This is a genomic window from Plantactinospora sp. B24E8 (genome assembly GCF_039871735.1).
Taxonomy (GTDB): Bacteria; Actinomycetota; Actinomycetes; order Mycobacteriales; family Micromonosporaceae; genus Plantactinospora.
In genome coordinates, this window is sequence record NZ_JBDPMH010000035.1 from 1 (window position 1) to 57,082 (window position 57,082).

General features: G+C 68.9%; 55 protein-coding genes, 1 tRNA gene and 1 pseudogene (1 of these 57 cut by a window edge). 40 read left to right on the forward strand and 17 right to left on the reverse strand.

The features are described 5' to 3' along the window. Nucleotides 1-209: 209 nt before the first annotated feature. A complete protein-coding gene (locus ABGB21_RS30720) occupies nt 210-1,325 on the forward strand; it encodes a serine hydrolase domain-containing protein (RefSeq protein ID WP_347654866.1) in 1,116 nt (371 codons plus the stop codon). Nucleotides 1,326-1,596: 271 nt separating this feature from the next. Here the strand turns inward: ABGB21_RS30720 and ABGB21_RS30725 are convergent, their stop codons facing one another. After that, nucleotides 1,597-2,757: a radical SAM protein gene (locus ABGB21_RS30725; RefSeq protein WP_347654867.1), complete on the reverse strand. Its 1,161-nt coding sequence runs from the start codon at nt 2,755-2,757 to the stop codon at nt 1,597-1,599. Nucleotides 2,758-3,511: 754 nt separating this feature from the next. Between ABGB21_RS30725 and ABGB21_RS30730 the strand changes: the two genes are divergently transcribed. The 4 genes from ABGB21_RS30730 (at nt 3,512) to ABGB21_RS30745 (ending at nt 8,522) form a co-directional block, all read left to right on the forward strand. Then, nucleotides 3,512-5,032 (forward strand): SagB family peptide dehydrogenase, encoded by a 1,521-nt coding sequence (locus tag ABGB21_RS30730; protein ID WP_347680701.1) that lies wholly within the window; start codon nt 3,512-3,514, stop codon nt 5,030-5,032. Next, nucleotides 5,029-6,489, forward strand: a complete 1,461-nt coding sequence (locus ABGB21_RS30735; RefSeq protein WP_347680703.1) for an AMP-binding protein — start codon at nt 5,029-5,031, stop codon at nt 6,487-6,489. Before ABGB21_RS30730 ends, ABGB21_RS30735 begins: the two co-directional genes overlap by 4 nt. Nucleotides 6,490-6,552: 63 nt before the next feature. After that, nucleotides 6,553-7,047, forward strand: a complete 495-nt coding sequence (locus ABGB21_RS30740; RefSeq protein WP_347654870.1) for a phosphopantetheine-binding protein — start codon at nt 6,553-6,555, stop codon at nt 7,045-7,047. Between the two features lie 83 nt (nt 7,048-7,130). Next, the gene (locus ABGB21_RS30745) at nt 7,131-8,522 is read left to right on the forward strand and encodes an AMP-binding protein (RefSeq protein WP_347654871.1); all 1,392 of its coding nucleotides are present in this window, start codon (nt 7,131-7,133) and stop codon (nt 8,520-8,522) included. A gap of 103 nt (nt 8,523-8,625) precedes the next feature. On the opposite strand, the gene ABGB21_RS30750 is transcribed toward ABGB21_RS30745, so the two are convergent. Beyond that, a complete protein-coding gene (locus ABGB21_RS30750) occupies nt 8,626-10,209 on the reverse strand; it encodes a hypothetical protein (protein ID WP_347654872.1) in 1,584 nt (527 codons plus the stop codon). A 37-nt stretch (nt 10,210-10,246) separates the two neighbouring features. Between ABGB21_RS30750 and ABGB21_RS30755 the strand changes: the two genes are divergently transcribed. From ABGB21_RS30755 to ABGB21_RS30765, 3 genes are all read left to right on the forward strand, one after another. Further along, a complete protein-coding gene (locus ABGB21_RS30755) occupies nt 10,247-10,399 on the forward strand; it encodes a hypothetical protein (RefSeq protein WP_347654873.1) in 153 nt (50 codons plus the stop codon). Between the two features lie 242 nt (nt 10,400-10,641). Beyond that, nucleotides 10,642-11,901, forward strand: coding sequence for a YcaO-like family protein (locus tag ABGB21_RS30760; RefSeq protein ID WP_347680705.1), 1,260 nt, complete (start codon nt 10,642-10,644; stop codon nt 11,899-11,901). After that, entirely contained in the window at nt 11,898-13,292 is a 1,395-nt protein-coding gene (locus ABGB21_RS30765) for a TfuA-like protein (protein WP_347680707.1), read from the forward strand. Before ABGB21_RS30760 ends, ABGB21_RS30765 begins: the two co-directional genes overlap by 4 nt. Nucleotides 13,293-13,362: 70 nt before the next feature. On the opposite strand, the gene ABGB21_RS30770 is transcribed toward ABGB21_RS30765, so the two are convergent. The 3 genes from ABGB21_RS30770 to ABGB21_RS30780 form a co-directional block, all read right to left on the reverse strand. Next, nucleotides 13,363-13,848, reverse strand: a complete 486-nt coding sequence (locus tag ABGB21_RS30770; protein ID WP_347680709.1) for a GNAT family N-acetyltransferase — start codon at nt 13,846-13,848, stop codon at nt 13,363-13,365. A gap of 75 nt (nt 13,849-13,923) precedes the next feature. Further along, a complete protein-coding gene (locus ABGB21_RS30775; RefSeq protein WP_347680711.1) occupies nt 13,924-17,067 on the reverse strand; it encodes a tetratricopeptide repeat protein in 3,144 nt (1,047 codons plus the stop codon). A 107-nt stretch (nt 17,068-17,174) separates the two neighbouring features. Further along, nucleotides 17,175-18,272 carry a PHB depolymerase family esterase gene (locus ABGB21_RS30780; RefSeq protein ID WP_347680713.1) on the reverse strand — a complete coding sequence of 366 codons (1,098 nt, stop codon included), beginning with the start codon at nt 18,270-18,272 and terminating at the stop codon, nt 17,175-17,177. Nucleotides 18,273-18,602: 330 nt separating this feature from the next. On the opposite strand from ABGB21_RS30780, the gene ABGB21_RS30785 reads away from it, so the two are divergent. Together ABGB21_RS30785 and ABGB21_RS30790 are read left to right on the forward strand one after the other, a co-directional pair. After that, nucleotides 18,603-20,555 carry a Xaa-Pro dipeptidyl-peptidase gene (locus ABGB21_RS30785; protein ID WP_347680715.1) on the forward strand — a complete coding sequence of 651 codons (1,953 nt, stop codon included), beginning with the start codon at nt 18,603-18,605 and terminating at the stop codon, nt 20,553-20,555. A gap of 130 nt (nt 20,556-20,685) precedes the next feature. Beyond that, nucleotides 20,686-21,252, forward strand: a complete 567-nt coding sequence (locus ABGB21_RS30790; RefSeq protein ID WP_347680717.1) for a hypothetical protein — start codon at nt 20,686-20,688, stop codon at nt 21,250-21,252. Nucleotides 21,253-21,319: 67 nt separating this feature from the next. Here the strand turns inward: ABGB21_RS30790 and ABGB21_RS30795 are convergent, their stop codons facing one another. Beyond that, nucleotides 21,320-21,925, reverse strand: a complete 606-nt coding sequence (locus tag ABGB21_RS30795) for a class I SAM-dependent methyltransferase (RefSeq protein ID WP_347680719.1) — start codon at nt 21,923-21,925, stop codon at nt 21,320-21,322. Nucleotides 21,926-22,106: 181 nt separating this feature from the next. Between ABGB21_RS30795 and ABGB21_RS30800 the strand changes: the two genes are divergently transcribed. Further along, nucleotides 22,107-22,679, forward strand: a complete 573-nt coding sequence (locus ABGB21_RS30800; RefSeq protein WP_347654882.1) for a GNAT family N-acetyltransferase — start codon at nt 22,107-22,109, stop codon at nt 22,677-22,679. Nucleotides 22,680-23,397: 718 nt separating this feature from the next. On the opposite strand, the gene ABGB21_RS30805 is transcribed toward ABGB21_RS30800, so the two are convergent. Then, entirely contained in the window at nt 23,398-23,703 is a 306-nt protein-coding gene (locus ABGB21_RS30805) for a hypothetical protein (RefSeq protein ID WP_347680721.1), read from the reverse strand. A gap of 272 nt (nt 23,704-23,975) precedes the next feature. On the opposite strand from ABGB21_RS30805, the gene ABGB21_RS30810 reads away from it, so the two are divergent. Next, nucleotides 23,976-26,288: a site-specific DNA-methyltransferase gene (locus ABGB21_RS30810; protein WP_347680723.1), complete on the forward strand. Its 2,313-nt coding sequence runs from the start codon at nt 23,976-23,978 to the stop codon at nt 26,286-26,288. Here the strand turns inward: ABGB21_RS30810 and ABGB21_RS30815 are convergent. Further along, complete coding sequence (locus tag ABGB21_RS30815; RefSeq protein WP_347680725.1) at nt 26,285-26,974, reverse strand: HNH endonuclease; 690 nt, start codon at nt 26,972-26,974, stop codon at nt 26,285-26,287. The two genes, ABGB21_RS30810 and ABGB21_RS30815, sit on opposite strands and share 4 nt — an antisense overlap. Nucleotides 26,975-27,682: 708 nt before the next feature. On the opposite strand from ABGB21_RS30815, the gene ABGB21_RS30820 reads away from it, so the two are divergent. Continuing rightward, nucleotides 27,683-28,198, forward strand: a complete 516-nt coding sequence (locus ABGB21_RS30820) for an HD domain-containing protein (protein WP_347680727.1) — start codon at nt 27,683-27,685, stop codon at nt 28,196-28,198. On the opposite strand, the gene ABGB21_RS30825 is transcribed toward ABGB21_RS30820, so the two are convergent. Both ABGB21_RS30825 and ABGB21_RS30830 read right to left on the reverse strand, forming a co-directional pair. Next, complete coding sequence (locus tag ABGB21_RS30825) at nt 28,186-28,656, reverse strand: NUDIX domain-containing protein (RefSeq protein ID WP_347680729.1); 471 nt, start codon at nt 28,654-28,656, stop codon at nt 28,186-28,188. The genes ABGB21_RS30820 and ABGB21_RS30825 overlap by 13 nt on opposite strands. Before the next feature lie 4 nt (nt 28,657-28,660). After that, the gene (locus ABGB21_RS30830; protein WP_347680731.1) at nt 28,661-29,419 is read right to left on the reverse strand and encodes an XRE family transcriptional regulator; all 759 of its coding nucleotides are present in this window, start codon (nt 29,417-29,419) and stop codon (nt 28,661-28,663) included. A 161-nt stretch (nt 29,420-29,580) separates the two neighbouring features. Here ABGB21_RS30830 and ABGB21_RS30835 point away from each other — a divergent pair, with 161 nt between their 5' ends. The 15 genes from ABGB21_RS30835 to ABGB21_RS30905 all read left to right on the forward strand — a co-directional run bounded on the left by ABGB21_RS30835 (nt 29,581) and on the right by ABGB21_RS30905 (nt 39,005). Further along, nucleotides 29,581-29,901, forward strand: coding sequence for a hypothetical protein (locus ABGB21_RS30835; RefSeq protein ID WP_347680733.1), 321 nt, complete (start codon nt 29,581-29,583; stop codon nt 29,899-29,901). Between the two features lie 251 nt (nt 29,902-30,152). Then, on the forward strand, nt 30,153-30,581 hold the full coding sequence (locus ABGB21_RS30840; RefSeq protein ID WP_347680735.1) for a DUF3307 domain-containing protein: 429 nt from the start codon (nt 30,153-30,155) through the stop codon (nt 30,579-30,581). Between the two features lie 117 nt (nt 30,582-30,698). Continuing rightward, nucleotides 30,699-31,643 carry a hypothetical protein gene (locus tag ABGB21_RS30845; protein ID WP_347680791.1) on the forward strand — a complete coding sequence of 315 codons (945 nt, stop codon included), beginning with the start codon at nt 30,699-30,701 and terminating at the stop codon, nt 31,641-31,643. Between the two features lie 70 nt (nt 31,644-31,713). Further along, nucleotides 31,714-32,091, forward strand: coding sequence for a hypothetical protein (locus tag ABGB21_RS30850; protein WP_347680737.1), 378 nt, complete (start codon nt 31,714-31,716; stop codon nt 32,089-32,091). Nucleotides 32,092-32,186: 95 nt separating this feature from the next. After that, nucleotides 32,187-33,053: an FtsK/SpoIIIE domain-containing protein gene (locus tag ABGB21_RS30855; protein WP_347680739.1), complete on the forward strand. Its 867-nt coding sequence runs from the start codon at nt 32,187-32,189 to the stop codon at nt 33,051-33,053. Continuing rightward, nucleotides 33,050-33,262 carry a hypothetical protein gene (locus tag ABGB21_RS30860; protein ID WP_347680741.1) on the forward strand — a complete coding sequence of 71 codons (213 nt, stop codon included), beginning with the start codon at nt 33,050-33,052 and terminating at the stop codon, nt 33,260-33,262. The genes ABGB21_RS30855 and ABGB21_RS30860 overlap by 4 nt, the downstream gene beginning before the upstream one ends. An 89-nt stretch (nt 33,263-33,351) precedes the next feature. Further along, nucleotides 33,352-33,783, forward strand: coding sequence for a hypothetical protein (locus ABGB21_RS30865; protein ID WP_347680743.1), 432 nt, complete (start codon nt 33,352-33,354; stop codon nt 33,781-33,783). Beyond that, nucleotides 33,780-34,082: a hypothetical protein gene (locus tag ABGB21_RS30870; RefSeq protein ID WP_347680745.1), complete on the forward strand. Its 303-nt coding sequence runs from the start codon at nt 33,780-33,782 to the stop codon at nt 34,080-34,082. Before ABGB21_RS30865 ends, ABGB21_RS30870 begins: the two co-directional genes overlap by 4 nt. 5 nt (nt 34,083-34,087) lie before the next feature. Next, complete coding sequence (locus tag ABGB21_RS30875; protein ID WP_347680793.1) at nt 34,088-34,483, forward strand: RRQRL motif-containing zinc-binding protein; 396 nt, start codon at nt 34,088-34,090, stop codon at nt 34,481-34,483. A 2-nt stretch (nt 34,484-34,485) separates the two neighbouring features. Beyond that, a complete protein-coding gene (locus tag ABGB21_RS30880; protein WP_347680747.1) occupies nt 34,486-34,773 on the forward strand; it encodes a hypothetical protein in 288 nt (95 codons plus the stop codon). Next, the gene (locus ABGB21_RS30885) at nt 34,757-35,545 is read left to right on the forward strand and encodes a hypothetical protein (RefSeq protein WP_347680749.1); all 789 of its coding nucleotides are present in this window, start codon (nt 34,757-34,759) and stop codon (nt 35,543-35,545) included. The genes ABGB21_RS30880 and ABGB21_RS30885 overlap by 17 nt, the downstream gene beginning before the upstream one ends. Then, the gene (locus tag ABGB21_RS30890) at nt 35,542-35,808 is read left to right on the forward strand and encodes a hypothetical protein (RefSeq protein WP_347680751.1); all 267 of its coding nucleotides are present in this window, start codon (nt 35,542-35,544) and stop codon (nt 35,806-35,808) included. Before ABGB21_RS30885 ends, ABGB21_RS30890 begins: the two co-directional genes overlap by 4 nt. Then, a complete protein-coding gene (locus tag ABGB21_RS30895; RefSeq protein ID WP_347680753.1) occupies nt 35,808-37,601 on the forward strand; it encodes a replication initiator in 1,794 nt (597 codons plus the stop codon). The genes ABGB21_RS30890 and ABGB21_RS30895 overlap by 1 nt, the downstream gene beginning before the upstream one ends. A 56-nt stretch (nt 37,602-37,657) precedes the next feature. Next, nucleotides 37,658-37,867: a helix-turn-helix domain-containing protein gene (locus tag ABGB21_RS30900; RefSeq protein WP_347680795.1), complete on the forward strand. Its 210-nt coding sequence runs from the start codon at nt 37,658-37,660 to the stop codon at nt 37,865-37,867. Beyond that, nucleotides 37,860-39,005 carry a tyrosine-type recombinase/integrase gene (locus ABGB21_RS30905; protein ID WP_347680755.1) on the forward strand — a complete coding sequence of 382 codons (1,146 nt, stop codon included), beginning with the start codon at nt 37,860-37,862 and terminating at the stop codon, nt 39,003-39,005. Before ABGB21_RS30900 ends, ABGB21_RS30905 begins: the two co-directional genes overlap by 8 nt. Before the next feature lie 45 nt (nt 39,006-39,050). On the opposite strand, the gene ABGB21_RS30910 is transcribed toward ABGB21_RS30905, so the two are convergent. The 3 genes and pseudogenes from ABGB21_RS30910 to ABGB21_RS30920 form a co-directional block, all read right to left on the reverse strand. After that, nucleotides 39,051-39,126: transfer RNA gene (locus ABGB21_RS30910), tRNA-Arg, on the reverse strand. A gap of 208 nt (nt 39,127-39,334) precedes the next feature. Next, nucleotides 39,335-39,613 carry a hypothetical protein gene (locus tag ABGB21_RS30915; RefSeq protein WP_347654883.1) on the reverse strand — a complete coding sequence of 93 codons (279 nt, stop codon included), beginning with the start codon at nt 39,611-39,613 and terminating at the stop codon, nt 39,335-39,337. A gap of 350 nt (nt 39,614-39,963) precedes the next feature. Then, nucleotides 39,964-40,887: pseudogene (locus ABGB21_RS30920) on the reverse strand (alpha/beta hydrolase); the annotation flags it as partial. Nucleotides 40,888-41,057: 170 nt separating this feature from the next. On the opposite strand from ABGB21_RS30920, the gene ABGB21_RS30925 reads away from it, so the two are divergent. After that, nucleotides 41,058-42,008 carry a single-stranded DNA-binding protein gene (locus tag ABGB21_RS30925; RefSeq protein WP_347654884.1) on the forward strand — a complete coding sequence of 317 codons (951 nt, stop codon included), beginning with the start codon at nt 41,058-41,060 and terminating at the stop codon, nt 42,006-42,008. Nucleotides 42,009-42,107: 99 nt separating this feature from the next. On the opposite strand, the gene ABGB21_RS30930 is transcribed toward ABGB21_RS30925, so the two are convergent. Beyond that, nucleotides 42,108-43,349 carry an acyltransferase gene (locus ABGB21_RS30930; RefSeq protein ID WP_347680757.1) on the reverse strand — a complete coding sequence of 414 codons (1,242 nt, stop codon included), beginning with the start codon at nt 43,347-43,349 and terminating at the stop codon, nt 42,108-42,110. A 434-nt stretch (nt 43,350-43,783) separates the two neighbouring features. Here ABGB21_RS30930 and ABGB21_RS30935 point away from each other — a divergent pair, with 434 nt between their 5' ends. The 5 genes from ABGB21_RS30935 (at nt 43,784) to ABGB21_RS30955 (ending at nt 49,864) form a co-directional block, all read left to right on the forward strand. After that, a complete protein-coding gene (locus ABGB21_RS30935; RefSeq protein WP_347654909.1) occupies nt 43,784-44,812 on the forward strand; it encodes a cobalamin biosynthesis protein in 1,029 nt (342 codons plus the stop codon). Then, entirely contained in the window at nt 44,809-46,509 is a 1,701-nt protein-coding gene (locus ABGB21_RS30940) for a cobyric acid synthase (RefSeq protein WP_347680759.1), read from the forward strand. Before ABGB21_RS30935 ends, ABGB21_RS30940 begins: the two co-directional genes overlap by 4 nt. After that, nucleotides 46,506-47,147, forward strand: coding sequence for a hypothetical protein (locus tag ABGB21_RS30945; protein WP_347654887.1), 642 nt, complete (start codon nt 46,506-46,508; stop codon nt 47,145-47,147). The genes ABGB21_RS30940 and ABGB21_RS30945 overlap by 4 nt, the downstream gene beginning before the upstream one ends. Before the next feature lie 109 nt (nt 47,148-47,256). Further along, nucleotides 47,257-48,411, forward strand: a complete 1,155-nt coding sequence (locus tag ABGB21_RS30950; protein ID WP_347654888.1) for a M48 family metallopeptidase — start codon at nt 47,257-47,259, stop codon at nt 48,409-48,411. A gap of 85 nt (nt 48,412-48,496) precedes the next feature. Further along, nucleotides 48,497-49,864: a dipeptidase gene (locus tag ABGB21_RS30955; protein WP_347680761.1), complete on the forward strand. Its 1,368-nt coding sequence runs from the start codon at nt 48,497-48,499 to the stop codon at nt 49,862-49,864. 134 nt (nt 49,865-49,998) lie between these two features. On the opposite strand, the gene ABGB21_RS30960 is transcribed toward ABGB21_RS30955, so the two are convergent. Next, complete coding sequence (locus tag ABGB21_RS30960) at nt 49,999-51,690, reverse strand: peptidase (RefSeq protein WP_347680763.1); 1,692 nt, start codon at nt 51,688-51,690, stop codon at nt 49,999-50,001. A gap of 269 nt (nt 51,691-51,959) precedes the next feature. Here ABGB21_RS30960 and ABGB21_RS30965 point away from each other — a divergent pair, with 269 nt between their 5' ends. Together ABGB21_RS30965 and ABGB21_RS30970 are read left to right on the forward strand one after the other, a co-directional pair. Further along, the gene (locus ABGB21_RS30965; protein ID WP_347654891.1) at nt 51,960-52,166 is read left to right on the forward strand and encodes a hypothetical protein; all 207 of its coding nucleotides are present in this window, start codon (nt 51,960-51,962) and stop codon (nt 52,164-52,166) included. Between the two features lie 85 nt (nt 52,167-52,251). Next, nucleotides 52,252-54,072 (forward strand): ATP-dependent DNA ligase, encoded by a 1,821-nt coding sequence (locus tag ABGB21_RS30970; RefSeq protein WP_347680765.1) that lies wholly within the window; start codon nt 52,252-52,254, stop codon nt 54,070-54,072. A 14-nt stretch (nt 54,073-54,086) separates the two neighbouring features. On the opposite strand, the gene ABGB21_RS30975 is transcribed toward ABGB21_RS30970, so the two are convergent. Both ABGB21_RS30975 and ABGB21_RS30980 read right to left on the reverse strand, forming a co-directional pair. Beyond that, on the reverse strand, nt 54,087-54,584 hold the full coding sequence (locus tag ABGB21_RS30975) for a hypothetical protein (RefSeq protein WP_347680767.1): 498 nt from the start codon (nt 54,582-54,584) through the stop codon (nt 54,087-54,089). 44 nt (nt 54,585-54,628) lie between these two features. Further along, entirely contained in the window at nt 54,629-55,156 is a 528-nt protein-coding gene (locus tag ABGB21_RS30980) for an NUDIX domain-containing protein (RefSeq protein WP_347680769.1), read from the reverse strand. 120 nt (nt 55,157-55,276) lie between these two features. Between ABGB21_RS30980 and ABGB21_RS30985 the strand changes: the two genes are divergently transcribed. The 4 genes from ABGB21_RS30985 to ABGB21_RS31000 all read left to right on the forward strand — a co-directional run. Then, a complete protein-coding gene (locus tag ABGB21_RS30985; RefSeq protein WP_347680771.1) occupies nt 55,277-55,912 on the forward strand; it encodes a 2'-5' RNA ligase family protein in 636 nt (211 codons plus the stop codon). A 113-nt stretch (nt 55,913-56,025) separates the two neighbouring features. Then, on the forward strand, nt 56,026-56,184 hold the full coding sequence (locus tag ABGB21_RS30990; RefSeq protein WP_347680773.1) for a hypothetical protein: 159 nt from the start codon (nt 56,026-56,028) through the stop codon (nt 56,182-56,184). A gap of 171 nt (nt 56,185-56,355) precedes the next feature. Continuing rightward, nucleotides 56,356-56,757, forward strand: coding sequence for a hemerythrin domain-containing protein (locus ABGB21_RS30995; RefSeq protein ID WP_347680775.1), 402 nt, complete (start codon nt 56,356-56,358; stop codon nt 56,755-56,757). 196 nt (nt 56,758-56,953) lie between these two features. Then, nucleotides 56,954-57,082 carry the 5' end (the start) of an FUSC family protein gene (locus tag ABGB21_RS31000; protein ID WP_347680777.1) on the forward strand. It continues 1,023 nt past the right edge of the window, so the window shows 129 of its 1,152 coding nt (coding positions 1-129); its start codon is at nt 56,954-56,956; its stop codon lies off the right edge, out of view.

A 57,082-nucleotide genomic window follows, 5' to 3' on the forward strand; every position in this document is an offset into this window, starting at 1 on the left:
GCGCTGATCCGCTCCTACCTCGCCACCGCCACCGCACACGGCCGCAACATCATCAACGCCCTCACCGAACTCGCCGCCGGCCGTCCCTGGCTACCCACCGCCGTAACCACCACCTGATCAGTCACGCGGAGACGGGAGTCATCGCCTAGTCTCTGAGCATGGACGTTCGGTTATAGGGCACCTTCCCGTGGATAGAGGTCTTCGACGTCATGGCGAGTGTGGACCACGATAGGAGTGACATTTCCCTCGACCCCATTCCGGCGACGCGGGGGCTGCTGAACTCCTGGACAGATTCGGGCGAAGTCCTGGGTGCGTACGTCTTCGTCTCCCATCACGGACGGTTGGTCGCCGATGTCGCGATTGGCAGATGCTCGCCTGAGCGATCCTCCAGGACTTCCGACGTCGGTCGCCTGTACTGTGGAGTCAAACCGTTCGTTGCCGTATGCCTGGCGAAGGCGGTGCAGGACGGCATGATGGAATTCGGTGCACCCGTACGTGAGTTCGTCGACGTACCGGATACCGGGCAGTGGAAGTCTGTCGACATCCTGAGCTTGCTCGCGCACTCCAGTGGGCTCAGGCCGTCCCATGACAATCCATACCTGCGGTCGTTCGACTCCTACGTCGCGACGATCGGGCGCGACGACGAACGGCCCGCCCGGTGGGTCGGACAGCCTGTATACAACACGACTGATGCCTGGCACCTCCTTGCCGCAAGTGTCGAGCGGGTGTTCCGGAGACCGATCGACGCGGTGGTTGAGGAGGTTGTCGCGCAGCCCGTCGGCGCGGACAGCCTGTGTCTGCTGCATCCCGTTGTGGAGGACTACGCACCCCTCCACGCACGTGGGCCCTCCGCGACATTCCGGGAAGTCTCCGACGCACCCCGCAGGGAGCTTTTCTCCCGGGTCAATCCCGCCCACGGGGGGTTCTCGCGCAATGGTGACGTGGGCCGCTTCTACAGTGAGCTTCTCGACTGTCATGCCGGCCGTGGGGTTCTGCTGGAGGCTCGGGTGGTCAGGGAGATGACGCGGCCACACGCCATCCTGAACGAGGGCTCGCGACAGCAACATGTGTGGGGCCTCGGCTTTGAGATGGCCGTTGCCCCGCGGTACTTCGGTGTCGGCTGGGGCAGGCGGAGCTTTGGACACAGTGGCGCGGTCGGGTACGTCACCCAAGGCCCGCCCCGGGTATTCCTGGTTTCGCTCGCCGACCCGGAGAGCGGTCTGGTTCTCTCCCTCCGGCTCGCCAGCATCGACGCTCGAAGCGGGTTCCGCTTGGCCAGCATCGGCCGGTCGTTGACCACGGATCTCGCCGACTATCTGGCGTGACGTGCGCTTGACGTCACACCGGCAGGCCAGGTACGGCGGTCCGGGTTCGAGCTCGGGAAGACGGCCAGGGGGCCATGAGGTGGAGCAGGCGGCCACGGTCGTCGAGCGGGTGGTTGATCGTCGTGCCCCGCCCAGGTCCGTTGGCCCCGCCGGAGGTGAGCTGCGGCTCACAGCACGTCGGCCGCCCCGACGCCACCGCCGACGGCTGTCGGGCGGGCAGAGCGTTGCCCGGTCTGCGGCCGCTGTGGCGTACGAGCCCCGGGCCCCTGTCTCACCGAGCGGGCCCGTCAGGGTCTCGTGGTCGCGGTGTGAACCCCGCGCAGTGCACCGGCCTCAGTTCCATGAGGTGGTCCGCGTACGGCGGGTAGGTTTGCTGGTCGAAGTCGACGTATCGATTGCCGTAGCACCAGCGACACTCGTCGAACATCGCGGATATCGCCTTGGCGCCGTGCGCGTGCTCCGACCGCAACCGCTGGTAGGCCTGTCCGTTCCAGATTTCCGCGAACGAGGTCGTCGTCAGGTCGCCGAGCAGATACCGCGCCTTCGCCTCGCCGACGAGATGGTCGCAGAAACCGACCTGGCCGCGGAAGTTGACGTAGCAGTACATCCACGGGTGGGTGCACGTCTTGTCTGTGTGGGAGAGGTCGCTCCATTCGGGGTCCAGGGCGGCATTGAGTTGGGCGTCGACACCTAGTTCCTGTGCGCGTTGCGCCGCCCGATCGAGTTCCTCTGCCAGCCTGCTCCGGTGGAGGCGCAAGTTGTCCGGATGACCCTCGGGTAGGACGACCGGGTTTATCGCGACGCGCAGTCCGAGCTCGCCGGCAAGTGAAATGATCTCGCTCAGTTCCTCCAGCGCGTTCCGCTGTACGACCACATTGAGGTGGATGTTGTCGGTACCCATGCCGGAGGCGCGGCCCTCGTCTACGAGTATCCGCAGGTTGTCGAGGACGACGTCGAGTCTCGCGCCACCGCGGAGGAGGGCGAAGGTCTCCGGGCGGGCCGCGTCGAAGGAGACCACGATCGAGGCTCCCGACCGTACGAGCTTGCGCCACAGCGCTTCGTTCGGCACAGTCAGGTTGGTCACCAGCCGGATCCGGCACCCGTATTCGAGCGTCTCGTCGACGTAGCGGGGGAAGTCGCGAAGGATCGTGCTCTCCCCCCATCCTCGAAGGTCGACGATTTCGGCGGTGGGGAAGAGTTGCTCCGCGACGTTGCTGAACAGTTCGGGCGACATCACCCGCGACCGGTCGAACTTGCCGGCCGACCGACACATCGGGCAGGAGAGGTTGCAATTGTCGGTCAGCTCGACAAAAATAACTCGGGGCATGCTCTCCAGTGCTGCGGCCCGAGCCTCGAACTCCTCAATATTTCGTTGGCGGTTGACTGCCCGTAGCCTAGACGCTGCAGCGTTACGCGTGCTTGTGTCGGTCATCGGGCAACACCTCCGAATTGGTGATGTAGCTTATTTTCCCGCGCCAATGTCTCACACGCGCTGGTCGCTCACAACCGCAGCTCTGGTTCGTGCTGGAGCGTTTGCGCCATGTGTTTATAGCGACTTTTCGTCGTGACATGCGCGAATCTGCCTTGTCAACCATCTAGTCCTTGTCCATCTATGCGGCGTCGCTCTCCGGCGTGTTGTCGGACTACGGAGCCGACCCCCGGTTGCGGGTCACAGCGCAGCATGACCAGCGGTTTCCGGTGGTGAGTCTGGCAACCGGCGTGGCGTCGCTGTCGTGGATGCCGGCGCGCGTGAGGTCGGCACACTCCTGATTGCGTGACAGCTGTGGGCGTTGGTGATCGCGCCGGGACCGGGACGCCTACGGTGCGGTGCGACACGGCCGGTGGATGGGAACGGGGAACAGGCGCGCCGTGGCGGCGGGGCAGGTGTCGGGGCTGGCCCCTGGCGACTCCGGTGGACCGTCCGTGGATGACCCGTCAACGGCGTACTGGGCCGCACCTGTTGGGTGGCGGCCAGGACGCCCCCCGGGTCGACGGCCGGGACGCCGCTCTGATGGGTCCTGCCGGGCCGCGGCCGCACTCCGGGACGAAGACGATGCCGGACGTACGGCCCTCGACCGTCGCAGCCCGACCCCTACCCGTGAATGTGCACACCGCGTACTGTCGGCGCTAGTGACCGGGATGGCGCATTGGCATCACTACCCGGGCATCCACCGTGGAGGAAGTCTATGGCCGAGCTCGACGTCATGCTGTTCCCCGCAACGGACTGGGAAACGACCTCGACTCGGGCAAACGTCGCTTGGATTCTGGAAGACTGGGCGTCCGTCGTCCCATCGGGCGACGATTCTCTCATCGTGCGGCACCAGCAGGACGCCCTGATGCTGAGGTGGGTCCTGAGAGGATTGGATGCCGAGGCGTACCAGGTCCTCAAGACGCTCGGTGAACGACGAAGTGTCGGAAGCGTGGTCCGTGCCGCCGAGACGGCTGGGACAGGACCAGGCGAACGACTCGTCCGGGAACTGAACAGGCTGTTGTCGGGGCGAATCCTCAGGCTGAGTGTCGGTAGTCCCGGGAGCGATGCCCGGTTGACAGTGCGACCCGCGAGCCGGACGGCCCGGATGTCCCTGCCGCTCAGGATGCCTCGACGGCTGGTGCGACTCTCCAGGTACGTCACGGTGGGGCGTGCGTCCGACGCTCTGGAGGTTCGCAGCCCGATCCGCGGATTTGTGCTGCAGTCCCACGGACTCCCGATCGGGAACCTTCTCGATAAGACCGCGCATCGGGCGTGTGACCCGGAGGAACTGGTCGACGGTCTGCGGAGCGTGTCGCGGGAAGACGCCGTGAGCCTGCTTGCGGTGATGACCGCGACCGGGGTCCTGGGCGAAGTTGACGACCGTGGACTGCTCGCGGAGGACCAGGACGAGATATTGATCCAGCGGCAGCCGGCCGACGTCGCTTTTCACCACGCCAGTCGTCTGGGGCTCCATGTCGGGCCGTCGGGAGCGACCTTTCGGTTCGCCGGCTCGCTTCCGCCCACCCCGGCGTTGAGGGACGGTACCGCCCAGGCCCAGGAGTTGGTGAAACTCGACGGCCCGGGATCGTGGCTCGAGGCGGGCGAGGTCAGCTTCACCGAGGTGGTGGCCCGAAGGAAATCGGTTCGGGACCACGGGAGCGAACCCCTCACCGCACGGCAGTTGGGAGAGTTTCTCTTCCGCGTCGCACGCGTGGGCCGCGTCATACCGGTCGAGGACGGCAACCCCAGAAGCTACGAGTGCAGTGAGCGTCCGTATCCGAGCGGCGGAGGGGCGTACGAAATTGAGTTGTATCTGGTGACAAGCCGGTGTGGAGGGCTCCGGAGGGGACTGTATCGCTACCGTCCGCTGGAACACGCGCTGGAACCTGTCGCGGCGTCGGCAGCACAGTGCAACATGCTCCTGGAAAACGCGCGAATGGCAACCGGTGCCAAAGAGTCGCCGCAGGTGCTGATCCTCATGGGAGCACGGTTCGCCCGGCTGAGCTGGAAATACGAGAACATGGCCTATGCGACCACATTGAAGAACGTCGGAGTCCTCTACGAGAGCATGTATCTGACAGCTGCGGCGATGGGCCTGGCGTGCTGCGCGGTCGGTAACAGTGACTCCGGCCTGTTTGCGCAGGCGACCGGTCTGCGGGTGGAAGAGGAGTCGTCGGTGGGGGAGTTGACTCTCGGAAGCCTGCCCGATCGAGACCGGGAAGGTGGAGAGGGGTGACCCTTGCCGCCGTCGATTTCGATCTTCGCCTGAAGGACCTGGGCGTCACCGGACGGGATCGGCAGGCCCTCGTCTTCGTGGAAGAGGGCCGCGCGATGTCGTATGACGAGCTGAACAGCGTGACCGAAGGGCTCAAGCACGAGCTGATGTCGGGGCTGTCCGAGCTCGGGCCCGCGTGCCTCCTGGTGGACAGCCCCGATGGGATCGGATCCTATCTGTTGCTGGTGGCGGCCCTCCGGTGCCCCGTGCCGGTCGCTCTCCGGTCACGGCTCGACGGGGACAGGACTGCCGAAAGCCTGCTGAGGGCTGGCATCGCCGTCCTGGACGCCTCGCAGATGGGCACGCTCCACGCGTTGTCGCCCGGACCTGGATGCGCCAGGGAGCAGGTGCCACCGCACGCCCTGGTACTTCCGACCGGAGGGACCAGCGGGGAGGGCAGACGGGTCATCGACGTAAGAACGCGGATGGTGCCGTCTCAGCCCCGCCCGTTGCGATTGACGTCCGTTCTTGGTTGGCGCCCTCACCAGGTGCAGATGATGGCCAGCATTCCACCCCACGCGTCGTCGATGTCCTTCCTGGTGGAAGGTCTGGCGGATGGGAACACGATAGTTGTTCCAGCCGGTTTCCGGGCATCGGCGTTCCTGGAGCTGATAGACGAGCACCAGGTACGGTGGATACAGAGCACTCCGTTCCACCTGCGTATGATGCAGAAAGCCGACAACGGCAACGTAAGCCTGGGTTCCGTTCGCGCGCTGGTACACATGAGCGCGCGGTGTGCCGATGATCTCAAGCGATACTGGATTCAGCGACTCGGGCCCGAGAAGGTGTATGAGACCTACGGCAGCACCGAGGGCGTCGGCGTGACGGTGGTCGACGGGAACGAGTGGCTGGAGCGGCCGGGAACAGTCGGTAAGGGCTTTTTCACCAAAGTGAGGATCGTCGGTCCGAACGGGGAGACCGTTCCACCGGGCGTCCAGGGAACCGTGTATACGAGTGCTGGCAGGAGAGGTGCCCAGGTCTATCTCAACTCTCGTGGAGATGTGCGCCGGAGCGCGGACGGTTCGGTCAGTGTCGGGGATGAGGGATGGCTGGATCCGGAGGGCTACCTCTACCTGGCTCCACGCTCTCTGAGTCGGATCACGGTGGCGGGTGAGACCTTCGATGCCGAAGATCTCGAGAGTGTTCTCTGCGATCACCCGGATGTTGCCGACGCAGGCGTGTGCTCGGTGGAGAGAGGTGAGGACTGGGCCAGGGTGATCGCTCTTGTCGTGCCCGAGGGGGAAAGCCTGTCCGAGGCTGAGCTGCGGCTGTGGCTACGTTCGAGGGTAACCACGGCAATTGTGCCGCGACGGATTTTCCGCGTGGCCGCCCTCCCTCGGGACGGAGCGGGGAAGATGTCGCGGCGGAGGTTGCAGGATCTGGGAGAACGGCTGGCGAGCACCGGGAGGAGCGAATAAATGTCGGTGGAGGGTGGCCACACGGTCCGGTGGATAGCGGACCTCCGTCAACATCCTCGGATAGTGGAAGCGGAAATGCTGCCATCCTCGGAGCCCCAGGTGGTAGTGATCGTCGTGCCGGAGGGATTTCGCGTGGGACCAGAGATTCGGCAGGACGTCCTCGACGTGGCCGAAGACCTTGAAACACCACTCGTGGTCGTCCCCACCTCCAACATCCCAAGGCGGTCCGATGGTTCCCTCGACCACGAGGCCGCCAGAAACCTGTACGTGAACTCCGGGTACAAGTTCACGTACCGGCGTCCGGGATCCCCCGAGGAGGAGGAGGTGCTGCGCATCGTGTCTGAACTGCTGGAAGAGTCACTCCCCGGGGTCGCCGTCAGTGTCACCGACGATCTGGCCTCGCTGGGCGGAGATTCGCTCACGGCGTTGGAGCTCTCCGACCGCATCCACAACACCTTCGGCGTGGTGTTGTCGGCCGCCGACCTGTACGGTGCGCAGTCACTGGCCGAGATCGCGGCAACGGTCCGGGACGCGAAAGGCCTGATGGGGGCCGGATAGTAGGCACTACGTCGGATGCCCGCGGGCGGGTTGGGTTGCCAGAGCTGATAGGCGGTGAGCCCGGGCAGCACGAAGAGGTGAACGTGGAAGAAGATCTCGATCTGCTGTCGACGCGGGACGACGGCGAGACCGCGGTTGTTGATGGCCGGGTGGGGAACCTGAGCGTCGCCGAGCTTCGCGCCCTCCGGGAGGAGTGGCGTCAGCGATTGCGGGCGGACAGGAAGGTCCTGGTGGAGATCGCCCGTCCCCGATCGCTCGACGGTCTCGGGGCCTATCTGGCGGCGCTGTCTCTGGGGCATGCCGTCCTGCTCGTCGACGGTGCGCCGCCAGGACTGGCATCCTCGTCCAGAGAGGCGTTCCGTCCCGACGTGTCCGTGAACAACGGGGCCGTCACCTGGTTGCCCTGGGCGAAAGCACGGACAAGTGATCTCCTCCTGCACCCGGCGCTGGCGATGGTGGTCTCTACTTCTGGTTCGGTGGGTGCCGCCAAGGCCGTTCGGCTCTCCTATGACAATCTCTCCGCCAACGCTCGGTCAATCGCCGAGGCAACCGGCATACGACCCGAAGAGCGAGCGGCAACGTCGCTTCCTGCGGATTATGCCTTCGGGCTCTCGATCATCAACTCGTATCTGATCTCGAACGGCGTTCTGGCGCTGACCGAATCGCCCCCCACGTCCAGGGGTTTCTGGTGGCAACTGGATCAGCTTGGCGCGTCCGCGGTCGGGCTACTTCCCACCACCTGCCGTCTGCTCCTGGCTCGGGGATGGAGTCCTCGAAGTCATCCCTCGTTGGAAAGGGTGCTCATAGCGGGCGGTCGGCTCGATCCGCCGGAGGCGAGGGTGATTGCCGACCTGATGAGGTCGGTCAACGGGCTGGTGAACATCATGTACGGGCAGGCGGAGGCAACGGCCCGGATTTCGGTGCTCGACACGACTTCGGCGTTGACGCATCCGGGGTCGGTGGGGCGCGTGGTGCCAGGCGGCAGAGTGGAGATCCTGGCTGAAGAGGAGACACCCGTACGGGACGGAGAGCGGGGAGAGATTGTCTACCGCGGACCTAACGTAATGCTCGGCTACGCGACCGCCCGAACGGATCTGGGTTTGGGTGACGTCCATCGGGGACGACTCCGGACCGGCGACCTCGGGTACCTGTCGAACGGGTTTCTGTACCTGACAGGCCGAGTCGACAGGCAGGTGAAGATCTTGGGCCGTCGGATCCAGCTCGACCAGATGGAAGGGCAGTTGAGAAGTGCACTGGACACCGAGGTGATGGTGATACCTCTCTCGGAGGAGATGATTGCCGTGTGTCATGAGGGCGGGGTTTCGGTCAGCGTCACGCCTGTGGTGGAACGGGTCGCGGGCCGTTGGGGGCTGCCTCGCGCATGCTTGCGCGTGCGAGAGATGCCGTTGCCGCGTCTGCACTCAGGGAAACTCGACTACCGTGGCATCAGTCTGCAACTGGCAGGGATCGGGTGATGGAGGCGTGCCGCAGCGAGGCGGTGGCTTGCGGCGCCGTCCGGAACCTGGCTCGTCACGCGTGAGTCTTCTCGGCACCCGGTCGACGGTTTGCGCGGGGTGACTATGTCCTGAGCGCCAGGCTGACGAGCCAGCCCTCGATGCGGCGAAAGATCTGCTCGACCTCGGTCGGTGAACACAACTGGGTGTCAACCAGAAAGTTCAACCGGACCGAACGGGGATCCAGGGTTACGTGCATGATGAACAGCCCACTGCTGTCCCGGGAATGGCTGGCTGCGCTCTCGAAGACGGCGGCCGCCTGCAGCTCACGCAGACGATCGGGGTCGAAACTCGGCGCAGCGGCAGGGGCTGGCAGATCGACGACGTTGAGGAAGAACTGGGGGAGTGTTTCTCCCATGCCCTTTCGTCTCAGGCGGTCAGCGACATCCAGCAGGTCGTAGATGTCGTATCGCGCCGTGGAGTAGGCCCTGAACGCTTCGGTGGCAGCTTCCTTGGCGAGGGCGGCCTGACTGCCACCCACGCCGGTCAGGAAGCACAGCCCCCACCCCATCAAGGTTTCGACAGCCACCTTGTCCTCGGCGGTGATCCTGTTGTTGAACGCGATCCGGACCGGGACGGAGGTCAGGTCGAACTCTTCGGCCACGACCTTCGCCATGCCTGCCAGGAGCAGCGCAGAGGGGGAAACCCTCAGCCGCGCGGCAAGCGTCGGTAGGGCCTCGCGCAGCACGAGGGAATCCAGGGCTCCCTTCCAGAAACGTGGCGACAACCCCGCCCGACGCGCGGCCGGCACGAGGGTCGCGCCTGTTTCCATCAATGCTCGCCACCGATCCACGTTGTGTGCCGACATTGCCTGACCGGCAGGCGAACCCTCCCATGCGGCCCTGTCCACCGGCTGTCTCCGCGGCGCCGGTGACGGCGCATCGCCCGCCAGCGACCTGGCCAGCTCCGTCGCCAGCAGGTCTGCGCCGGCGGCGTCGGTAGCCAGGTGAGACACGGCGAGTTCCACGGAGCGCACCCGGCCGCGGTGACATATGGCGCCGAATCGTACCGGCAGTCGTGTTTCGTGGTCGAAGGTGTGCCCTGCCACGTGGGTTTTGGCGGCGACCACCTCCTTTCCGTCCGATACGTCGAACATCAGTAGCGGAATCTTCACGGATCCAGCGACCCGCTGCCAGAGGTGGGCTGCGGGAGAACCGCCGAAGTAGGTGCGCAGCGCCTCGTGGCGACCGAGTAGCCCCTTGAGTGCTTCGGAGATTCGTCCTGAGTCGACACCCGGAGGTACCGGCACCGACCGCACCAGATTCTGTCGGTACGCCTCTTCGCCGGCGGCCTCGATGGCGACATACTGATTCCGCTGTCCCCACGTCATCCGTCCGTATCGCGGCGACAGGCCATCCAGCCGTACAACCGGCGCCGGTGCCATCTTCCGTCCCTTCCGCCCGATCCGACCATGATCGACCCGGGCCAGGCGCCGGGCAAGCGACACCGACTCCCGGACGCGCTGGTGAGGGCGCGGCGCTCTCGGGCAAACATGATCAGAACGGAGATTTCCCACATCGCCGGGGTCGTGCGCGAACACCGGTTCCGACCAGCCTTTCTCAAACGTTCGCCAACCGGTGCCAGTCTTCCGGTTGATCGATTCAGGACGTTCCGTTAGTCTACTTCCGGGCCATCCCACGAAGATCATGGATCATAGATCAACTTCAAGATTGGGGGCACCACGGATGAGCACCGAACTGCTCGAAATCGACAAGATCTCTGCCGACGATCGTCTCGACTCCCTCTTCGAGGAGAGCGTGGAGGGCGTCATCCCGGAGATCGAGATGGGCGCCTGCGCCTCCTCGGCCTGTCATTACTTCGACTCGCCGGAGGAGTAGTCCCAGGAGTTCCGGGTTCGACTGTCTGCGCCTTCCCGAGCCGTAGCTCGTTCGTCTGAGACGACGGAACCCAAGGGGACGCGGCTGTGAAGGTGAGTTGGGCGCGAAGCTGAGATCGTGGTCGGCGCGGGCTTCCTGCGCCGACCACGATTTAACTTTTTTCAACCCCCTCCGGTCCGTCGGGGCTGCAGGTGGAAGTCGGGGCGCATGCGCCGCGCGGTTCAGGTTGAAAAGGGTTCGTTGTGAACGTTTCCAAGAACAGGCTCGGGATGTCAAGGAACCTGGTTTCGGCGCGTGAGCATTCGGGGATTCCCGGGCAGAGACGAAGCATACTGTCCGAAACAAATCCGGTGATTAGGCTGCCTGGTACGCACCGGGCGAGGCTCCCCGAGGAGAGCTGGGCGATCATTCGGCCACTTCTCGACAGGTACGGCGTCACGAGAGTCGCCGATGTCACGCGGTTCGATGTCCTGGGTATCCCCGTGGTGTTGGCGATCCGCCCTCTCGCCAGGACATTCACGATCTCCCACGGTAAGGGGCATACTCCCCTGCTCGCGCGGCTCTCGGCGGTCATGGAGTCGGTGGAACTGTGGCATGCCGAGAACGCGTGCCCTCCGCCTGTCATCCGCAATACCAGCGCGGAGGATCTGCGGCTGCCCTATGAGCTGGGCGAGCTGCAACAGTACCGCGGCAGTCTGTTGAGCGACAGAACTCCCTTGGACTGGGTTGAGGCGTCCACCGTCGCCGGAGACATCAGGTGCCCGGTGCCACGACACTACGTGCAACTCGGCGCCGAGGTTGTCGACACCTGGTCGCCTCCGATGTTGCGACCTTCGAGCAACGGCTTGGCGAGTGGCAACAACCTCGCCGAGGCCGCGCTACACGGACTGTACGAGATGATCGAGCGCGACAGTGTCGCGAGTCTGCGGTCGGTACCGGCCGAAGGTCGCGACTATCTGGATCTCGGCACCGTCGATAACAACGGCGTCGGCGATCTTCTCGGCATGATCCGGAAAGCGGACATGCACGTGGAGGTGCTCGTGGTCCGGGGCAGGTGGCCATTCAGTACGTTCGTCGCATACCTCTGGGATGGAAGTCGCAGAGTGTCGGCGGGGTCTGGCGTCCACAGTGATCCCGCGATCGGCCTGTCCCGTGCCCTCACGGAGGCCGCGCAGAGCCGTCTGGTGGCAATCACCGGCGCTCATGATGACTTGAGCCTCGCCTGGCGGGGCGCGGTTGAGGTCCGACCGTCAGATGTCCGGGTCTTCCGGCCCACGATGGACTGGACGACGGCGAGGGAGTCAGGCCCGTCGTTCCGCGACCTGACCGCCGAGCTGGTCTGGCTGGATGATCTGGTCCGGTCGACGACCGGGTTCGCGCCCCTGTATGTTGATCTCAGCACCCATGACGCCATCTCCGTCGTGAAAGTGGTTGCCGCCGGCCTGTCGTTCGAGGCGCGCCATTCCATTCCGCGGAATGCCTCCGTGGGAGTCGGTCGATGAGCGTACATGTCTACGTGGGCCCGACGATTCCGCAAGCGGAGGTCCGGCAGAGGCTGCCCGTCGCGGAGTTGCATCCACCGGTGGCCCACGGAGATCTGCTCCGGATACGACCGTGCCGTGGCGACGTCGTACTCATCATTGACGGCGACTTCCACGATCGGCTGCCCGTCCGGAACCAGGAGATATTGATGCTTCTCCAGGAGGGGATCCAGGTCGTCGGTGCGGCGGGGATGGGTGCCTTGAGGGCAGCCGAACTCCGCACCTACGGCATGATCGGGATCGGCACCGTTTTCGAGATGTACCGGGACGGGACCGTCGACGGCGATGACGAGGTCGCTGTCCGGTACGGGGGCGGAAACGTGGGATACGAACCCCGTGCGGAATCATTGATCAACATGCGGTGCCTTCTGCGGGCTGCGGTTGACGAGGGCGCCATGAGCGCGGCGGAGAGCGCCCGCGTCAGTCAGGTTGCGGAGTCCGTCCGTCTCTTCGACAGGTCATGGACCCTGGTCGAGGCTCGCTTGGCGAGCGCGTCGACCGACGGGACCGAAGATCTGTTGCGGCGGTTGCGGGATCTGGTCCGTGCCGACGGAAAGGGCACCCAGTTCCGGGACGCCCTGCAGGCGCTCGATTTCGTCGCTGGTCCTGAGCTTGCCGCGCCCACGCCCACCGAAGACCCGGATCTGGTGGAGCGCGTTCCGGTGACGCCGTATGTCCGGACATGGGTCGACCAGAATCGGATCCGCGTGGTTGACGGCGAGTCGGTCGACGACGTCAGCGTGCTCAGGTTTCTCCAACTCTACGACCCTGCTTTTCCCGCGCGGTGGGCGTTGTACGCCATGGGGGTGATCGCTGACGGTTCGCCCAGGACACACCCCGTGGCGGACGACGTCAGGAGGCAGCTCGAGGACTCTTGTTCCGCGCGAGCCGTCGAGCGTCTCGGCGGAACACTCCTGGAGAAATCGGTGCAGCAGTACTGGCTGGCCGGGTCGGAGTTGTCCCTCCCCGAGCGGGACAAGCTGCTACGGGTTCTGGTGCGCTCCTACCGCGCTCCCGGCGGGGCACCGATACACGGGTGCCCGCGGCTGTTCACCCGACCCGCCGCCCTCTGGTCCAAGGCATCCGACCGTGTCGCGCAGTGCCGGAAAGAAAACCGGCGGGTAGCCGAGTTGTCCCCTCGCTACTCCGTGCAGAGGCTCAAGCGAGAGCGGGTGCTGGGCCATTTCGCCCGGACCTGGGGAGTCGAGAACGCGCGAGACGCGCTGCTTGCCGCAGCGCGAGATCGTGCGATCACGTCACTGGATCAACTCCACACGTACGGCCGGGAGATGATGCTCCCCTTCCTGGACTGGGATGCCGAGGACGTAGCGCGCGCACTGTCGCCCACCTAGGTCCTCTGTCGGAGATCGTCGGCATCCCCGACCGGTCCGGCCAGCCAGGGTCCCAGGGTCTGCCCGGAGTTCAGAACTGGTGGTACATGACATGTAGCCCGACCCGGCCCAGGGTGGGATGGGCGAACGCGCCGGGTACCGTGCCGACGACCTGGAAGCCGAGCCGCCGGTAGACGGCGACCGCCGCCTGGTTCGACTCGGCGACGGCGTTGAACTGCATGCCCGCGTACCCGCGCTCCCGGGCCCAGTCGAGCGCGAACCGGCAGAGTGCCGTCCCGACCCCACGGCCCCGGGCCCCGGCGGCGACCATGAAGCTGGCGGTCGAGACGTGCGCCCCGGGCCCGGGCCGGTTCGTTCCCATCCTGGCGGTGCCGACGATCCGGCCGTCCTCGACGGCGACCACGGTCAGCTCCGGCGGCTCCGCCACCCAGATCCGGTACGCCTGCTCGGCGGTCATCGCGGGGTCGTAGGCGAAGGTGTCGGCCGCCCGTACGACGTCACGGACGATCGGCCACACCTGGGACCAGTCGTCCTCGGCGAGCTCGTGGATCTGCACGGCGCGACGATAGACCCGGCGAGGTGCCACCGCGAGCTGATTTGTGGCCCGTCGAGGTGCCGCAGTGAGCTGTGGTCAGGGCCGGCGGGCCGGCCCGACGACCGTGACGAGGGTGGTCGGAGCGGGACGCGGCGCCCCCGGATCCGTCCGGTCCAGGCCGGCCCGGGCCCGGTCCTGCTCGTCGCGGTCCCCGGTCTCGGCTGCGATGCGCAGCGCCGCGCTGTGCGACCGGAGTGCCTCGGCGGGATGCCCCGCACCCCGGTACGCCTCGCCGAGGCTGTTCAGCACACTCGCCTCGCCGTACCGGTGACCGGTCTGCCGGAACAGTCGCAGGGCCTGGTCGAGTTCCTCGAGCGCCAGGTCGTGGCGGCCCGTCCCGCTGTGCAGCCGGCCCAGGTTGGACAGCGCGGTCGCCTCGCCGTCCTGGTGCCCGGCCTCCCGGAACAGCGTCGCCGCCCGGGTCAGCCCGGCCGCCGCCTCCCGGTGACGGCCGAGTACCCGCTGCACGTCACCGAGGTTGCACAGTCCGATCGCCTCGCCGATCCGGTCGCCGAGGGCGCGGAACAGCTCCAGGGACCGGCCGAGGTGCTCGGCCGCCTCGGGGTACCGGTCGAGTTCGGTGCAGACGTTGCCGAGGTTGGTCAGGGCGCCGGCCTCCCCGTACCGGTCGCCGAGTTGGCGGTAGAGGTCGAGGGCGGCGAGCTGGTGGGTGACCGCCGGACCGGGCTGACCCAGTCGCTCGTGGACGATGCCGAGGTTGGACCGGGTACGCGCCTGGCCGTACCGGTCCCCGCCACGCTCGTGCATCAGCAGGGCACGCTCGAGGTGTTCGAAGGCCTCGGGGTAGCGGCCCCGGAGGCGGTGCACCGCGCCGAGGTTGGTCAGCGCGTGCGCCTCGCCGCCCTCGTCGCCGGTGAGCCGGGCGGCGTGCAGGGCCTGCGTGTGGATGTCGAGGGCGTCCAGGTGGTGCCCGCTCTCCAGATAGCGGTAGAGCGTGCTGGAGAGGAGTACCGGGTACGCCGGCCAGCCGTGCGTCGCCGCGTACCGGCAGAGGGCCACCAGGGTGCCCCGCTCCGCGTCCAGCCAGACGGTGGCCGCCGTACGGTCGTCGAATGCCGCGACCGGCACCGGCTCGGCCGGCCGGGGCGGCGGCGGACGGTGGTGCCGTTCCGCCGGATGGCACACGTCCATCGCGGCGGCGACGCTGGCCAGGTGGTGGTCGAGCAGCCGGGTGACGGCGGCCTGCCGGTCCGGTGCCGGGTCCTCGGCCTGACAGACCTGCCCCGCGTACGCCCGCAGCAGGTCGTGCATGCCCCAGTGGCACCGCCCGACGGGCTGGACCAGGTGCACCCGGGCCAGTACCGCGAGCGCCTCCCCGGTCCGGTCGACGTCGAGCCCGGCGAGCGCGGCGGCGGCCGGCAGCCCGACGTCGGTGCCGGGATGCAGACCGAGCCGCCGGAACACCAGCGCCTCGGCGGGTGGCAGCTGCTGGTACGACCAGGAGAAGACGGTCTGGACGGCGGCCCGGGGGTCACCGCCGACGTCCAGCAGCCGTACCCGTCGACGCAGGTCGGCCAGTTCCTCCACCAGGTCGGCGAGCCGGTCGTCGGGTCGGGAACCGGCGAGTTCGGCGGCGACCCGCAGCGCCAGCGGCAGTCGGGCACACTGCCCGGCGAGGGTGGTCAGCGCCGCCGGTTCGGCGTCCGCACGGGCACCGATCAGCAGCCGCAGGAGTCGGCCGGTGTCGGCGGGCGGGAGCGGCGCCAGGGTCACCCGGCGGGCACCGTGCAGCGCGACCAGGCCGGCCAGACTGTCCCGGCTGGTGACCAGGGCCATGGCTGACGCGGTACCGGGCAGCAGCGGGCGGATCTGGTCGACCGAGGCGGCGTTGTCGAGCAGGACGAGGACCGACCGGTCGGTGAGTTCGGTCCGGTACCGGGCGGCCCGTTCGTCGACCTCGAGCGGAATGTCGTGGTTGGCCACCCCGAGCCCGCTGAGCAGTCTGGCCAGGGCGTCACCGGCGGACATCGGGGGCCCGTCGTCGTGACCACGCAGGTTGACGTAGAGCTGCCCGTCCGGGAACCGGGCCCGCAGTCGGTGCGCCCAGTGCACGGCCAGCGCCGTCTTGCCGACTCCGGCGGTGCCGCAGACCGCCGCGACGAGAACGGGTCGGGGTTGGCGGGCCGACGGGTCGGTGTCGTGGGCCAGGTGCGGATCGCCGCCACCGCCCGGGTTGTCGTCCGGTCCGGCGGACCGGGGTGGGGAGAGCAGTTCGTCGAGCAGCCGGAGTTCGGCCTGGCGGCCGGTGAAGCCGTACACGTCGGCGGGAAGCTGGGCCGGCACCACGGGCGGCGCCGCTGCCGTCGTACCGTCCGGGCGGGCTGCCGGGGTCGCGGCCGGCGGCTCCGGGGCCGCGCCGACCGGCACCTGCCGCGCCGCCGCCGGCGGCGGTTTCGTGGCAGCCGGGTCGGTCAGCAGGGCCGCGTGGGCAGCTGCCAGGACCGGCCCCGGATCGACCCCGAGTTCGTCGGCGAGCCGGGCCCGGACCGCCTGGTAGGCGGCGAACGCCTGGGCCCGCTGCCCGACCGCCTGGTACGCCCGGATCAGTCGTGCCTGGGTCGCCTCGTCGAAGGGCTGGCCGGTCGCGGCCTCCTCGACCATCGGCAGCACCTCGGCCCCGGCTCCGATCTCGAGCATCGCGTCGCAGTACCGGGCCTGCGCCGCCTGCCGCTCCGCGAGCAGTGCCAGCACCTTCGGATGGCCGGCCAGCACGGGTACGTCGGCCAGCGGTCCGCCCTGCCAGAGCCGCAGTGCCTGCTCCGACAGGCTGGCCACCCGGCCCGGGTCGGGCTTCCGCGCGGCGGCAAGGGCCGCGCCGGCCAGGGCCCGGAACCGGGCCAGGTCCACCTCGTCGTCGGCGACCCGCAGGGCGTAGCCGTCACCGACCGACGGCAGCAGCCGACTCGGCGCGTGCGGGCGGCGGTCCGGCTCCAACCGCTGACGCAGGTGCTTGACGTGGGTCTGTAGGACGTTCGTCGCGCTCGCCGGTGGCTGGTCGCCCCAGAGGGCGTCGACCAGTTCGGCCCGGGCGAGCGGGTGCCCCCGGGCCAGGACCAGCAACCCGAGTACGGCCCGACGACCGGCCGGACCCAGGTCCAACTCGTGGTCGTGGCGCCAGACGCGGACCGGACCGAGTACCTGGATCCGCACACCCCGCACGGCCACCTCCCGTCGCGCGGGTCCATGCTGACATGCCGATCCATGGTCGTCTACGTTCAGTCCCTCCGGTCGGACCGCGACCCGTCTATGTCCAGTCCCCGTCCCGGCTAGCCGTCGGCGCGGCGGATCATGTTCATGACCGTCTCGAGCTGCGGCCCGCCCTTGATCGGGTAGCTGGTGGCGCCGAGGTAGCCCCACCAGTCCCAGCAGCCGTTCGGGTTGACGGCGGAGGCGCTCGCCTGCGGGTAGAGCACCACCATGTTGTTGGTGTCCGCGTACTGGTTGAGGTTCGCCCGGTCGACGAAGGCGGTACCGACCGAGGAATATCCCTGCAGGCACCCGTGCAGCGCCACCAGCAGGCGGCAGGACTGCCCCGAGGCACAGGCGGACGGCACGTAGACGAACCCCGTACCACCCATGCTGAGCGTGGCGGCGCTGCCGGTGGTGGCGAAGGTGCTCTGGTTGAAGCTGACCAGCGAGCCGCCGAGCGGGCCGGTGTTCGGTGCGCTGACCGAGCCGAGGAGCTTGCGCAGCAGGGCGTTCTGCGGATCGGTTCCGCAGTTGTTCAGGTACGGCGACGCGGTGACCGAGCAGCCGCCGGTGCCGTACGGGCTCACCCAGGCGTGTCCGGCCGACGAGCCGCTGTCGTACTGCACACTGGCGCCGAAGTCCTGGAAGTAGCGGACCAGGTCGTCGGTGACGGACTTCCGGATGGTGGTGTCGCTGTTGCCGTGGAAGACGTACACCGGTCGGCCGGAGAGGTTACGGACCGGGTCGATCCAGCCGTACGAGGCCCAGGTCCGGGTGTAGGTCTCCAGGGTGGGCAGGTACGTCGGCCAGATGTTGTCCATGCAGCCGTAGAGCGACTGGGCGACGTTGTTCTGCGCGCAGTAGTACGGTCCGGCGGTGAAGAGGGCGGCGCCCCGGATCTGGCCGGAGTAGGCGACCTGCAACTGGGTCGCGAGGTAGGCGCCGGCGGAGACGCCGGCGACGTACACGGCGGAGATGTTGTACCTGCCGAGCGATCCGGCGACCGGGGCCTTCGGGTAGGGCGCCGCGGCTGCGGCCGCGGTCGTCGCCGTGTTCGGGGTCCCGGCTGGACCGGCCTCGGACGCCGCCGCGACCGGGCTGGCGACGGACGGGGTCGCGGCGGCGAGCAGCAGTACCGCCGTCGCGGCGACGGCGGTGCGGGTCAGGAACCTCATGACGGCCTCCCTCACACGCCGGCACGGACGGTGGTGGGGCGCGGCGTGCGCCGAGGTTAGTGGGGTGGGTCCGGCGGGTGGTATCCCCGCGCGGGACATGGATCGACGCGCGGACATGTCGGTCGTCGCCAGCAACCGGCGGTCCGGCCCGCCGGCCCCCTCCGACACGGCCGTCGGCGCGGCTCGTCGATCATCCCGCCACCATCATCCCCTCGACGGTATTTCTGTACGCCGGGGAATCGATGCGGTGGAATGGGTGGGCCACGGCCGACACCTCGGGAAGGGCTGCCCATGCGGATCACCCCACCGTCCAGATCGGTCCCGGCCCGAATGGTCGGCGTTGCCGTGCTGGCGGCCACCGTACTCACGGTGACCGCGGTCGCGCCGGCTCCCGCCGCCGCACACGGCGCCCGGCCGGTCCCGCATGTCGTCGGCACCGGCACCGTTCCGGTCTACTCCTACGCCGAGGCGATCCGGGAGAGCGTCTGGGTGGAGGCGCCGATGGACTCCGACGGCGACGGCGTCCGCGACCGGATCGCCGTCGACCTGGTACGTCCCCGGGAGGCGGCGGCGGCCGGCGTCAGGGTACCGGTGATCATGGATGCCTCGCCGTACTACCAGTGCTGCGGTCGGGGCAACGAGAGCGAGGTCAAGCGGTACGACGCCAACGGGCTGATCACCTCGTTCCCGCTCTTCTACGACAACTACTTCGTGCCCCGTGGCTACGCCTTCGCCGCGGTTGACCTCAGCGGTACCAGCCGCTCGACCGGTTGCGAGGACGTCGGCGGCCGGGCCGAGGTCACCGGCGCCAAAGCGGTGATCGACTGGCTGAACGGCCGGGCCCGGGGCTTCACCGCCGACGGCACCCCGGTCCAGGCCACCGGCTGGACGACCGGCAGGGTCGGCATGATCGGCAAGTCCTGGGACGGCTCGGTCGCCAACGGGGTCGCCGCGACCGGCGTGCCGGGGCTGGCCACCATCGTGCCGATCTCGGCCATCTCCAGCTGGTACGGCTACCAACGCTTCAACGGCGTGCTCCGGGCCAGCGACTACCCCGCCTACCTGCACTCGTACGTGAACGGACGCCCGGCCGAGGCGTGCGCGGCGACCCTGGCCCGGCTGCGCGCGGACAGTGCCGAGGAGACCGGCGACTACAACGCCTACTGGGCCGAGCGGGACTACCGGACGGCGGCGGGCCGGGTACGGGCCAGCGTTTTTGTGGTACACGGAATCAACGACCTGAACGTGCCGACCTCCCAGTTCGCGCTCTGGTGGGAGGCGCTGGCCGAGCGGGGCGTACCGCGCCGGATCTGGATCCACCAGACCGGTCACGAGGACCCGTTCGACGTACGCCGGGCGGAGTGGGTGCGGACCCTGCACCGCTGGTTCGACCACTGGCTCCAGGGGCTGCCCAACGGTGTCCAGTGGGAGGACAGGGCGAGCATCGAAACCAGTCCCGGTGTCTGGCGCGACGAGCCGGACTGGCCGGCCAGGGGAGCACGGCCGGTACGGGTCGCCCTCGGCGTCGGTGACGGCACCACCGGCACCCTCGGCGGTCGGGGTGCCCGCCCCGGCACCGTCTTCTCCTACACCGACGAGTCGTTGGGCGAGGATGAGCTGGTCACCGATCCGAACACCGCCCGGGCCGGACGGCTCGCCTTCCTGTCCGGCCCGCTGACCGGCCCGCTACGGATCTCCGGCAGCCCGTCGGTCCGGCTGCGGATCCGGGTCGACCGGCCCACCACGGAACTCACCGCCCGCCTGGTTGACTACGGCACCGCCACCCGGATCAACCACTTCGCCTCGGAGGGCGTACGGACGCTGGGCACCGAGTCATGCTGGGGTGAGGCCAGCCCCACCGACGACGGCTGTTACCGGGACACCGCCGAGATCACCGCGACCGGCGACCACGCGGTGCTGACCAGGGGATGGCTGGACGCGGCGCACCACACCTCGCTGCGGTTCACCACACCCCTGCGTCCGGACCGCTGGTACACCGTCGACATCCCGCTCGACGCGTACGAGGCGGTGGTGCCGGCCGGGCACTCGCTCGGGCTGGTGCTCGGGCAGTCCGACCCGGAGTTCACCAACGTCGACGACCGGGACGCCACGGTCGACGTCGACCTGGCCGCCAGCCGGCTGACCCTGCCGGTCGCGGGTCGGGTGAGCCTGCCCGCCGTGACGGTCGCGCCGCAGGTCCGTACGGAGTCGACCGCGACGGTCCGGTCGAATCCGGTGGATCCGCGTCGGGTCCCGGACCGGGGCCGGTCGACCCGCGACTGACCGTGCGGCCGGCGCCGGTCGCGTCCCGCGCCACCCAGCGGGTACGCGTGTTCGCGTCCGCGTCCCGGATGCTGCCAGCTCGGGCCGACGGAGCCCTGGGGTGGCGGATCCGGTGTGCCACCATGCTCCGGTGACGCTCACTGATCAGCTGGCGCAGTGGCGGGACTGGCTTGTCCGCCTCGGTGCCCCGGTCGCTCCGGTCCTGAAACCGGGCAGGAGTCGGGCCGAGATCGAGGCAGTGCTCGGTGCGGCGACTCCGCGTACGGTGCTTGAATGGTTCCAATGGTGCGACGGCGTCGACTACGCGCCGGGACAGACGATCGGTGACTGCTGGACGATCCCCGGCTTCTGGCCTGTCGAGCTGCGGGACGTCGCCGGAATCAAGGCAGCCCACCATGACGAGGACAGCTCACTTCTCGCCGGGAACTGGGTACCACTGCTGCAGAACGGCAGCTCGGACCTGTACGCGGCGGCCTGGTCCGACAGCAGCGAGCCGGTCGTGGTCACGATCATGCCGGAGTTCGCGCCGCCGAGCGTGGAGTTCCACAGCGTCGAGCAGATGGTCGCCGTCGTCAACGAGTGTTTCACCCGGTCGGCCTACCATCTCGACGCGGAGCGGCAACTGGATGTCGACGACGAGCTGTACGACGAGGTCTACGCCGCCATCGTCGGCTCCCGCCCGGTCGAGGAGATCTAGCGCGACGCCGATCATGCGACCCTGGCTCCGGCCACGCCCGGGCCGTCGCCGCCCCGGGTGACTGGGATCAGCCGGCCGGGCGGCGAAGGACGCTGACCGCGAAGGGCGCGTCGTCACGCCATGGGCGCAGGTCCCAGGTGGCGAAGCGGTGTTCCAGGCGCAGCCCGGCGGCGGCCGCGTCGGCGTCGAACGCGGGCAGCGGGTAGCCGCGTTCGGTGCCGAAGCCCACGGCCAGGACGCCGTCGGGGCGCAGGTGTCCGGCGATCCGGCGCAGCACCTCCGGCTCGGTGCCGACCGCGACGAACGCGAGAACGTTGCCGGCGAGCACGGCGGCGTCGAACGGCTCGGCCTCACCCATCGCCGGCAGGTCCAACTCGGCCAGGTCGGCGACCAGCGAACGCAGGCCGGGGTGATCGGCGCGGGCGGCCTCCACCAGCACGGGGTCGGCGTCCACCCCGATCACGGTGTGCCCGCGCTCGACCAGTGCGGCGCCGACCCGGCCGGTGCCGCTGCCAGCGTCGAGGATCCGCGACCCGGGTGGGACCAGGGTGTCCACCAGGCGGGCCTCGCCGGCCAGATCCGCGCCCTCGGCGGCGAGCCTGCGGAACCGGTCGACGTACCACTGCGAGTGCTCCGGGCCGGTGTCGGTCGCCCAGCGGGTCGGGTTGGCCATACGGCCACCGTAGCCGGGCCGGCGGCGCGGTAAGGGAGTCGGGGCCCGGCGGCCTGGACCGGCCCTGAGGTGCGCCGCGGTGCTTGCGCGCCCGCCCGCTCCGCCGGAAAACCGGTTGCGCGTGGCCGGCACCGGGGGTCTGGTTGATCAGCCGCCAGGCACCGGAGGGAACGTGTCGCCCATGTCGCTGCCCACCCCCACGCTGCACACCGTTCGCCTTACCCTGCGTCCCTTCGACGACACGGATGCAGACGATCTCTTCGCGTTGCACAGCAACGCCTACGTGCTGCGCTACTGGGACTCGCCACCGTGGAACGAACGCGTGCGCGCCGAGCGGTTCGTCGCGGCGTGCCGGCAGATGGCGGAGGCGGGCACCGGGGCGAGGCTGGCCGTGGATCGCGACTCCGACGGGGCGTTCATCGGCTGGTGCAGCCTGAACCGGTGGAATCCGGACTACCGCAGTGCATCGCTGGGCTGCTGCTTCGACGATGGGGTGTGGGGCCACGGCTACGCGACGGAGGCCGCGCGTGCGGTGCTGCGGTGGGGATTCGACACGCTGGACCTGAATCGCGTCCAGGCTGAGGCCGATACCCGAAACGTGGCGTCTGCCCGCGTGCTGGAGAAGCTCGGGTTCGTGCGTGAAGGGACGCTGCGAGAAGACTGCATCGTGAACGGCGAGGTCTCTGACTCGTGGGTCTACGGGCTGATCAGGCGGGAATGGCGGCCGACGTCCGAGCCGCTGCCCGCCCGCTGACTCCTCGCTCCCTCGCGACGCCGCCCGGCATCGGGGTGTTTTCGCATCGTGGCGCCGAGAGAGCCGGCACCCGGCCTTCTCGCGGCCGCCGACCGCGCGTCTCGATCAGAATCGGGGACCGTCTGTTTCAGCGATAGGCGACACACAAGTTACTTAGCGTGATTGTTCGGCTCGGATAGCGAGCCGACCAACTGTCACTCTTCACGGAGAACGACGTGTAACGGATCTGCGCCGTCGTGCTGGCGCGCCCGGCAGGATTCGAACCTGCGACCAACTGCTTAGAAGACGTGTTGCTCGTCGCGCTACGTAACCGCCCTCCGGGTGTGACGTCGCTGAGGGTGACGCTCAGCCATGACGGACTGTCCATCGACGGCCGCTGTCGACCCTTGGATCGGGCACGCGACGGGCACGTTGGGAAGCGTTGCTGCCACGCTCTTGACGTCTCGCTTACAAGCTCTGTGCATCGCGTCCGCCCTCGTCCGGGAACGGCCGGACGCTCGGAGCCTCGTCCATGCCCGCCCACATCAGCGTGCCGCCGTCCGGCCCGGTTGCTGTCAGCGTTGCTGTCGACAGCCATCCCGCCGACGATCCAAGCCGACTCCCGCTGGGGGGACGCGGTCTCAAGTTGTCGGCTGGTGCCGGCTGGGGAGCTTCCCGCGCCCCAACGAGCGACGCCGGTCCCCGGTCACTCGAGACCGAGGGCGGGACACCGGTCTCGCTAGTGCGAGTACTTCCGCTGGTGGCCGTTTACGCTTTGTTCAGTGCCCTTGTACCAGCACCCAGAAGCAGGGCAAGAGACCCAGTTGCCCGTGCGCACCGCTTCGTGGATGACTGGCCGGCCTGGGCCGTAGCCGTGCTTGTGCAGGAGCTGGGCCACCTGACTGCCGTATTCCGCAGCCACGAGCGCCGCTTCGGCGATCTTGTCATGCCCCTGTACGAAGAAGGAGCCAATGCCGGTCTCCTTGCCGCAGCCGCACCAACACGTGCCCGTGGGGATCAATCGCGGCAGATCAGTCTTCGTCATGCGACCATGGTAGACCTTCTAGGCTAGAGGTCAAGGATCGCGGCCAAGGGGCCGCCTCATGGACGCCCGTGGGTCAGGAGTGACAGCGGTGCGCGAGCCGGGCAGCGGTCCGCGGGGAGCGACAGCCAGGGAAGTGCTGTGGCGCACAGTCGAACGCAAGGCACGGCGTCGGCCGCCCACGCGAACTGTTGCACGAATCGCCGCCCTGGCCTGCGGTTAGGCCCTCGCCGTACGGGTGTCTAGACTTGGCACGCGCAGCAGAGGAGGAGCGAGTGACACCATCGGATACCGCTACCAGGAGCCAGGTCTCTGCCGGGATTGAATCAACGGAAGACTTCGCCGACCTGCTGCGACGGCTAAATGGCATCGATATGCCTCCTTCGCGCATCGTACTGGAGTCGGTCCGCTCACTAATCGCCTCAGTTGGTCGTCCGCAGGTCGACGAGCAGTCAGCGATCCGCCGCTTCTACGGGCTTTTGAACCAGAAGCTGCGGAGCAACAAGAAGGTAATCAACGACATTTATGCGCGGGCCGCCGGGCATGGTTACACCTTCAATTACCCTCAGAAGAGGGCCATCGAGTGGGCGGTAGATACTTCCAATCATTCAGCTCTAGCGGAGCTGCTGGGCTCGATAGTTGGCAGCGATGAGGTCGTCTCGCAACTACTAGACCTTTTCGATCCGGTTACGGTCGAACAGACACGGGAATTGCTCCAAGGGGAGACAGCAGACCCGACCAAGCTTCGTAAAGCCCTAGACAGGTCGGTTCAACAAGACGTCGTAGATGCCACGGCCGGTCCGCTTGTTTGGTCCCTGTGGCGGCATGAGGAGTTGTACGCCTACTTTGGCCAACCAGCCGCAGCACCCCTAGCTGACCGCCCCTACCTTGAGATGCTTGCTCGCTTGAATAGCAAGCTCTTCGAGAGGAACCGCTCACTTGTCATCCGATTCGTAAGTCCAGAGGTGGAGAGTGGGCTCCGGGAAAGCCAACTACAAGGATTATACGATTGGGTGGCGGGCGAGTGGGACGTGATAGACAATCACGGGTATCTGGCGCTGGTGATAGACGCATCACGCAATTCTTGGGCTGGCGCCTGGTCTATCTGCAGCGACGTCATTCTGATGGCGGAGAGGTTTCTTGAGAGGCCTATCGAGAGAGGCTACTTTCGGTGGAAAGACATTCGAAAGCAGTCGCTGGAGCATATGCCGCACTTGGATGACCAGGCAGCCCAGTTCGATAAGGGAAATGAAGGTTTCTCTTACCGAGACACATTCGTCTTGACGGACCCTAATGGTAGAGTCGCAAAGCTAATCGCGCTGTTTCAGAAGAATGAGCGGGATGAAACGCTTCTCCCTTGCCCTTCATGTCGTTCAACGGACGTCGAAGGGAACTCGTACCCTGTTCTCGGGGTAAAAAGTTGGGCCTGTAACAACCTGTTGTGCCCTGAGCGAAGCATCTACAACCGCGGGCGACGTTACGACTTCAGGTCGCTCGTACGACAGTCTGCCATCGAGGATCCCGCGAACGAGATCCCAGTCGACAATGTGCGGAGGTGGATGCGCGATGTCCTCGAGGATGAGGGCTCCGAAGAGATAATGTCCACCCTCATTCGGCATTACTCTAAGCAAGGCGATGTCGTGGCCCTGATCGACGCTCCGGTAGAAGTTCGCAATTCGCTGGGGCGCGCTGTTCGAGTGGACCTGTCGATCCCAAAGGGCGAGGGCGGCGTTTTTTCAAAGGCAGCGTTCTTCAATCGGTACTTGACGACAAGCGCGAAGGTCGAGGGGCAGGCCGAATCCGGCGCCAACTCTGTGCTCGACGAGCGATGGTCCGTTATCGAGGGAAGTTCCGAGCAAGTTCTTCGGAAGTTTCCCTCTGATGTCTTCGATAGGGCCATCACGTCTCCGCCGTATTACAATGCGAAGGAATATGCACAGTGGCCCAATCTCTACTGCCACCTACATGACATGCGCCTTGTGGCTGAGCAGGTCTTCCGCGTTCTCAAGCCCGGCAGTCTTTACGTTTACAACGTCTTCGACTACTTCGACAACGATAAGACCATCGTCTTCTCTGCCATGGGACAACGCCGGGTTCCGCTCTCTGCCCTTACCGTCGATCTATTTCGGCGAGTCGGATTCGATTTCGAAGGCTCTTCCGTGTGGGACAAGGGCGACATTGAAGGCAAGCGAGGATTCAACCGGGGCAACTTCTCGCCTTTTTACCAGGCCCCCTTCAACTGCTGGGAGCACGTACTACTATTCCGGAAGCCTGCGACTGCATCCCTTGACGTTCCGGATAAGTGGCGACGTGTCGCTGAAATCCGGCCAGTTTTCAAGATGGTGCGAGGAGAGAACCGCTACGGCCACACCGCGCCATTTCCGGTAGAGCTTCCAAGAATGTTCCTCGAAGACCTCCACGCCGACGCCCTGATCCTCGACCCATTTGGAGGATCAGGGACGACGGCAAGAGCGGCACTGGACAAGGATATGCGTTGTGTCCTTATTGAACGTGATCCGCAGTATGCAGAACTTGCTCGCGAGCTAACAGCGGCACACCAGGCTGGCGCAAGTGAACGGTTGTTCTAGAAGGAAGAGGATTCATCGATCTCGTAAAGGCCCTCGCGCGCCAGCCAATGCGCCATTGCCCAGGCCTCCTTGAATCGAATATTGGCCATGGTCAAGCCATAGGCTCGGCACAGCCGCTCGTACTCCTGGTAGGTGCGGGGCCCCTTGACGAATAGAATCCACATCAGGGCCGATTCTGTGGTGAGGAATGTAAGGCCTCCATTGCGATGCGATGGGCGGCGGATGACGTTGCAGCGCCTGCAGCGGAGCGTCATGTTGTCAAGCCGGTCTGCCGCATCGCCGTACTCCTCGCGAGTCTCGATGTGGTCAGCTTGGAGCTCCAGCCGGGTGCCACAGCCGATGCACTTCCCTGCCTGCTCCTTGTGCCAGTCAAGGACTGCTTTCATGGTTTGACGCGGTGGATAGTGCGCCTGGAAGGTTTTCTTGGAGGCGATGGAGGTACCGACTTGTGAAGGGTTCAAATGCCCCAGGACGAGCGAGCCGATCTCCTTGTACGTAACTAGACCGACCGAGATCATCCAGGTTATCAACCCCTGCCAATCTGTTTCCTGCCACTCCCGGTCAATCTTGGGCGAGTCGACGAAATCGGTGTGATTGGCGTCTGACGATCCGAACAAGTCAATCTCCCCATATGCTGGCAACGGCGCGGCTCCGTTGCGGCCATGTGCGACGCGACCCTTCTCCACGAGACCCCGTCCGGGGCCTTATGTGCAGTCACAGGCGTCGAGCGGCAATCAATGCCAGGGCGTAGAGTACCTTGATCGGCAGGAAGCCCTTGTCCCCTCGAACCGGGACGATGGGGCCGCTCGGTGGTGTCAGAACCTGCCGGGCGACACGGCGAGGCCGTGGTGGGGTTGCGGCGCGTGTCCCCTGGGCAGGCCCCTGGCCTGCCGGCAACGCCGGCCCGAGGGGCCGTAGAGGCTCCGGGGTCAAGGGCGGCCCGCAGGGCCGTCGCGCAGCGACGCGAAGCGCCCTTGACCTTGGAGGGGCGGCCCCGCACACTCCGCGCCGCAACCCCACCACGGCCGGCGGTGACTCGCCCTTTGGTGCGGCGGTGCGACGGCTGCAGCGCTCCGGCTGGCTGCCGGCTACCAGCTCGCCACCAAAACGGCCTGTCGTTCCGCGGCGGCCCTCCGGGTTCCCGTAACCCGCGCCCGCCGCCGGGCACAGGCGAGCCGGAGCGTAGCGACCGCGGAGCGCAGGCCACGCGCCCAGGCGGCGGCGCGCGCGGCCCGTCAAGGGCCGCCTTGAAGACGTACAGAAAGTTTGCACAGGATCGCCGGCAGCCGGCCGGCCCGTCGCCCTTCTGTACCCGTCGCTAGCCGGGACGTCTGGGGGCGTCGTACGCTCCGATGGTGGAGTTGGTCCCTAGGGCTGAGCGCACAGCCCAACAGGTGCTCGCCGATGCGCTCCCCCGCCGGTGGACGCACGTACAGGCGGTGGCGGCCAAGGCTCAGCAGATCGCTCACACGGTTCGTTCTGACGACACCGACACGCTGGTTGCTGCAGCTTGGCTCCATGACGTCGGCTACGCGCCTGGCCTCGTCGAGACTGGCTTTCACTCGCTTGACGGTGCCCGATGGCTCAAGCGGGAAGGTTGGAGCGATCGTGTTTGCAACCTTGTCGCCTATCACTCGTGTGCCGCGTTCGAAGCGGAGGAACGCGGCCTAGCCGACCAGCTGCGCGCAGAGTTCAGCTCCGAAGACTCAGCTGTCACCGACGCGCTGTGGTATGCCGACATGACCACAGGCCCTGATGGACAAGACTTCGACGTACGCGACAGGCTTGCCGAGGTCCGGAAGCGCTACGGGCCGGACCATCTGGTTACCCGATTCTGGGCCAGAGCGGAGCCGACGCTCCTCGCGGCGGTTCATCGTACCGACGGCCGTCTAGCTGCTCACCCGATATAGGGACGTTGCCTGTTCTCGTAACCGTGGTTGATTCTCAACCTCATCGACGGGTGAATCTTCAGATCGTCCAACTCCTCGCGGGGGACCCAGCGGACCTCTGACGACTCGTCGCTCGGCGTCAGCTCACCGCCGAGGTACCGGCCTCGGAAGCAGATTGAGAACTGCTGCCGGACCTCACCATCGGTGTATGCGACGACATGGTTTGGGTTGGTGTAGATGCCAACCACGTCCAAGACCTCGATGTCAACCCCAGCTTCCTCGCGGGTCTCACGTACGGCAGTCTCTGCGATGTACTCGCCGAAGTCCTGGGCTCCACCGGGCAGCGCCCATAGGTCGTTGTCCGTCCGCCGGATCAGCAGCACCCGGCCATGCTCGTCGAGGACGAAGGCTGTCACCGCTACGACGATGCTGTTGGCCTTGGGGGCATCCGGGTCGTTGTAGTGCTCGGTACGCGCCATCGGTCTAGCTTGCCACGGGTCCCTGCCACTCAGGCGTTCCGCTCGACCAGACCCGGTCAAAGCTGTCCGCGTAGGTGTCGAACAGGTCGCTACCGAACAGCCTTCGAAGATGCAGCACCGGGGCGTGTGCGGCAGGGAAGCCGTAGGCGTGAGTGTTGACAAGCATCTCATCATCGAACCGGTATATCGAGTTGTAGAGCGTGGTCTCGTGGTAGCGCAGCGCTACGTTTGGGGTTTTTTGGAGCTTGTCGTAAAAGGCCCGCACATTGTGTACCTTGCCCGCCATGGCGTTACCGATTCCCTCTTCCGCGCCTCGGCGGGCCACGGCCTCCGATGACGGATCGCCGAGCAGGATCTGAACAACAGCGCCCGCCTCGGCTTTAGCCTTGAGATCGCGAATCAGGGTGGGAACCTGTTCAGGCAGGAAGAGCCCAGCGTAGGCAAGGATGCCGACCTTATTGGTGGCCTGCTCGATGAGTCGGCGCCACAGGTCGATTGGCACCGCAGCTCGACGTGGGTAGATATGCACAACCTCCGATTCGGCCACCTGGGCGGCGCGCTGGGGCGACAGGGCCTTTGGCCAGAGGTAGGTCTCCCTCTCGCCGAGCAGTGTTGCAATGGCGTGTCGGTGTCGCGGATACGGCGCGCGATCCAACGTCACCCATCGCTCGGCGGTCTTCGGGTTGACCCCTAGTTTTTCCGCCAGACCAAAGGTTGTCAGCCCGGCCTTCAAAAGTGCATCGCGTAGGCGCTCGTTCGACATGCGTGCCTCACCTCGCCAGACGTCAGGGACGACTTTAGCCTAGAATAGACGTCCCTAGAAGTCCAGGTTGAGTCATGACGCCGTGACGACCTGCAACGAGACAGTGGACACAGACAAGAGCAGTCGTCCACTGGGGGCGCGCTCTAGACAGGAGGTCTGTTGTGAAGCTGTACGTGGACACCAAGGGCAAGCAGGTGACGGTGTCGAGGGACCCGGAGCCGAAGAACGACCAGAACGGCAACCAGCGGAGCGAGAAGGGAACGGGCCGACTCATGTGGTCCACCCAGGTCTTCGTTCTCGACGAGACGGGTGGCGAGGTCATCTCCATCACCACGGCGGGTGAGAAGCCGAGCGTGACGGTGGGACAGATCGTCATTGTCGAGCAGTTGGAGGCCATCCCGTGGGCGACCAACGGGCGTAACGGCGTGGCGTTCCGTGCGCTCTCGCTGAAGGTGCAGTCTGGCGCGTCGGCGTCGAAGTAGGTTCCTCGCACATCGTGCTGTGTCAGCCACAGGTGTCCGTGGCTACACCTCGAAGCGGACTGATGGTCCGCTGATCTGAACCCGTTCGGGTTTCCGTTCCGGGAGTGTTTCTGGCTCCTACGCTCCCGGCCAACGACCACCCGTTTTTGGTGGTCAGTTTGGTAGCACATGGCGCGGGGTCGGTACTGGCTCCTACACCTGCCGACCCCCGCCTTCCAACCCGTTCACCCTCATTCTGAGGAGAGGTTGTCATGCTCGTTTCAGCTGTCGTGTTCGCCGTGGTGTTGGCGACTTTCTACGCGGCTCACCATTTGGCCGATCACGTCTTCGGTCAGACCGACAAGCAGGCCGCTCACAAGGCCGCTCCCGGTTGGGAGGGCTGGCGTCATCTGCTGGGCCACGTCGGGGCCTATCACTTGGTCGTGATGGTCATGCTGGCTATCACGGTCGTCGCGCTGGATCTGCCGGTCACGGTTGCCGGGTTGGCGGCCGGCGTCGGCTTCTCCGCGATCACACACGCGTTTCTGGACCGGCGCTGGCCGGTGCGCTGGATCCTCACCCACACCGGCGGTGCGGCGTTCGCCGACCGTCAGGCCCCGATCTGCGGGATGTACCTGGCGGATCAGTCGCTGCACTCGGCATGCCTGTGGGTGTCTGCCCTGCTGATCGCCTGCCTCTAGCCGCTTCGCGCTAGGGCACCCCTAAAAGAAAACAAGCGCGGGGTCGGTACTGGCTCCTACACCTGCCGACCCCACGCCTTCCAACCCATCCAACCCAATCGCTTGGGAGGACGTGTCGTGTCCAAGTCTACCCCTGCCCGCATGTTCGGGCGGAAGTCCTCGTCGTCTGGAACGGTGACGGTCATCGAGGCCAAGGTCCGCCGTTCGTCGGCTCGGAACGCCCGTCTGGCGTTCGTCGTGACCGCGTTCGTTGTCGGCCTGTTGTCGATGGCGGTCGCCGCGGACTACATGCATCCGATCCTCGCCGGCCTGCTCGGCTTCGCGATCGGCACCGCGACGGGTGCCGTGGTTTGGCTGCTGGTCCGTATCTGGCCGGTGATCCGGCTGATCTGGTGGTGGCTGCCCGAAATCGGGCTCACCTTCGGCCTGGTCTACGGCTGGATCAGCCTGGCCCGGCACACGAATCTGTGGGTACGGCTGCTCGTCGTCGCCCTGGTCGTCGGCGTCCCGGCTGCCGTGCCGGTCATCCGCCGCAATCTGATCGCGGTGGCCTGGTGTGTCATCGTGCGGCACCGACTGCGGGTGTGCTTCTCGCAGTTCATCATCGCCAACCAGTCCGGCAGTCTGCCGCTGATCCTGTGGGCACGCCCCACCCCCGTGGGAGAACGTGTCTGGATCTACCTACGGCCCGGCCTGTCCTACCAGGATCTCAACACCCGCCTCGACAAGATCGCCGTGGCGTGTCACGCCTCCTCGGTGCTGGTCGAGCGGGCCTCGGACCGTACCGCCGCGTTCCTGCGCATCGACGTGAAGCGTCGTGAGGTGCTGACCGCAACCGTCGGCTCGCCGCTGGTCGGCCTCGTCGACCCGGCCACCCCGGCCAGTGACCGGACGGCCGGCCCGGTGCCGACCGCGCTGGATCTGCCCGACGTGGCAGACACCCCGACCGGTCCGACGCGGCCGGCTCCGTCGCCGCGATCGGCGACCAAGCCCGCCCCTGCGGCGGCTTCCGCTTCGTCGAACGGCGTTGTCGCCGACGACGACGTCTCCGACTGGATCTGACCTGACCGGCGCACCTGCGCCACCGATCCCGTTCCTGTTCACCTACCTGCCCTGTTCAGGAGGCTTTGTCGTGTCCGACTTCATCGCCAACTTCCCCGTCCCGGCCGGTGACAGCGTCACCGACGCCCTCACCGCCGCCCAGGCGGACAGCCCCCACGACCCGTACGCGTCCTACCACGGACTGCTGGGCGCCATGCTCATCCACATCAACCAGGCTGACCGGTTCGCTGACTGGCTGAACCTGGAAGGCAGGTCGTACGGGATCGCTGTCAACGGCGGTCCGGCGTTGACGCCCGACGAGCGGCAGCACCTGCTGTCGGTCATCGCCGCACACGCGCACGGTCTGTTGGCTGTCGTCGACGCCATCCGCGAACACGTCCCGACTGAGGAGGACTACCTCCAGGTCCGCGACCAGACCGACCGTCCCGTCGCCGACGACCTCGGCTAGACGAACCAACCCCTGCCTCGTGGGGCCAACCACCGTGTTGGCCCCACCGGGCCTATCCGCCCCTACCCGTGTCGACTGTTTGGGAGACAACCACCATGACGAACACCATCAGCCTGCCCGATGACGGGCGGGTGCCGGTCGGCCCGGCCCTGTCGATGTTCGACCCCATCTACCTGGGGATTGACGAGTTCGGCCAGCCGGTCTACATCACCCTGGCCTACCGCAACCTCCTTGCCGGTGGTGAACCCGGCGGCGGTAAGTCCGGCCTACTCAACAGCATCGCCGCGCACGCGGCCCTGTCCACCGACACCCGCCTGGTACTGCTCGATGGCAAGCTCGTCGAGCTGGGCATGTGGGAGGACGTCGCCGACGAGTTCGTCGGCCCCGACATCCACCACGCCCTGGCCGTGCTGCGCCGTCTGCAGACGGTGATGAACAACCGGTACGCGTGGCTGCGTGCCCACGGTCGCCGCAAACTCACCCGTGACGATCGGCTTTCGATCATCACCGTTCTGGTCGACGAGATCGCCTTTTTCTCCGCCACCGTCGGCGCCAAGCAGGAACAGGAAGAGTTCATCGCGCTGCTGCGTGACCTCGTGGCCCGGGGTCGGGCCGCCGGCATCCCGGTCGTCGCCGCGACCCAACGCCCATCGTTCGACATCATCCCCACCAGCCTGCGGGACCTGTTCGGGTACCGGGCCGCGTTCCGGTGCACCACCCCGAACAGCTCCAACATCGTCCTCGGCCACGGCTGGGCCGAGCAGGGCTACACCGCCACCGACATCAGCCCCACCAACCAGGGCGCCGCATACCTCATCGCCGAGGGCGGCGTACCCCGCCGAATCAAGGTTGCCTACCTGTCCGACGCCCAGATCGAGTCGATCGCCGACTACGCCGCCTGGATCCGCCGACCCACCACCACCCCGGCCAGCAGCCGGGTCGAGTGGGTGAAAGCGGCATGACCACCCGGGAACGGGCACGCGCCCGCCAGAACACCCACCAGGTGGCCCAGTACACCGAACTGTGGATCGTCGGTCACCCCGCCGACGTCGCCGCCATGGTTACCGCCGCGAGCCGAAGCGGCCTTCTCGCCTACGTTTCCCCGCCGAGCTTCATGGGCGGCGACGACCCGCGTATCCGCCGCTACCTGCGGCTGCGCGCCCACCGATAGCACGGCCGACAGGACCGGACAACGCCTCGCAAGCACACCGGTCCTGCCGGCCCTCAACCAACAACCTTCAACGGAAGGACGTGGCTGCCATGAAGGCTACCCACAACCCGCCCACCACACGAGACGTCGACCTGACCCCGGCCGACATTCTCCGCTGCGCGGCCATCTACGTGCAGCGGCACGGCTGGACCCGGGGCGTGTTCTTCACCAGCGCTCTTGTCGACCCGACGCCGTTCCCGCCGGCCTGCGCCGCTGGCGCCATCTGCACCGCCACCGTCGGACAACCGACCATGCCCGCCGACCTGCACCCCGGCACCCGACCGGCCGCCTACCGGGCGCTCGCGTTCTTCGCTGACTACCTGAATGACTTCGGCAACCCCAGCTCTCGACCTGACGCGGTCAACACCATCGGCGACTGGAACGACGAAACCAGCCGCACCGGCACCGAGGTCATCGACGCACTCAACGACGCCGCCGACGAGTGGGACCGCCAGCACCCGGCAGGCGGTGAGATCGCATGAACACCGTCAACCAGCCATTGACGCCATCGGTGCCCCGGCCACGCCGCCGGGACGTCGTCGAGAACGACGAATTCGCCGCCTTCACCCGACGCATCATCCGCGCCCACGGCCGCCGCGTCGCCACCGGAGACGTCGAAGCACTGCGCGACCTGGTCGCCCTGTCTGCCGAACTCGACCAGGCCATCGGCAACGCCGTCCTTGGTCTACGCGCCTTCGGCTACTCCTGGGCCGAAATCGGCGCCCGACTCGGCATCTCCCGCCAAGCCGCTCAACAACGCTGGGGCGGTGAGCAGCGGTGACCAAGCTGCGTAACCCCGACCTCGACCAACTCACCGAACAGACCGGCATCTACGTCGAGTTCTACGACCCGGCAGGGGACCGGTACGGCTTCCCAACCTTTCCCTACCACGGCGCGCCGGAACACCTCGCCACCGTCCGGCAGCTCCGCGCTGCCGGCCTACGCCCGAACGGGCACGACCCCGTCGCCCAAATCCTGTGGCGGCATCGCCGACAGCGCCGCGTCGCCTACCTCTACCGGCGCGACCTCGCCGCACCCAAACGCACCGCCACCCCCGCCCAACAGGAGGCGATCGCCAAAGCGCTCCGCGCCCGCCGTACCTGCCCCATTTGCGAGCAGGTGAAGCCCTACTACATCCCCCGCTCGCTCGGCGAGTGCCTCGAATGCCATCGGAGGCCCTGACCATGGCCATCTACATCGACTGCCTCTACTGCATCGACGGGAACATGCCCGCCGGCATCCACGGCGTTCTCGGCCCGGTCTACCAGCCGTGCCCGGTCTGCATGTTCGTCTGCCCCTCCTGCGAAGGCGACGGCATCTTCGCCGCCGACTACACCTGCCTGCCCTGCCTACGCCAGCGACTCGCCCGCCTCGGCCTGGCCGCCGTGCTGTGCGGCTACTGCCTCGGCGTCGTCGACCTCATCCCCATCGACACCGTCCCGGAGGTGACCCGCGATGACCACCACCACTAACCCGTCCGCCACGAAGTCGGGCCGGGGCTGGGCCTACCTCGGCGCCACCCTCGGCGGCGCGGTGTCCATCGCCGCGAACATCGCCCACTCCTACGTACCCCCCGCCGGGGCGCCCACCGACTGGACCCCGCTACCCGGCGCCGTGGTCGGTGCCATCTTCTGGCCCGTCGCCCTGTTCGTCGCGGTCGAAATTCTCGCCCGCGTCCCCTGGCCCACCGGTCGGGGCTGGACCCTGCTGCGGTTCGGCGGTCTGCTGCCCGTCGCCCTGGTCGCCGCCGTCGTCTCCTACAAACACCTCGCCGGCCTACTCGACTACTACGGCGAAGACCCGTTGACCGTCGCCATCGGCCCCCTGGCCGTCGACGGCCTGATGGTCATGGCAACCGGCGCTCTCCTCGCCACCGGCACCCGCCGACCCACCACACCCAACCGGCCCACACCGGTCGACACCCACGAGAACGCTTCGGCCGACACCGACACCCTGCCGGCAACCCAGCTGGACGTCGTCGACATCCCACCCGCAGCCGTCAACAGCCCCACACCGGTCCCGGCGCCTATGTCGGAGGTCCCCACCCACCTGATCCCGACCGCCCGGTTCGTCGTGGTCAACCACGAGCAAACCACCGGCCGACCGATCGGCGTCGACGAACTCGCTGCCCGACTCGACATCACCCCGGCCGACGCCGGCCGCCTCCTGGCCGTCGTCCAACCCACCCCGGCCCGCGTGCCGGCCACCGTCAACGGCACCCCACTGCGCGGTGATGCCCGGTGACCATCCACCTCGTCGACCTCGTTCATGTCCTCCACACCTGCCCCGCCAACCCTGCCCCGCACATCGTCGACACCCGCCGGAGCCTCGTGCACACCACCGACGGCGGACCCTGCCGCGCACCGGTCACCATCCGCAGCGGCACCACCGAAACCGAGATTGCCTGCGGCCGACACGTACCGGCCGACCAGCAGTGCCCGGCCTGCCGGGTCACCGTGATGGAACGGTCCATCACCACCGTCAACCTCGACGAGGTTGCCGCCTGATGGCATCGACGCTGGACCTCACACCCCGGACCCCCACGGCCCGGGGTGTGGGCTCGAACGCCGACACCATCCCCACCAGGAGCATCGTCGTCGGGCACGCCCTGGCACGGGCCGCACAACCCGACTACTTCGGCTGGCTCGACCACATTCGCCCGGCCGCTGGCTGCACCCGACCGATCCGCCTCGCGGGGGAGCTGCTCACCCTCGACCCCGCGACCGGCGTGATCCTCGACCGGCGGCACACCGACAACCTGCCCGACTCCACCATCTACAAGGCGTGCGGCAACCGCCGCGCCACCGTCTGCCCCGCCTGCGCCCGCACCTACCAACGCGACGCCTACCAACTCCTACGCGCCGGCCTTGTTGGCGGCAAGGGCATCCCCGAGACGGTGTCACGGCACCCGGCCGTGTTCGCCACCTTCACCGCACCATCCTTCGGCACCGTCCACACCCGCCGCGTCGGCCGGCACTCCTGCACCGACCGGCGTCGCTGCGACTGCCGCCCCGACCCCTGCCACCCACGACGCGCCGACGACCCCACCGCCGGCCTGTGCCCCCACGGCCGGCCCGCCGTCTGCTGGGCACGCCACGACCAGACGGACACCGTCCTGGGCCGGCCGCTGTGCCTGGACTGCTACGACCACGACCACCAGATCGTGTGGAACGCCTTCGCAGGCGAACTGTGGCGGCGCACCAAACAAGCCGCCGAGCGTCACCTTGCGAAACTCGCCCGACGGCGCGGCATCCCCGACGTCGAAGTCGTCACCGACAGCGGCAAGGTCCGCCGGGTCCCGCCGGTCCGGCTCGCCCACGGCAAAGCCGCCGAGTTCCAAACCCGGGGCGCGGTCCACTTCCACACCCTGCTCCGCCTCGACGGCGTCCACCCCACCAACCCAACCGCGGTCGTCCCCCCACCGCCCGGCTTCACCACCACCGACCTGCTCGACGCCGTCCAGCACGCCGCCGAGCAGGCCGACTACACCACCCCAACCCACCCAGACCGCCCCGACGGCTGGCCTATCGTCTGGGGTGAACAACTCGACATCCGGCCCATCACCCTGACCGGCACAGGCGACGTCACCGACAGCATGGTCGCCGGCTACCTCGCCAAATACGCGACCAAGAGCACCGAGGCCACCGGCCACCGCTCCACCCGCCTCGACGCCGACACCATCGCCGACTACGCCGACCCCGACGGCGACCACACCGCCCGGCTCATCGACGCCTGCTGGCGCCTCGGCCGACCCACCGGCACACCGGTCCCGCTCTCCCAGCGGCCCCGACCCGACCGACCCAAGCGCGGCTTCACCACGCCCTGGACGTGCCCCGACTGCGGCACCCACACCAGATACCCGGCCTGCCCCGTCTGCGTCGCCGAACGTCAATCCGCCATTGACGCCAAACCCGCGAACACGGGCAACGCCAACCCGTACACCCGGCTACGCCGCTGGGCACACATGCTCGGCTTCGGCGGCCACTTCCTCACCAAAGCCCGCCGCTACTCGGTGACCTTCCAACTCCTGCGCGACACCCGCATCACCTACCGACGACACGAGAACCACGACCAGGCCGACACCGACCCCGGCACCATCCGGGCCGTCGACCACCAGGCCGAAGAAACCACCCTCATCGTCGGCACCCTCACCTTCGCCGGCGCCGGCTGGCACAACAACGGTGACGCCCTCCTGGCCAACACCGCCGCCGCCCTCGCCCGCGAGCGACACGCCACCGGCCGCGAAGAACTCGCCCACGAACTCGGCACCACCATCACCGCCGTGCCCGTCGCGGCATAACCCGCTGGTCACCGGAAGGGAGACGAACACTGATCAGCCAAACGACCCTGCCGAACCTGCTCGACGTCGAGCAGGCCGCCCGCTGTCTCGGCACCCCGGAGCGGTTCATACGCCGCCTGGTAGCCGAGCGTCGCATCACGTTCCACAAGATCGGCAAGTATGTCCGGTTCGCGCCCGAAGACCTCGCCGCCTACATCCGGGACAACCGGATCGAGCCCGTACAGCCGGCACTGACCTTCCGGAAGGGGGAGCACGTCTATGGGTAGGAAACGGCGGTTCGGGCGGGTCCGTAAGTTGCCCTCGGGACGGTTCCAGGCTCGGTACCACGGCCCGGACGGCATCGACCGGCCCGCGCCCTACACCTTCGCCAGCAAGACCGACGCTGACCGCTGGCTGACCCGGGTCGAGGCGGACATGCTCGCCGGCACCTGGCGGGATCCGAAACTCGGCCGCGTCAATCTCGGCGCCTACCTCACCGAATGGATTGACCACCGACCCGGGCTGCGGGTCAAGACCATCGAGCTGTACCGGTGGTTGTACCGCAAGTGCATCGAGCCGAGTATCGGCGCCCGCAACCTCGACGACATCACGCCCGGTCGTGTCCGCGCCTGGTACGCCGAACTGCTCGCCGCCGGAGTCTCGGCCACCACCGCAGCCAAGGCGTACCGACTGCTACGGGCAGTCCTCAACACCGCCGTCGATGACGAACTCATCCGCCGGAACCCCTGCCGGATCAAGGGTGCCGGATCGGAACCGACGCCCGAGCGGCCCGCCGCCACCGTCGCCCAGGTCCTCGACCTCGCCGACCGCGTACCCGCCCGCTACCGGGCGCTCATCCTCCTGGCGGCCTTCACCGGGCTGCGCTACGGCGAACTCGTCGCCCTGCGCCGCCGACACGTCGACGACCAGGCCGCCACCGTCACCGTCGTCGCGACCGTCATCGAACCGAAGGACGGGCCGCTCTACTTCGGCCCGCCGAAGTCAACCGCCGGACTCCGAACCGTCACCGTACCGGCGGCCATCCGCCCGGAGGTCAAGGCGCACCTTGACGCTTATGTGCCGGAGGACCCCGACGCCCTGGTGTTCACCAGCAGCCGGGGCACGGTGCTGCGGCGCAGCAACTTCCAACGGGCCACCACCTGGCGCACGACGGTCGCCGCCGCCGGTCTGCCTGACTTCCACTTCCACGACCTGCGGCACACCGGTAACACCCTGGCCGCCGCCAGCGGTGCGAGTCTGCGGACCCTGATGGCCCGGATGGGTCACGGCTCGACCCGGGCCGCCCTGATCTACCAGCACACGAGCCAACGTGAGGACGCCTCGATCGCTGACGCGCTCAGCAAGCAGATCAAGCGGGAACGGGCACGTAACGGGCACGTGGGCGAGAAAAGGAAGAAGAAGTGACCATGACTCCGACCCGGAAACCGGGCCTGAGCTGCACCCTTGTGCTGGCGCGCCCGGCAGGATTCGAACCTGCGACCAACTGCTTAGAAGGCAGCTGCTCTATCCGCTGAGCTACGGGCGCGTGGCGGGAGGTGGTACGTGCCCCAGCAGGCTACCGCTGCCGAGGAACACCGGTAGGACGAGGGCGTGACGTTCCGGCCTGCACATACTAGGTTTCCAGGCGTGCAGTTGACGAGCACGATGTTTCTGCCGCTGCTGGCGTCGGTCGAGGACCCCCGGCTCGGTACAGAACACCTGCTCGAGGATTTCGGTCCGGAGCTGGTTGTCGCCTACTCGTACGGGCCGCCGTACGGCAGCCGGTTCGTCGCCTGGGCTGATCTTGAGCAGCTCGAACTCGGCCCGCGGACGCTGCGACGGGTGGCGCTGGACAATCTCCACCGACTCCTGCCCAAGCTCCGGATCGAGGGGCAGCCGCCCGCCCCGATGCTCTCCTTCGGCGGGCTGGAGTCCAGCGTGCTGCTCGCCGACGAGGTCTGGGCCGGGCTGAGCCGGTCGGTGCCGGGGGAGCTGGTGGTCGGTGTGCCGGCCCGGGACGTCGTGATCTTCACCGGGTCGGAGTCGCGGCCTGGACTGGCCAAGGTAGGGCGGGCGGTGGACCGGATCTTCTTCGCCGGTGACCAGCACCTGCTCAGTCGGGACCTGCTGGTGTGGCGGGACGGCTGGTCGACGTACCTGCCGGCGGAGTCCGAGTCGGCGATGTCGGACCCGGGGCCCTGGGGGCCGCCGGACCGGCGGGAGCCGCCGTCGCCCGATCCGGATCCGTCGGCGGACCCGGAGGTGGACCGGGCGCAGGGGTCGGAGCGGTACCGGGTGCCGCGACAGCGGTCCGGTGAGGCGGGCCCGACGGACTGGCCGGAGCGTTCGTCGACCCGTCGTTCGGCGCGACGTAGGCGCAGACCCAGCGGGCCAGCTCGGTGAAGACCCGCTGCCGGACCGCCGGCGCGGACAGGGTGAGGTCGTGCAGGGCGCCGTCGACCCGGAGCAGGGTGACGTGCGGTCCCAGCTTCGGCGCCCACCGCGCGATGTGCGTGACGTCGAGTACGGCCTCGGCGGCCGTCGCCGAGTCGTGCCAGGCCCGTCCCCGGAAGCTGGCGGTGCAGGAGGCGACCGTGACCGGCACCGGGATGTCCAGGCCGGCGTGCAGCTGTCGCTGGCCCCGTCGGATCGCCGCCAGCCAGCCGACCCGCAACGGAAATCCGGCCAGCGGCTTCCAGGCGAGGTTGTAGGTCCACTCGCCCCGGTGTGCGGCGTGCAGGTTGCTGCCGTACACCTCGGAGAGCCCGAACGGGATGGTCCGGTACGGCGTCCGCCGGGCCAGCCGGAGCATCGCGTCCAGGACCGGCCGACGGATCAGCCCGGGCAGATTGAGGTCGAAGAACGGGCTGTTCAGGAGCAGTCCGTTCACGTACCCGGTGTCGCGCCGGGCGTGTGCCCAGAGCGCGGCGATCAGGCCGCCGGTCGAGTGGCCGTTGAGCAGCAGGGTGCGGTTGCCGTCGCTGTCCCGGATGAGCCGGACCGCCGCGTCGAGCTCGGGAAAGTACTCGGTCAGGTCGTGGCAGAAGTTCGGGGTCTGGTGCGGAAGCAGGCTACGTCCGTGTTTGCGCAGGTCGAGTGCGTAGAAGTGCCAGCCGTGCGCGACGAAGAAGTCGGCCAGGTGGGTCTGGAAGAAGTAGTCCACGAACCCGTGCACGTAGAGCACCGCCCGGTGGCTCGGCCGCTCTGTCGGGCGGCGGACCAGAGTCGCCACCACCGGGCCCTCCGCGTCCCGGCCGAGGTCGATCGTCTGCCGCTCGTAGGGCGGTCCGAGCAGGTCCGGCTGCACGCTCTGACGCTACTTCGCCATAGCAGGAGAAAGCTTGATCAGGTTCTTTTCCACAGAGGGCCGGGTTGTCCACAGGGCCGGCGGTGGTGGTGGCCGCGGTGGTGCCGGGGCGGCCAGGCTGTCGGTCGAGTCGGCTCGGACGGTAACCACCTGAACCCTGTGGAGGGGCGATGTTCGATACCAATGTCACCATTGTCGGCAACGTGCTGACCGCGCCGGAGTGGCGGCGTACCAGCCAGACCGGCACCCTGGTGGCCAACTTCAAGGTGGCCTCGACCGCCCGCCGGCTCGACCGGGAGAGCGGACGCTGGGTCGACGGCAACAGCCTTCGGGTACGGGTCAACTGCTGGCGGAAGCTCGCCGAGGGCGTGGCCTCCTCCGTGATGGTGGGTGACCCGATCATCGTGGTCGGCCGGATGTACACCCGGGACTGGATCGACGACGCCGGCAACCACCGCACCATGTACGAGTTGGAGGCGGCGGCGGTCGGCCACGACCTGTCCCGGGGGCGGGGACGGTTCGCTCGCAACCGCCCGACCGCCGCGACGTCGACGCTGGAGGACGCCGAGGCGCAGTCCCGGGTGCACGGCGAGGTTGCCGAGCCGGTGCCGGCCGACGAGGCGCCGGTGCTGCCCGATGACCGGCCCTTCGACGACGACCGTGACTACGCCGACGGGGAGTTTCCCGACGGCGCAGATCGTGGCCTGTCGGTCACGCCGGGCCAGTTCTTCGGGACGGTGGCCGGTCAGGACGCGGGTCCGGGCCAGGGCTTCGGGACCGTCACGATCTCGTCGGGTGACATCAACGTCGACCGGCACGACCTCGGCGATCTGGATCGGGAGCCGGCCGTGGGTGTCGCCGCGACGGTCGATGGGTTCGACGGTGGTGAGCAGGATGTCGCCGGCTTCGACGGTGGTGAGCAGGATGTCGCCGCGACGGTCGACGAACTCGACGGTGGCGGTCGGGACGGCCACGGTCCCGCCGGTGGCGAGCAGGACGGCCCGGGACCCGACGGTGGTGGGCGGGAGCCTGGCGGTACCGACGCCGGCCCGCAGGGTGGCGATGCGGGCGTTGGCGGCCGTGGCCGCCGTGGCCGGGGTCGGGTCCCGGTGCCCGCCTGAGACCTGCCGCAATTCGCGCCGACTGAGGCCGGTCGGCTGAGTTGTCGGCGGTGGCCGCCTCCCCACCGCCGCTTCGGCCGACCCAGGGTGGGAGGCAGGTCAGCTGAGCGCTGGCCTGCCTCCCACCAATCCGCTCGTCGTCTCGGGACCGCCTGTCGGTCCGGAGTCAGGCAGACGGCGTCGTTGCTGCTGGATCAATCCCGGCGGCGTGCCGCCGGGGCCGGACCGCCGTCGTCGGGGGCCGAGCACCCGCATCATCGGCGTTTCGACGAAGCGGAACAACAATGCCGCGGCGACCAGGCTGGCCAGGAGCATCAGGATCGCGACAACCGGGCCTCGCCAACCGGTGAAGCCGCCGGGGTGGCCGGCGAAACGGAGTATGGCCTTGATCAGGAAGACATGTACCAGATAGAACGCGAACGAGACCTCGCCGAGCCAGCGCATCGGCCGGGACCGCAACGGGGACCATCGGCCCTGGGTGTCGGCGGCCGCTGCGCTGGTGATTACCAGGATGTATCCGAGGGCCAGCACGGTGGTCCACAGTTCGGCGCGGATCCACTCCATGCAGGCGACCCAGATCAGCACGAACACGCCGGTGGAGAGCAGCAGGTTCGGGCCACGCCACTTTCCGCGCAGCATCAGTTCAGCGGCGGCCACCCCGATCCAGAACTCGAAGGATCGCACGATGGGGAAGATCTGGGTGAACCACCAGCGGTTCTCCTCCGGCACCAACTGCTGGCCCGGCCACATCGCCAGGATGAGCAGCGGCATGCCGATCACGACGCCGTAGAGCACCCACGGCGGGGTGCGGCGGAGCAGCGGCAGTACGAACGGCAGGCAGAGATAGAAGAACATCTCGCACGAGATCGACCAGCTGACGTTGTTGATGCTGTAGAAGTAACCGTCGAGGGGAAGCCAGGCCTGCAGCAGGAACAGGTTCGCGAGGGCGGCTTTCAGGTTGATCGGGTCCGCCCAGTAAAGCATGAGCCCGATCACCGCAGCCCAGGTCACCACATGGTTGGGAAAGATCTTCGCGATCCGGCGACGCCAGAACGCCCGTTTCGTGTCCCCGGGGCGGGCCGACCAGACGAGCACAAATCCGCTGAGGATGAAAAAGAACTGCACACCGGAGAGGCCGAGAGTGAACACCCAGTCGATGATGTGGCGGTAGTCCGGCTCGGCGACAATCCGCATGGTCCCGATGTGGAAACCGAAAACCAGCATCGCGGCGATCCAGCGCAGACCGGTCAGCGACGGCAGCCGGTTCAACGGGTTGACCAGCGTCGGGCCGGTGGGCGTCAGACTGGGCGCCGATACCGCGACCGATGTGGTGCTGGTCATCCGGGTCTCCCGCCGACGACCACCTCGATGACCAGCACTTTCGCCTCCTGTTGGCAAGCTTGTGTCGGTATGTTCCTGTCTGCCCCGTCGGTCCGGGGCTGCGGCCACGGCCGCAGGTCAGTTCGCGACCCTATCCGGTGCGGCGACCGAGAGGTTGTGGCCCGGCTCGCTCTCCCGGCCGCTGGACGAGCTCTCCGGGCGGTTGGCGAGTCTCTGGGGGCGGTTGGCGGGTTGTCCGGGCTGGTGGGTGGGCTCCTCGGGCCGCTGGGCGGATTCCTCGGGCCGGTGGGTGAGCCGGGACGTTCCCCCGGACTCGCCCAAACAGGCGCCGAAGGCCGGCCACTAGGCTTCCGCGCGGAGGTGGTCACATGCGGCCGAAGATCGTCAGTGTGCGGTCGGTGACTCGCCGTCCGGGCTCGCCGGCGCCGACCTGGATGAGCGACGGGGCGGCCAACGCCGCCGGGCTCGCCGTCGGTTACGCCCTGGACGCGTTGATCGGCGATCCACGGCGCGGCCATCCGGTAGCCGGATTCGGGCGACTGGCCGGCGCGCTGGAACGGCGCCTCTACCGGCCCGACCGGTCGGCCGGGGTCGGCTACACCGCGTTGGCGGTCGGCGTACCGGTGCTGCTCGGTGGGGCCGCCGCGCTCGCGACCCGCAACCGCCCGCTGGCGAGAGCGGCGCTGGTCGCGGCCGGCACGTGGACCGTGCTCGGCGGCCGGACGCTGCGGCGCGAGGCGGCGGCGATGAGCCAGGCGCTGGGAACGGCCGACCTGCCGGCCGCCCGACGCCGGCTCAACCACCTCTGTGGGCGGGACCCCTCCGCGCTGGACGAGTCCGAACTCGCCCGGGCCACCGTCGAGTCGGTCGCCGAGAACACCTCCGACGCCGTCGTCGCACCGCTGTTCTGGGGTGCGGTGGCCGGGCTGCCGGGGCTGGTCGGCTACCGGGCGGCGAACACCCTGGACGCGATGGTGGGGCACCGCTCACCCCGGTACGAGCGGTTCGGCACCGCCGCCGCCCGGCTCGACGACGTGCTCAACCTGCTGCCGTCCCGGCTCACCGGCCTGCTCACCATCGCCGCCGCACCACTGGTCCGGGGCGACCGCACCCGGGCCTGGCGGATCTGGCGTCGGGACCGGCGAGACCATCCCAGCCCCAATGCCGGGCAGTGCGAGGCGGCGATGGCCGGATCGCTCGGAGTCCGGCTCGGCGGTCGCAACGTCTACTTCGGACGCTCCGAGGTCCGACCGTTCCTCGGTGACGGGCCCCGGCCGGAGGCCCGGCACATCGACCGGGCGGCCAGGCTCTCCAGCGGTGTGGGGCTCGCCGCGCTCGGCCTCGCGGTGACGTACGCGGTGACCAGCCGGCCCCGGCGGGCCGCCACCCGTCGGCTCCTCGGCCGGCTGTCGGCCGTACGTCGGCGTCCGTCGGCCGGCCCGTCTGATGCCGGGCGTCCGTGAGCGGCGGTCTGCTGGTCGCGGGAACGACCTCCGACGCCGGTAAGAGCGTGCTGACCGCCGGCATCTGCCGATGGCTGCACCGCCAGGGTGTCGCGGTTGCACCGTTCAAGGCCCAGAACATGTCCAACAACTCGGCGGTGGTGATCGGGCCCGACGGCCGCGCCGGTGAGATCGGCCGGGCGCAGGCGATGCAGGCCGCCGCGTGTGGCGTTCCGGCGGACCTGCGGTTCAACCCGGTGCTGCTCAAACCGGGCAGTGACCGGTCGAGCCAGGTGATCCTGCTCGGCGAGGCGGTCGACACGATCACCGCCGACAACTTCCGGTCCCTGCGGCCCCGGCTCGCCGAAGCGGCCTTCGCGGCTCTGACCGAGCTGCGCACCGAGTACGACGTGGTGGTCTGCGAGGGAGCCGGCAGCCCTGCCGAGATCAACCTGCGGGACGCCGACTACACCAACATGGGGCTGGCCCGGCACGCCCGACTGCCGACGATCGTGGTCGGTGACATCGACCGGGGCGGCGTCTTCGCCTCGATGTTCGGCACACTCGCGTTACTCGACGCCGCCGACCAGGCGCTCGTCGCCGGATATGTGATCAACAAGTTCCGGGGGGACCTCGGCCTGCTCCGCCCCGGCCTGGAGATGCTGACCCAGCTCACCGGACGGCCGACGTACGGGGTGCTGCCGTGGCACGTCGACCTGTGGCTGGACGCCGAGGACTCGCTCGCCTACGGACAGGTGCTGGGGCGGCCGGCCCCGCCGCGCGGCAGCGAATGGCTGGACGTGGCGGTGCTCCGACTGCCCCGGATCTCGAACGCCACCGACGTGGAGGCGCTCGCCACCGAGCCGGGCGTCCGGGTCCGACTGACCGTCGAACCGGCCGAGATCGCCGCCGCCGACCTGGTCGTACTGCCAGGCAGCAAGTCGACCGTGGCGGACCTGGACTGGCTGCGCCGGACCGGACTGGCCGAGGCCGTACGGGCACACGTCGCCGCCGGACGGCCGCTGCTCGGAATCTGCGGCGGCTTCCAGATGCTGGCCCGCACCATCACCGACGAGGTGGAGAGCGGGCGCGGTCAGGTTCCCGGCCTCGGCCTGCTGCCCATCGAGATCACCTTCGGTGCTCGCAAGACCGTGGCCCGGTCGGCGGGCACGGCGGGCACGGCGGGCACCCCGTTCGGTCCGGTGCCGGTACGCGGCTACGAGATCCACCACGGGTACGTCTCCGCCGCCGACCCGGCCCTGTCGCCCCTGCTGCACCACTCGGACGGCCGGACGGAGGGTGCGGTCGCCGGCACCGTCTTCGGCACCCACTGGCACGGCACGTTCTCCTCCGACGAGTTTCGTCGACGGTTCCTCGCCGAGGCGGCCCGGCTCGCCAACCGACACGGGTTCCAGGTCGCCCCGGACACCTCCTTCGCGGCCGCCCGGGAACGAACCCTCGACCTGCTCGGCGACCTGGTGGAGGAACATCTCGACACCACGGCCCTGTGGCGGCTCATCGAGCAGGGCGCGCCCGGCGGACTTCCGTTCGTGCCGCCCGGCGCACCGGCCACACCCGCCTTCGTCTCCGACGCGCCCGCGCCCCGATCGAGCGCCGACGCGCCCGCGCCCCGATCGAGCGCCGACCCGACGTCGGCCGAGGTGGCGGCTGAGCCGCCTCCGCCCGGGTCGGCGGTTGGCCGGACGTCGTCCGGATGAGCGGCGCAGTCGAGTCGTACGCCGAACTGGCCGTGCGGATTCTCGACCGGCCGGCGCGGCTCGGGCGTACCCGACTGGTCGCGGTCGACGGCCCGAGCGGGGCGGGAAAGAGTACCTTCGCCGAGCGGTTGGCCGCCGCGCTCCGGCCCCTGGTCGAGCCGAGGACCGCAAACGAACCGCCGGATCCGGTGTCGGTGCTGCACACCGACGACCTGCTCGACGGCTGGACGGACCAGTTCACCTTCTGGCCCCGACTCGAGGAATGGATACTGGCGCCGCTACGGTCCGGCCGTCCCGCCCGCTATCGGCGGTACGACTGGACGGCCGGGCAGTTCGGCGAATCCTGGATCCCGGTGCCACCCGTACCGGTGGTGATCCTGGAAGGCGTCTCCAGCGCCCGCGCCGCCGTCGCCGCCGAACTGACGTACGCGATTCTGGTCACCGCGCCGGCCGGACTGCGCCGCGACCGCGCGGTGGCCCGGGACGGCGCGGCGCTGCTTCCACAGCTCACCCGTTGGTGGGCGGGGGAGCGGGCCCACTTCGCGGCGGACCGGACCGTCGAGCGGGCCGACCTGGTGGTGGACGGTGCCGTCGCCCCGACACCCGACGCCGCCGACCGGTTCGTCCGGCTGCGCTGAGCACACGTCCCGGTCGACGTCGGATCAATCAACGCCTACCCATGGACGGATCCGGGAGCCTGCGGGACGATCGGCAGAACAGTCCGACCCACGGCGAGCGGGGGCCCCGATGACCACAGACAGTACGGGTGGCGCCCCGGCCCGACGGCGGGTCACGCTCACCGGGATCAGTTCCCGAGCGTGGGAGCATCCGGCCGATCGTGGGGCGTTGACCGCGCTGCGCGAGTTGCGGGGCTTCGACGACGTGGTCAAGGCGTTCTTCGGCATGTGGAACGAGCGGGCGTTCCGCCTCTCCTACCTGGCCGCCGCCATCCGGGTGGACCATCGGCAGTATCCCCGCGTCCACCGCCTGTTCGCGGAGGCCGGCACGGCACTGGACGTGACCGTACTACCGGAGCTTTTTGTCACGCAGTCGCCGTGGCTCAGCGCCGAGGCGATCGGGCTCGACCGGCCGTTCGTCGTCGTCAGTTCGGCGTGTGTTCAGCAGTTCGACGACGACGAACTGCGGTGCCTGCTCGGTCACGAACTCGGCCACGTCGGCAGCGGGCACGCCGTCTACAAGACGATCCTGAGCATTCTCACCCGGTGGGCGGCCAACCTGAGCTGGCTGCCGGTGGGTGCCCTGGCGCTGCGGGGCATCATCGCCGCAATGCTGGAGTGGTGGCGCAAGGCGGAGCTCTCCGGGGACCGGGCCGGGCTGCTCGCCGGGCAGGACCCGGCGGCCGCGCTGCGACTGCTGATGAAGCTGGCCGGCGGTGGCGACCTGAGTCAGATCGACACCACCGCCTTTCTTGAGCAGGCCACCGAGTACGACGGCGGTGGCGACCTGCGGGACAGCCTGCACAAGATCCGGATGACCGCGTGGAGCACCCATCCGGTTCCGGTGGCCCGGGCCGCGGACCTGCGGCGGTGGATCGACTCCGGCGAGTACGCCCGGATGCTCGACGGAGAATATCCGCGACGCGCGGACGACGACCTGACGTCGGTCTCCGCCGAGATCAAGGCGGCGGCGGAGTCGTACCGGGAGGCGTTCGGGCGCTCGCAGGACCCCCTGGTCGGGCTGCTCCGCCGACTCGGTGACGGCGCGAGCGACCTTGGTGAGTGGGCCGGTGGTGGCGCCGCCCGGGCCCGCTCCTGGATGGGCGCGGCGGGTGACGCGGCGACCCGGGCCGCCGGTCGGGCCCGCCGGACCGGCCGGAGCGACACGGGTGCCGGCCCCGCCTCCCCGGATGCCGACCGGGCCGACCCGCCGCGGGAGTCGTGACGCGCCGGTGTCCCGACCGGGGATGACCGGCCGGTTTCCGGTCCGGCTCGTTGTCAGCCTGGTCGCGGCGCCTACGATCATGAACATGAGCGAAGCTACCCGTACCGAATCCGAACTTCGTGCCGCGATCGAACGCGAGCTGCCCGGCGTACGGGCGGATCTGGAGCGTCTGGTCCGGATCCCCGGCATCGCCTTCGACGGTTTCGACCACTCCCACGTCGAGCGCTCCGCCGAGGCGGTCGCCGAACTGCTGCGCGGTTGTGGCCTCGACGTACAGGTGGTGCGGTCCGGCAACGGGCAGCCGGCGGTGATCGGTAGGAGGCCGGCGCCGCCCGGCGCGCCGACGGTGATGCTGTACGCGCACCACGACGTACAGCCGGTCGGTGACCTGTCGCTGTGGCAGAGCGAGCCGTTCGAGCCGGTCGAGCGGGACGGCCGGCTCTACGGCCGGGGTGCGGCGGACGACAAGGCCGGCGTGATGGCGCACGTCGCCGCCCTCCGGGCCTTCGGCGACGCGTTGCCGGTCGGCGTGGTGCTGTTCATCGAGGGAGAAGAGGAGTACGGCTCCGACTCGCTGGAGCGGCTGCTCGTCGAGCACCGTGACGAGATCGCCGCCGACGTGATCGTGATCGCCGACTCCGGTAACTGGGACATCGGCGTACCGGCCCTGACGACGTCGCTGCGCGGGATCGTCAACTGCTTCGTCGAGGTCAAGACCCTCGGCCAGGCGATCCACAGCGGGATGTTCGGCGGCGCGGTGCCGGACGCGCTCACCACGCTCTGCCGGCTGTTGGCGACCCTGCACGACTCCGCCGGGGACGTGGCGGTGCAGGGTCTGGTCAGCGCACCCGGCGCCACGGTCGACTACCCCGAGGAGCGGCTGCGGGCCGAGGCGGGGATGCTCGACGGGGTGTCGTTCATCGGCACCGGCCGGCTCACCGACCGGTTCTGGAACAAGCCGGCGATCTCGGTGATCGGACTGGACGCGCCGCCGACCGGGGAGGCGGCGAACGCGCTGGTGCCGGCGGCGAAGGCGAAACTCAGCGTACGGCTCGCGCCGGGTGACAACGCCGCGAGGGCGTACGAGGCGCTGACCGAGCACCTCCGTCGGCATGCCCCGTTCGGCGCCTCGGTGACGGTGACCCTGGAGCACGACGGGGAGCCGTGTGTGATCGACGCGTCCGGCCCGATGTTCGACGCGGCCCGGGACGCCTTCCGGACCGCCTGGGACGGGGTCGACCCGGTCGACATCGGCGTCGGTGGCTCGATTCCGTTCATCGCCACGTTCCAGGAGATGTTTCCGGAGGCCGCGATCCTGGTGACCGGGGTGGAGGATCCGTACGCCCGGGCACACGGGCCGAACGAGAGCCTGCACCTGGGGGAGTTCGCCCGGGTCTGCCTGGCTGAGGCGCTGCTGCTGGCCAAGGTCGCCGAGGTGGCCGCCACCCGCTGACCGGACGGGACCGGCGGCCCCGGGTTCGGCCGCTGCGGCATGACCGGTTGTCGGCCCGGCTTGTTGACGCGGCAGGGGCGGGACCGGGGGTGCCGGTCCCGCCCCTGCCGTCGGACTGTCGTCGGTCGGTCGGGCTATTCCTCGGAGGCGACCCGGCGGCGCCGGACCAGCAGGAGGAGCAGCACACCGAGCAGCACCGCGCTGGCACCGAGCGCCCCGGTCGGGCCGGGCCGGGCGCCGGTGATCGGCAGTTCCCCGCCGCCACCGCCCGGCTTGTTGATCACGATTCGCGCGGTGTTGTTGCTGGTGCTGGTCTCCGTCGAGTGTCCGTGGGGACGTACCGTGATCGTGCCGTTGGTGCCCGGCTCCGACTTGATCTTCACGCGGACGGTGGCGGAGACCGTGCCGCTGCCGGACGCCTCGGCCGGCCAGTCGTCTTTGGCGCCGCACTCCACCGCGGAGAGTTCGGTGGCCGGGCGGCCCTGGTCGTCGCGGAACTCGCACCACTCGCTCGGCAGCAGTACGGTGCCGCTCGGTGCGACGATCCGCCACGAGGCGCTGCCGTCGGACGGTCCACGGTTGGTGATCGTGTACGCCACCTCGACCGTGTCGCCCACCGCGCCGGTCAGCGAGGGCACCGCGACGGCGAAGTCGTAGGTGTTGGCCTTGGACCAGATGGTGAACTCGGCGGCCGGCTTGAGGTCGTTGACGTTGTCCGGCCACGGGTCGCGGGCGGCGCGGGTGGTTCTGGCGTCGGCAGCCCGGAGCACGGTGACCCGCTCGGCCAGCCGCGAGGTCTGCCCGTCCGGCGCGGTCCGGGACGGCGCGGGCTGTGCCGGCGTGCTCTGGGCCGGCGCGGTCTGGGCCGGATCAGCCGGCGGTGCCGACGACGACCCGTCCGGCGCGGCCCGCGACCGGGCTCCAGGCAGCGGCGACTGGTCGTCCTCGTCGACCTCGAACGAGCCGGAGTGCCGGGTCGGTCCGGGCAGGTTCCTGCCGAAGGTCGCGTTGAACAGGGCCTCGTCGGTCTCCTCGTCGGCGAGCACCAGACCGTCACCGGGCTGGAGGGTCAACGGCAGCACACAGGTCACGCTGGTCGCGTCGTAGACGTACCCGGCGGGGGGCGTACCGGGCCGGTCGCCCTCGTAGACACACTCCTCGTACCGCTCGGCGAAGGTGGCGCCGACCGGCAGCGTGGCCTTCACCCGGACGTTCTGCGCCTCGGTGATCCCCCGGTTCACCACCACGGCGCGCAGCGGGCGGGTGTCGCCGGCGCCGACCCGGTCGTCGTCCGAGCCCACGTCCTCGGCGGCGACCACCAGATCCGGGTCGGGCAGGATCTCGACGTCGAGGGGGAACATGATGCTCGCCGGGGTGCCGTCGGGGCCGGTGCCGGCGAGGGTGACGCTCATGGCGCCGCCGGTGCCCGGGCGGGCGTCGGGGCGGCTGGTGAGGATGATCTGCTCGACCAGGTCGACCTGACCGGGCGCCAGGTCGCGATGCTCGCAGAGGACGCTCTTTCCGGTGAGCTGACAACCCGCCGCGGTGTCGGTCAACGAGACGAGGACGTCGTCGGTGAGCTGGTCGCCGTTGTACCGGACGGTGACGTCGGTGGCCGCCCCCTTGCCCTGGTTGGCGAGGTTGAGCCCGATCGTGACGCCGGACTCGTGGATGTAGGGGGAGACGGTGCCGGTCACCCAGAGAGTGGGCTGTTCAGGCTCGGCGGCGTACGCCGGTGGGGAGACGGCGGTGAGGGCGAGTGCCGTGAGGGTCGCCGCGGCGCCCGCGCCCACCCGGTTGCGGATCTGACGGGTGGCGGGATGCATGGCTCTGTCGTGTCCTTCTCTCTGCTGGCCACGCCGCCCGGCGGGCCACCGGTCGCCGGCGGATCGTGGCGCCGGCGCGGAGGTGTCGCGGTTGGTCGGATCGGAGTCGTGCGGGTCCGTGTTGGTGACTCCGGTCGACGGCGGCCGAGGGGACCGGGGGACGGGGTGACGATAAGCGCAAGATAGCCGATGACGCCCAGCCCTGACGACCCGTGGGAGAAACCGGAGAAAGCGCCCGCGGTGCCCGCCCGGACGGTAAGCTCTCGAACATGAGTACGAACGAGGCGATCGCGCGGCTCGACGCCGCGGTCAGTGCGCTGCGGGACGTCGACGTCTCCGCGTGGTCCGAGGAGACGCTCCGTGAGCGGCTCGGCGAACTGTCCACCGTTCTCTGTGCGCTCGACGCCGCGTTGGCCCGGGTTGCCGACGGCGTACGGGCCCGGGGGCTGCGGATCGAGGAGTCGATCTCCGCCTAGCGCGGCCGGGAGCGCCGGTGGATCGGCAGGCCGTTCTTCGCGCGGCTCGGCCGGTTGTGTCGGTGCCGGCTGCCAGGATGGAGTCGTGCGCTTCGTTGACCTGGCCGCCGCCTCCGCCGCTGTCGCCGCGACCTCGGCCCGGCGGGCCAAGGTCGACCTGATCGCCGGGGCACTGCGCCAACTCGGGCCGGACGAGATCGCCGCCGGAGCGGCGTACCTCGCCGGTGAGCTGCGGCAACGACAGACCGGCGTCGGCTACGCCAGCCTGCGTGAGTTGCCGCCCCCGGCCGAGCAGCCGACCCTGACCGTCGCGGCTGTCGACGCCGCCGTCGGCGCGCTGGCCGAGGTACGGGGCCCGGGTTCCCAGGCCCGGCGCCGCGAGCTGCTCGGCGGGCTGTTCGCCGCCGCCACCGTCGAGGAGCGTCGGATGCTGCTCGGGTTGTTCAGCGGTGAGCTGCGGCAGGGCGCGCAGGCGGGGCTGCTGGTCGAGGCGATCGCCCGGGCCGCCGAGGTGCCGCCGCCGATGGTCCGCCGCGCGCTGCTGCTCGCCGGCGACGTCAAGACGGTGGCGGTGGCCGCGCTCACCGGCGGGCCCGGTGCGCTGGCCGGGTTCGCGTTGCAGGTCGGCCGTCCGCTCTCCCCGATGCTCGCGCAGAGCGCCACGTCGGTCGAGGAGGCCCTGTCCACGATCGGGCTACCGGCGGTCGTCGACGTCAAACTGGACGGCATCCGGATCCAGGTGCACCGCTCCGGCGACGACATCGCCGTCTTCACCCGCAGCCTCGACGAGATCACCCCGCGGGTGCCGGAGGTGGTCGCGGCGGTCCGCGCCCTGCCCGCCCGGGAGCTGGTGCTCGACGGTGAGGCGATCGCGCTCGACCCGTCCGGGCGGCCCCGGCCGTTCCAGGAGACCGCGAGCCGGGCCGCGACCCGGGGTGCCCGGCGCGGTGTCCGGGCGGACCTGGCCGGGGCCGAGTCGCCTCAGGCCGAGTCGCCCCGGGCCGACGGCGACGGTCCGGGCGGCGACGGCCCGGACGGTGATCCGGGTGGCACCCGCAGCTTCGGCGCCGTACCGGCCGACTCGCCGGAAGCCGGCTCGGCCCGGAGTGCCGGCGAGGTGCCGACCGACATCTCCGAACTGCCCCGGGTCGGCACGTCCGGGCCGTCCCCGGCGACCATTCCCGCGCCGGACCGGCCACCGGCCGCCGCGCCCTCGGTGCTTGCCGCCGCCAGCACCAGCGGTACGACACTGCTGACGCCGTACTTCTTCGACCTGCTCCACCTCGACGGGACGGATCTGCTCGACGCGCCGACACACCAGCGCTGGGCGAGCCTGGCCGGCCTGGTCGCCCCGGCACACCTGATTCCGCGTAGCGAGGTCGACTCCGTCGAGCAGGCGTCGGAGGCGTTCGCCGCCGCCCTGGACGCCGGCCACGAGGGGATCGTGGTGAAGGCGCCGGACGCGCCGTACGACGCCGGTCGGCGGGGCTCGGCGTGGATCAAGGTCAAGCCGCGGCACACCCTCGACCTGGTGGTGCTCGCCGTCGAGTGGGGCAGCGGGCGGCGTACCGGCTGGCTGTCGAACCTGCACCTGGGCGCCCGCGACCCGGACAACGGCGGTTTCGTGATGCTCGGCAAGACGTTCAAGGGGCTCACCGACGAACTGCTGCGCTGGCAGACCGAACGCTTCCAGGAACTCGCCGTCGAGCGGGGCGACTGGATGGTCCGGGTCCGCCCCGAACAGGTGGTGGAGATCGCCTTCGACGGGGTGCAGACCAGTCCGCGCTACCCGGGCGGGATGGCGCTGCGCTTCGCCCGGGTGGTCCGCTACCGCCACGACAAGACCGCCGCCGAGGCGGACACCATCGACACCGTACGGGCCATCCACGCCGGGCACCGACCGTAGCCGCCCGGCCCGGCTCACCCGTCGGGAGCGGCACCGTCCCGGCCGGCCGGGCACTGTCCGGGACCTCCGTCGCCAGGGCAGCTGATCGGCGCGCTCGCCCCGGACCAGCAGTACGCGGTCCCGTCGACCTTGTTCAACGGCTGGAAGTGCGCGGCGTACCCGGTCACCCGCTGACCCGCCGCGGACAGCCCGGCGACGCCCTCCGGCCGGGTCACCGTCGCCAGACCGTCGGCGTCGGTGGTGGCGTGGAACAGCGCCTCGCCGGCCGCGTGGTCCGGGCCGACCACGGTGACGGCCAGCTTCACCGTGACCCCGCTGAGCGGCTCGCCGGCCGCGCCCAGCCGGGCGTTGACCGTGAGCGGCGCGTCGAGCCGTTGCACCTGGACCGGCCAGACCTGCAGGGCCGTCTCGGTGCAACCCCGCGCGCAGCCACCCGCCGGACCGAGCAGCCCACCGATGAGTACGGCGGCCAGCCCGATCCGGGCGGTCCGGGTGACCGGGGTGACCGTCACCGTCGCTCCCGCTGCCCCCCGTCGCTCCCGCTGTGCCCTGACATTCACGCCGGGCCGGTCGAGCCGTGCTGCCCGAGGTATCTGGCCAGCACCTCGGTGTGGGTGGAGAAGGCGAGTTCGGTCGGCTCGGTGAGGACGAGCCACTCGGTGGACTCGGCGGTCGGTGTGGAGACCGGCAGCGAGGCGACGTCCTGTTCCGGCAGTGTTCCGAAGATCAGGATGGTGCCGCCGGACGGGGCGCTGTGCACGTCGAACAGCCGTACCGCCGATGCCTCGCCGAGCAGACCGGTCTCCTCACAGAGTTCCCGGACCAGGGCGTCCCGCCAGTCCTCGCCGTACTCGATGAAACCACCGGGGAGCGCGAGCAGCCCGCGGCCCGGCTCGATGTCCCGGCGCTGCACCACCACACCGGTCCGCCCCGGGCCGACCCGGACCGGCAGGATCGCCACCGCCACCGGCGACGGGTTACGCCAGGTGGTCTGACCGCAGCTCGCGCAGGACCGGGGCCAGCCGGCCCCACCCGGGTACGTCGTGCCGCAGTACGAGCAGTGCGAGTGGAGAGCGCCGGTCACGTCGGCCGACGATACCGGGGGCCTGCGGCTACCCTTCGAAACCCCCGGCCCGGGCGCGCCGGCCGGACCGGCGGGATCATGGACGGGTCGATCGTGGACGGACGGATCGGAGGAGAGAACGTGTCAGATGTCGACGCCATGCGGGACCACTGGTGGTGGCGGCCGGGCTGGCGGGTGGGCCGGCACTACTACGCCTGTCACTTCGACATGGGCCGGCACGCCGAGCTGGTACGACTGGTCGCGCGCTACCAGGAGGCGATCCGTGACTTCGCCGGTCTCGATCTCATTCCGCAGCACTGGCTGCACCTGACGACCCAGGGTGTCGGCTTCATGGACGACCTGGCGGCCGAGTCGATCGACCGGCTCGTCCACAACGTCGGCAAGCGGTTGGCGGAGGTGCCCGCCCCGGTCGTCACCTTCCACCGGCCGACCGTCCGGGGCGAGGCGATCTACCTCCTGGCGACCCCGGCCGAGCCGGTGACCGAGGTACGGACCGCGGTGCGGGCCGCGATCGGCGAGGCACTCGGCGAGGAGCGGGTCGAACGGGCGGTCGAGGGTGCGTCAGGGTTCCGGCCGCACGTCAGCATCGCGTACTCGAACCGGGATCAGCCGGCGGCGCCGATCGCGGAGGCGCTGGACCGGGTCGTGACCGAACCGGTGACGGTCACCCTCGACCAGATCGAGCTGCTCGAATACCACCGGGACCGGCGGATGTACGAGTGGACCGCCGCCCGCCCGCTGTCGATCGGTCGGTAGCCCGGCTACCGGGTACTCCGCGAGCGCATTCGCGGCCGGGGCACAGCTTCACACCCTGGCCGAACGCGCGACCCGGAGCCTGGCCACGGTGATGGCGGAGGTCGGCTGCGTCGGTGACCTGGGCGCGTTCTGCGCACCACGGTCTCACCTTCAGCGTCGTCGTGACCAGCGAGGAGGTCGGCGCGTACAAGCCGGCCGGGGCGATGTTCCGGCGGGCGCTCGACGGGCTGGGCCTCGGCCCGGTTGATCAGCATTCTTCCTGGTTTCGGTGATCCGGGCGTCGGGTAGCAGGTCCAGCATCGTCGACGACATGCAGGCCGTCGACACGGTCAGGTCGTCCGACACGGTCAGGCCGGTCAGGTCGTCGGCACCGTGGTGCCGTTCGTGCGCGTGCGCCGACACCGATCGTCCGGGCGGCCGTCCCAGCCACCGAGGAGGCCCGAGTGTCCACCGATGCCATCGTGCTGTTGAAAGAGGATCACAAGGAGATCCGCAAGCTGTTCAAGGAGTTCCAGGACGCCGGCGAGAACGCCACCAAGCGCAAGGGTGAGCTGGTCGAGCAGATCCTGGAGGCGCTCACCGTGCACACGTACATCGAGAACGAGTGCATGTACCCGGCGACCCGGGAACTCCTGCCCGACCTGGAGGACGACGTCCTGGAGTCGTACGAGGAGCACCACGTCGCCGACCTGCTCTGCGCCGAACTGGCCGCGATGAGCCCGGACGACGAGCGGTTCGACGCCAAGGTGACGGTGCTGATCGAGAACGTGACCCACCACATCGAAGAGGAGGAGGACGAGTGGTTCCCGAAGGTCCGGGAGGGGCTGGGTCGCAGGAAGCTGTAGGAGATCGGTGAACGGATGATCGAACTTCGGAAGGACGCGCCGCGTAAGCCGAGCGAACCGGGTGCGCTGCGCAAGGCCGTACACGCGGTGACGGCCTGATCCGGGCGGTGGCCGCAACGGGCGGTCCGGGCCGCCCGGCCGCCCGGCCGGCCTGCTGGTTATCGTCGTTGATGGCGATCACCTGATCGTCGGTCGGATGACGGTCTCGGGTGGTGAGGGTGCGGTGGTCCGGATCGGTTGGCTCCGGCTCGTCGCCGACCGGCTCCGCCAGAACTGGCTCCCGGCGGTCGAGGCCACGGTGGCGGCCACCGTGGCCTGGGCGCTC

Coding starts and splice junctions, on each gene's coding strand:
- ABGB21_RS30765 (WP_347680707.1), top strand. CDS start 11,898: ATGAGCGTACATGTCTACGTGGGCCCGACGATTCCGCAAGCGGAGGTC.
- ABGB21_RS30880 (WP_347680747.1), top strand. CDS start 34,486: ATGGCCATCTACATCGACTGCCTCTACTGCATCGACGGGAACATGCCC.
- ABGB21_RS30785 (WP_347680715.1), top strand. CDS start 18,603: ATGGTCGGCGTTGCCGTGCTGGCGGCCACCGTACTCACGGTGACCGCG.
- ABGB21_RS30930 (WP_347680757.1), bottom strand. CDS start 43,349: ATGACCAGCACCACATCGGTCGCGGTATCGGCGCCCAGTCTGACGCCC.
- ABGB21_RS30865 (WP_347680743.1), top strand. CDS start 33,352: ATGAAGGCTACCCACAACCCGCCCACCACACGAGACGTCGACCTGACC.
- ABGB21_RS30885 (WP_347680749.1), top strand. CDS start 34,757: ATGACCACCACCACTAACCCGTCCGCCACGAAGTCGGGCCGGGGCTGG.
- ABGB21_RS30805 (WP_347680721.1), bottom strand. CDS start 23,703: ATGACGAAGACTGATCTGCCGCGATTGATCCCCACGGGCACGTGTTGG.
- ABGB21_RS30945 (WP_347654887.1), top strand. CDS start 46,506: ATGAGCGGCGCAGTCGAGTCGTACGCCGAACTGGCCGTGCGGATTCTC.
- ABGB21_RS30800 (WP_347654882.1), top strand. CDS start 22,107: ATGTCGCTGCCCACCCCCACGCTGCACACCGTTCGCCTTACCCTGCGT.
- ABGB21_RS30830 (WP_347680731.1), bottom strand. CDS start 29,419: ATGTCGAACGAGCGCCTACGCGATGCACTTTTGAAGGCCGGGCTGACA.
- ABGB21_RS30960 (WP_347680763.1), bottom strand. CDS start 51,690: ATGCATCCCGCCACCCGTCAGATCCGCAACCGGGTGGGCGCGGGCGCC.
- ABGB21_RS30725 (WP_347654867.1), bottom strand. CDS start 2,757: ATGACCGACACAAGCACGCGTAACGCTGCAGCGTCTAGGCTACGGGCA.
- ABGB21_RS30895 (WP_347680753.1), top strand. CDS start 35,808: ATGGCATCGACGCTGGACCTCACACCCCGGACCCCCACGGCCCGGGGT.
- ABGB21_RS30870 (WP_347680745.1), top strand. CDS start 33,780: ATGAACACCGTCAACCAGCCATTGACGCCATCGGTGCCCCGGCCACGC.
- ABGB21_RS30755 (WP_347654873.1), top strand. CDS start 10,247: ATGAGCACCGAACTGCTCGAAATCGACAAGATCTCTGCCGACGATCGT.
- ABGB21_RS30950 (WP_347654888.1), top strand. CDS start 47,257: ATGACCACAGACAGTACGGGTGGCGCCCCGGCCCGACGGCGGGTCACG.
- ABGB21_RS30855 (WP_347680739.1), top strand. CDS start 32,187: ATGACGAACACCATCAGCCTGCCCGATGACGGGCGGGTGCCGGTCGGC.
- ABGB21_RS30840 (WP_347680735.1), top strand. CDS start 30,153: ATGCTCGTTTCAGCTGTCGTGTTCGCCGTGGTGTTGGCGACTTTCTAC.
- ABGB21_RS30720 (WP_347654866.1), top strand. CDS start 210: ATGGCGAGTGTGGACCACGATAGGAGTGACATTTCCCTCGACCCCATT.
- ABGB21_RS30780 (WP_347680713.1), bottom strand. CDS start 18,272: ATGAGGTTCCTGACCCGCACCGCCGTCGCCGCGACGGCGGTACTGCTG.
- ABGB21_RS30825 (WP_347680729.1), bottom strand. CDS start 28,656: ATGGCGCGTACCGAGCACTACAACGACCCGGATGCCCCCAAGGCCAAC.
- ABGB21_RS30860 (WP_347680741.1), top strand. CDS start 33,050: ATGACCACCCGGGAACGGGCACGCGCCCGCCAGAACACCCACCAGGTG.
- ABGB21_RS30730 (WP_347680701.1), top strand. CDS start 3,512: ATGGCCGAGCTCGACGTCATGCTGTTCCCCGCAACGGACTGGGAAACG.
- ABGB21_RS30935 (WP_347654909.1), top strand. CDS start 43,784: ATGAGCGACGGGGCGGCCAACGCCGCCGGGCTCGCCGTCGGTTACGCC.
- ABGB21_RS30750 (WP_347654872.1), bottom strand. CDS start 10,209: ATGATCTTCGTGGGATGGCCCGGAAGTAGACTAACGGAACGTCCTGAA.
- ABGB21_RS30925 (WP_347654884.1), top strand. CDS start 41,058: ATGTTCGATACCAATGTCACCATTGTCGGCAACGTGCTGACCGCGCCG.
- ABGB21_RS30965 (WP_347654891.1), top strand. CDS start 51,960: ATGAGTACGAACGAGGCGATCGCGCGGCTCGACGCCGCGGTCAGTGCG.
- ABGB21_RS30905 (WP_347680755.1), top strand. CDS start 37,860: ATGGGTAGGAAACGGCGGTTCGGGCGGGTCCGTAAGTTGCCCTCGGGA.
- ABGB21_RS30955 (WP_347680761.1), top strand. CDS start 48,497: ATGAGCGAAGCTACCCGTACCGAATCCGAACTTCGTGCCGCGATCGAA.
- ABGB21_RS30795 (WP_347680719.1), bottom strand. CDS start 21,925: ATGGCCAACCCGACCCGCTGGGCGACCGACACCGGCCCGGAGCACTCG.